Below are 57,671 nucleotides of genomic sequence, written 5' to 3' on the forward strand. Positions count from 1 at the left end.
CCGAGTCCACCAAGGTCATGAGCTGACCCGAGAATTGAAGCCACAGCGTACTTAATAAGTTGTAACACAACGCGCCGGATCTTCTTCCGATAATCTCGGAAGGTGAGAGCGGGTCCCCACCCCGCTCTCGTCCCACCCCCACCGCTCCAGCTCCCGGAGCAGGGATCCGACCCGTGCGCATGACAGAACCCTCCCCGAGGTACACGCTCCTCGGTCGCCTTCTGGCGGCCATGCTCTCCCTCACCCTGGCGGCCTGCGGCGTACCGCAGGACGGGGTGGTCGATGACACCACCGGCACCCAGGAAGCGCCGCTGGCCAGCGTGCGGCTGCGGTTGATGGCGGCCAACACCACCAGCGGCAACCTGCAGAGCTACGACCCGGGCGAGGGCATCCGCATCTTCCAGGGCACGAAGCCGGACGTGGTGATGATCCAGGAGTTCAACTACGGGGACAACTCGGCCACCGCCATCCGCAACTTCGTCAACACCGCGTTCGGCTCGAGCTTCTATTACTACCGCGAGGCGGGCGCGCAGATTCCGAACGGCATCATCAGCCGCTACCCCATCATCGCCTCGGGCGAGTGGGACGATACACAGGTCACCAACCGCGACTTCGCCTGGGCGCGCATCGACGTGCCGGGGCCCAAGGACCTCTGGGTGGTGAGCGTGCACCTGCTCACCTCCAGCAGCACCACGCGCAACACGGAGGCCACCAACCTCGTCAACTTCATCAAGACCCACGTGCCGACGGGGGACTACCTGGCCATCGGCGGTGACTTCAATACCAGCAGCCGCTCCGAGTCCTGCTTCACCACCTTCTCACAGGTGGTGACGACGAGCAGCCCGTACCCGGCGGACAGGAACGGCAACACCAACACCAACGCGAGCCGTGGCAGCCCGTACGACCACGTCCTCGTCGACAGCGATCTGCGCGCCTACCAGACGTCCACCGTCATCGGATCCAGCTCGTTCAGCGCGGGCCTGGTGGTGGACACGCGCGTGTACTCGCCCCTGTCGGACATCTCCCCCGCGCTGAGCGCGGACAGCGGCGCCACCAACATGCAGCACATGGCCGTCATCAAGGACTTCCTCATCCCCAGTGACACCACCACCGCGAGCATCACGGTGACCTCACCCAACGGCGGCGAGAGCTGGGTGGGCGGCAGCAGCCGCGCCATCACCTGGACGGCCTCGGGCGTGACGAACGTGAAGGTGGAGTACACGCTCAACGGCTCCACCTGGACCCCCCTCACCTCCAGCACCTCGGCCTCCACGGGCAGCTACACCTGGACGGTGCCGAGCAGCGCCACCACCACCGCCCGCGTGCGCGTGAGCGATGCCTCCGACTCCACCGTCACCGACACGAGCAACGCGGCCTTCACCATCACCACGTCCACCGGCGGCGGCTCCGCCGTGGTGTTCATCAACGAGGTGCTCGCCAACGAGGCGGGCTCGGACGTGAACGGTGAGTTCGTCGAGCTCGTCAACTCGGGCGGGACGGCGGCGGACCTCTCCGGCTGGACCATTTCCGACAGCACCGGCGTGCGCCACACCTTCACCAGCGGCACCACGCTGGCGGCGGGCGCGGCGATCGTCGTGTTCGGTGGCTCCACGGGGATTCCCTCGGGCCTGGCCAACGCGGTGGCCGCCTCCACGGGCACCCTGGGCCTGGGCAACAGCGGCGACACCGTGGCGGTGAAGAACTCGGCGGGGACGACGGTGAACTCCACCACCTATCCCTCGTCGCTCTCGGGCACGGACGGCGTGTCGATGAACCGCAGCCCGGACGCCAGCAGCGGCGGCTCCTTCGTGCTGCACACCACCCTGTCGGGCCTGGCGGCCTCGCCCGGCAAGCGCGTGAGCGGCTCCGCCTTCTGAGCCAAGGCCACGCGCGTCGGACGCGCTCGCCCTCGTGGCGCTCCTCTTTTCACGAGGAGCGCCATGTCACCCGACACGGCGTGCTGGACCGGGCGCCTACTTCGAGTGCTTCGACGAGCGGCCCGTCTTCGCGCTCTTCTCATGCGGCTCGGGCGGCTTGAGCGCGCGCAACCGGGCCCGGGCCGTCAGCTGGGAGAGGAGCGTGCTGGCCTCGTTCTCCTCTTCCGCCAGCCGCTGGTCGATGCGCTTCTCGATGTCCTCGCGCATCCGCCGGCCCTCGGCGAGCGCGGCGTCGATGCGCTCACGTACCTCTCCGACGAATTCCTCCGAGGCGGCGCGACGATACGGCGCCGTATCCCGGCGCACCGCGAGCCGGCCCGCCGTGCCGCCCTTCGCCGCCCGGCGCCGCCTCACCACCGTGCGCTTGCCCGTCCCAGTCTTGCGCTTGTCCGCCATCCCAGCCTCCCGCTGCACATTCCGATCTCCCCGGAAGGTGGAGCGTGCGCCCTCGGGCCGGAAGTCCCCTTCCAGGGCAGTCCCCCTGCGGCCAGGCAGACAATCGGACCACCTCCCGCCCGTCATCCCCCATCTACGAAGACCTTCGTTGACATCTACGAATCCCTTCGTATACCTTGCCGGGAGAAGCTGACGGGAGGGAAGCGCGATGAGCGAGACGAAGCTGCCGCGGCCGACGGACGCGGAGCTGGGCATCCTGCAGGTGCTGTGGGAGCGAGGCCCGAGCACGGTGCGCGAGGTGCACGAGGCCCTCAACAAGGGCGCGGAGGGCACCGGCTACACCACGGTGCTCAAGCTGATGCAGATCATGACGGACAAGGGGCTCGTGGAGCGCGACGAGTCCCAGCGGGCCCACGTGTACCGGACGCGGGTGACGCAGCAGAAGACGCAACGGCAACTGGTGACGGACCTGCTGGACCGTGCCTTTGGAGGCTCACCGGCCCAGCTGGCGATGCAGGCGCTGTCGACGAAGAAGGCCTCGGCGCAAGAGCTGGCCGAGCTGCGCAAGCTGCTGGACACCCTCGAGGGGGAGGAGGAGTCATGAGCGGAGCCGTGTCGCAGTCCCTGGGTTGGGCGTTGCTGCACCTGCTGTGGCAGGGCGCGCTGGTGGCGGCGGCGCTGGCGGTGGCGCTGCGCGTGCTCGACCGGCGCGCGGCCTCCCTGCGCTACCTGCTGGCGTGTGGCGCGCTGGCGCTGATGCTCGTGCTGCCCGTCCTCACCGGCTGGCACCATTACACCTCGAGCCAGGAGGCGGAGCCGCTCCCGATGGCTCCCGCGCTGGAGCCGGTCTCCCCGGAGATGGCGGCCCCCGGACTCGGGGTGACACAGGCGGTGGTGTCCACCCCGGAAGCCGCGCGAGCCACCGAGCCGGCCCCCGTGTTGGAGCGGGTGCTGGCACCGCTGGGCGAGCACATGCACTGGCTGGTGCTGGCGTGGAGCCTGGGCGTGGCGGTGTCGTCGCTGCGGCTCCTGTCCGGATGGCTGAAGCTGCGCCGGCTGGTGCGGGAGGCGGAGCCCGCGCCCGCCGAGTGGCAGCGGACGCTGGAGCGGCTGGCGGAGCGGCTGGGGATGACGCGCCCGGTACGGCTGCTGCGCTCGGCGGCGCTGGACGTGCCCGCGGCGGTGGGCTGGCTGCGGCCGGTGGTGCTGCTGCCCATGTCGGCGCTTACCGGACTGTCGGCGCGCCAGCTGGAGATGGTGCTGGCGCATGAGCTGGCCCACATCCGCCGCTACGACTACGCGGTGAACCTGGTGCAGACGCTGGTGGAGACGCTCTTCTTCTACCACCCGGCGGTGGGCTGGATGTCGCGCGTCATCCGCGTCGAGCGCGAGCACTGCTGCGACGACATCGCCGTGGGCACCAGCGGCAACGCGGTCTCGTACGCCCGGGCCCTCACCGCGCTGGAGTCCCTGCGGGTGACGCCGCTCGAGTCCGGGAGCCCGGCGATGTCCGCCCTGGGAGGCTCGCTCACGGAGCGTGTCCGCCGGCTGGTGGTGGCGCCCGCGGCGCGCTGCTCCTCGCGGTGGGCGGCGGGTGCCTCGGTCCTTACATTGATGAGCGGCATGGCGGTGGCTGCCCCCCTGGCGGCCCTCATGGTCCCCGAGCGTTCCACGACGGTGTCCGAGGCCCCCGCGGCCCCCGTTCCCGCGAGCGCCCCGGCAATCACCTCCATCGTGACCCCGGTCGTGGGGGGTGTGCTCGAGGCCGTCCTCGCGCAGGCTCCCGTGCCCCCACCTGCTCCCGCGCCCGTTCCCGCGCCCAGGCCGATGCCGGCTCCGCGCCCCCGGGGCGAGGACGTGGACGTACCGGACGTGGACGAGGACACCACCCGCGTGGGCGACAAGCAGCTCTCGGTGGACCAGCTCATCGGGCTCAAGGTGGCCGGAGTCACGCCGGAGCGGGTGAAGGAGCTGGAGTCGCTCGGCTACGAGCCCACGGTGGGCAACCTGGTGCAGTTCGGCCACGCCCACGTGACGCCCGAGTACGTGAAGGAGATGACGGGTGCGCTGGGCCGCAAGCCCTCCGCTGACGAGCTGGTGCAGATGAAGCACCTCGGGGTGTCACCGGAGCGCGTGAAGGCGCTCGAGGCGGCCGGGTACGGCAAGCTCTCGGGAGACGAGCTGACGCAGGCGGCGGCGCTCGGGGTGGACGCGCGCTTCATCAACGAGCTGAAGGCCGCCGGCTACGACAAGCTGTCCTTCGATGACCTCGTCCAGCTGCGCGCCCTGGGCGTGAATGGCCAGTACGTACAGGCGCTGAAAGACGCGGGCTACGACAAGCTCCCGGCGGACGACCTGGTGCAGTTCAAGGCGCTCGGCGTCAACGCGGAGTACCTCCGCTCGCTGCGCGAATCGGGACTGGACAAGCTGCCCGCGGACGACGTGGTGCAGTTGCGCGCCCTGGGCGTGAACGCGGACTTCATCCGCAAGCTGCGCGACGAGGGGCTGGACAAGCTCTCCGTCGAGGAGCTGGTGCGCCTGCGCGCCAGCGGCGTGGACGCGGACTTCATCCGCGAGCTGCGCAAGAAGAAGTAACCCGCCCCTCCCCTCCCCTCACCTCCCACGGGCCCACGGCCGCGCTCCCCGCGCGCGCCGCCGGGCCCTCTCTTGCCCGAAGTGTCCCGAGAAGGAGCCCGAACCATGCGAACCACCCGACTGCCGTACCTCCCCGCCGCCGCCGTCCTGCTGTGGAGCCTCTCCGCGATGGCCGCGCCGCTCGCCAGCACATGGACGGGCAAGGTGCTCGATGACCGCGTGAGCCTCAACCTCCGCTTCGAGGAGCGCGGGCAGATGGGCTTCACCGTTCCACGCTCCGCCTTGAAGGGGCTGAGCACGGCGGAGGGCGACACGAAGTTCCAGCTCGTGCGCGAGGCGGGCACCGTGAGCTTCGAGGGCCGCTTCTCCGGAGGCGAGGGCGCGGGCCACTACCGCTTCGAGCCGGACGCCGCCTGGCCCCGGGACATGGCGAAGCTCGGCTACCCGGACCTCTCCCAGGAGGAGCAGTTCCAGTTCGCCCTCTTCGACATGGGGCCCACGCGGGTGAAGGCGCTGGCGGAGCTCGGCTACACGAAGATTCCGCACGACCAGCTCCTCCAGGTGGCCATCTTCCAGGTGACGCCCGAGCACATCCGCGAGCTGGCCGCGCTAGGATTCCAGAAGCTGGACCTCGACGACCTGGTGGCGACGCGCATCCACGGCGTCACCCCCCGGTACATCCGGGAGATAAGGGAAGCGGGCTACCCGGGTGTCACACTCGAGCAACTGGTACAGATGCGCATCCATGCAATCGACGCGAACTACATCCGTTCCTTCTCGGGGAACAAGAACGGAAGCCAGAAGTAGGAACAGCCCACGAGGGGGGGCCTTCCACATGCCGCGCGCGTGGGCGCTGACCGCGGGATTGCTGTGGGCGGGGGTGGCAGCGGCGGCCGTCGAAGGTCCGGGCCGGGACCAGTTCCTCCGGGCGGCGCGGGCCAGTGGCCCGGTGGCGGTGGACGGCAGGCTGGACGAGGAGACGTGGGCCAGGGCCCCGGTGTTCGACGCCTTCGTGCAGCGCTTCCCGGAGGCGGGCAAGACGCCCAGCGAGCGCACCGAGCTGCGCGTCCTCTACGACGACCGGAACGTCTACTTCGCCATCACCTGCCACGACTCGGAGCCGGCGCTCATCAACCGCAACCTGGGGCGGCGGGACAGCGACCTGTACTCGGACCGGGTGAAGGTGCTGCTGGACACGACGCACGACCACCGCACGGCCTACGTCTTCTCGGTGAACGCGGGGGGCGTGCAGGAGGACGGGCTGCACTACGACGACCAGAACTACACCGCGGACTGGGACGGGGTGTGGGACGGGGCGGCGGGCCGCTTCGAGGGGGGCTGGGTGGCCGAGCTCGCCATTCCCCTGTCGCTGCTGCGCTTCCCCGAGTCGCCGATGCAGACGTGGGGCTTCTCGGTGCGCCGGGACATCGCGCGCCGCAACGAGGAGCTGGAGTCAGTGCTCAACCCGCGCACCAGCGGCGCCATCGTCTCGCGCCTGGGGCACCTGACGGGGATGGAGGTGAGGCCCTACCGGGCGCTGGAGCTGGTGCCGTACCTGGCGGCGCGCACGGTGGCCCGGCCGCAGTTCTCGGACGCGGCGAGGCCCTGGCCGCGGCTGGTGGACCCATCGCTGGACGTGGGGTTGGACCTGCGGACGGCCCTCACGAGCAACCTGGCGCTGACGGCCACGCTCAACCCGGACTTCGGCCAGGTGGAGGCGGACCAGCTCATCCTCAACCTGAGCAGCTTCGAGACCTTCTTCCCGGAGAAGCGCACCTTCTTCACGCAGGGGATGGAGCTCTTCAACCAGGTGGGCGGAGCGGACATGCCGCAGACGCTCTTCTACTCGAGGCGCATCGGCCTTCAGACGCCCATCCTCGGGGCGGCGAAGCTGACGGGCACGGTGGCCGAGGGCGTGGAGCTGGGCGTGCTGGACGCCGTCGTCACCGGGCCGTGGCGGCGAGACGTGGACGAGGAGCGGCCGGACCGGAACGTGGGCCTGTACCTGACGCGTCCGCTGCACCTGGGCCCCAACAGCGCGCTGCCCACGGACCCGATGGTGCCCATGAACTACCTGGCGGCGGTGGTGCGCGGGAAGGTGGGCACGAGCTCGCGCGTGGGCGGCATGGTGACGATGGCCACGCCCCTCACCGGCCGCTGCACGGCCGAGGACGCGGCGCTCGACGAGGAGCTGCAACCGGTGCCGTGCCTGGCGCGAGGCGGCAACGCGGCGGCGGTGGACTTCGACCTGCGGACGGCGGACGGGCAATACGCGCTGATGGGGCAGGTGGACGCCTCACAGGTGGTGGGCGGCCCGCCCGAGCGCACCCTGCGGGATGGCACCGTGCTGCGCCGGGGGGACACGGGCCTGGGAGGCTACGTGCGCGCGGGGAAGTACGGGGGCGAGGGCTTCCGCTGGGACGTGGGCGATGACTTCACCACGCCGCGGTTGGATCTCAACCCCAGCGGCTTCCTGCGCACGCAGAACGAGCACGCGCCGCGCGTCGCGCTGCGCTACGCGCGCCCCAACGGAATGGGGCCGCTGAAGTCCCTCTCCGCCAACATGTCCGGAGGCTCGCGGTGGACGACGGATGGCCGGGGCCTCAACCGGGGCAGCTGGGTGAACTTCAACTCGACCGTGCAGCTGCCGAGCTTCGACACCCTCGCGGTGGAGACGGGCGCGGACTTCGGCGGCTGGGACGTGCGCGAGCTGAAGAACTCGGGGGTGCCGCTGGAGAACACGAGCACGGCGTTCCTGACGATCCTCGCGGATAGCAACGAGAACCGGCCCGTCGTGGCCGGCGGCAGCCTGGCGGCGGCGTATCACTTCCGGGCGGGCCCGGTGGCGCCCGCGTGGGGCTGGCAGGCGGACCTGTACGCGACGGTGCGGCCCCACCCGGCACTGGAAACGAACCTGGAGCTCTTCCTGGACCGCACCCCCACGGGGCCACGCTTCATCAAGGACCTCGGAGCCGGCCGCTTCCTGCTGAGCCCCCTGCTGTCGGACACGCTGTCCCTGACGCTGCGCCAGCAGTGGGTGGTGACGCCGAAGCTGACGCTTCAGGCGTACGCGCAGCTCTTCACCACGTATGGCGCGTATGGCACCTACTACGAGGGCGTCTCGGACGCCGCGCGCACGCCCATCCGCTTCTCCAGCCTGAGGCCGGTGGAGCACGAGAACACGGACGACTTCCACGACGTGGGGCTCAACCTCAACGTGGTGCTGCGCTGGGAGTACCGGCTGGGCTCGACGCTGTACGTGGTGTACTCGCGCGGGCAGCAGCGCCTCCCGGTGGCGGACGGCGTCCGTCCGCCCCACACGTTGATGCCGCACGGGCTGCTGGCGGGAGCGGCCAACGACGCGCTGCTGGTGAAGTGGACCTGGTACTGGGGCGTGTGACGCGCCGGGCTCAGGCCAGCCGCAGGTCCACGACGATGTTGCCGCGCGTGGCGTTGGAGTAGGGGCAGACCTCGTGGGCGGCGCGCAGCAGCGCCTCGGCCTGCTCGCGCGGCAGCTCGGGGATGGAGGCGATGAGCTCCACGGCGAGCCCGAAGCCCTTGCCCACCGGCCCGATGCCGACATTGGCCGTGATGGAGACCGGCCCGGTGGCGATCTTCTGCGTGCGGGCCACCAGCGCGAGCGCGCTTCCGAAGCACGCGGCGTAACCGCCCGCGAAGAGCTGCTCGGGGTTGGTGCCGGGGGCGCCATTGCCGCCGAGCGCGCGCGGCGGAACGAGCGCGACATCCAGGTTGCCATCGTCACTCTTCACCCGGCCCTCACGCCCGGCGGTGGCGGTGGCGGTGGCGGTGTAGAGGCGCTTCTCGAGAACCGTGGGGGCGTTGCTCATTGAATTCTCCTTGTTGGGTCGGCTTCGTTGGCCGCGAGAGATATGTAGACCCCAATTTAATTGTGCGCAATCTAATTTGAAGGAAGGAGGCCGGTGGAGCCTGGGGTCATCGGATGACCGCTCCTCCACCGGCGTGCTGCGTCAGCTCGCGCGAGCGAGCGCGTCCCGGGCCTCCGCCGTGATGGCGAACGAGCGCAGGCGCGCGGCGTGGTCGAAAATCTGTGACGTCACCATCAGCTCATCGGCGCCGGTGCGGGCGATGAAGTCCGCGAGCCCTCGCCGGACGGTCTCGGGCGAGCCGACGACCGAGCAGGAGAGCGCCTGCTCGATGCCCGCGCGCTCCAGGGGTGACATCTGATTCTCGAAGCCATCGACGGGGGGCCGCAGGGGACCCGGCTGGCCGCGGCGCAGGTTGACGAAGGCCTGCATCAGGGAGGTCATCAGCCGGCGGGCTTCCGCGTCGGTGTCGGCCGCGAAGACGTTGAGGCCCAGCATGACGTGGGGCCGGTCGAGGTGCTCCGAGGGGCGGAAGCGGCTGCGATAGATTTCGATGGCCTCCATCATCTGGCCCGGCGCGAAGTGCGAGGCGAAGGAGTAGGGAAGGCCCAGGGCGGCGGCGAGCTGCGCGCCGAAGAGGCTGGAGCCGAGGATCCACACCGGCACCTTCAGACCGGCGCCGGGCACGGCGCGGACCCGCTGGCCGGGCTCGGCGGGACGAAAGTAGCCCATGAGCTCGACGACATCCTGGGGGAAGGTGTCGGCGTCACTGGCCAGGTTGCGCCGGAGCGCATACGCGGTGACCTGGTCGGTGCCCGGCGCGCGCCCCAGGCCCAGCTCGATGCGTCCCGGATAGAGCGACGCCAACGTGCCGAACTGCTCGGCGATCACCAGCGGCGCATGGTTGGGCAACATGATGCCCCCCGCGCCGACGCGAATCGTCGAGGTGCCACCGGCCACGTAGCCAATCACCACCGAGGTCGCGGCACTCGCCACACCGGGCATGTTGTGGTGCTCGGCCAGCCAGAAGCGCTGATAGCCCCAACGCTCGGCATGGCGGGCGAGGTCGAGCGTGTTGTGCAGGGCCTGCGCGGCGTCGCCCCCTTCGACGATGGGCGAGAGGTCGAGGACGGAAAAAGGAATCTTCACCGGCATGGGGAGGTCCCTCGCGAGCAGACCAGGGGAGCGGAAAGAAGGGAGTGTGATTCCATTGCACGCCATATAACGGTGCACTACGTGAAGTGCATCAGGGCTGGGGGCGGTATGGCGCAGAAGAAGAAGAGTGGGACTGTTCCAGAGACGCGTGAGCCGGACATGGCACGCGGAGGCGAGGTGGAGGATCCCCTCCGGCTCGAGCACCAGCTCTGCTTCGCGCTCTACACGGCCAGCAATCTGCTCACGCGGCTCTACCGGCCGTTGCTCGAGCCGCTGGGCATCACGTATCCGCAGTACCTGGCCCTGATGGCGCTCTGGGAGCGCACGCCGCGCACGGTGGGAGAGCTGGGCGAGGCCCTGGGGCTCGACTCCGGCACGCTCACGCCCCTGCTCAAGAGGATGGAGGCCAACGGGCTCGTGGCCCGCAGGCGTGCGGCGGAGGATGAGCGCCGCGTGCTGGTGGACCTCACCCCCGCCGGCCAGCAGTTGCGCGAACGCGCGGTGTCCATTCCCAAGGAGATGTTCTGCAAGCTCCCGCTCGCCCCCATCGAGCTGGTGGAGCTGCGCAGCTCGCTCAAGCGGCTCGCTCGAGGCATGCGCGAGTCGGACGCGGAGAGCGAGCACTCCTGAGCGGACGGGCCGCCTGGTTGGGCTGCGGGTCCGAAGACTCCCCGGGGGACCGGCCAAGCTCAGCCATGGTCGGCCCCTGAACCCACTCTTGTCGGCGCGATGGGTTTCGAGGAACCACAAAGCTGGAGCCGTCAGGCCGTGCGGCGTACCACTGTCTGCGCGCCACGATTTCTGCGAACCCTCATGCCAACCAGGGTCAGTCACGCTGCCTCTACGAGAGCACAGGGCGAAGTAAGCCCTTCGCGTCCAACACCTCTTGGGCCCTGTGCGCGAGAGACAAGTGCTGGGGATTGGACGCGCTCACACGCTCCGGTGCCAGAACCATGAGCGTGCCCTTGTCCTCAATCGGCTCCGCCTGGACAGGCGGAGGCAGCGGAGGCACCTCCCCGCGCACGCGCGCCACGTACGTGAGCCACCCCGCGAAGCCCCGCGGATCTCTCTCGGGCCGTAGGGCCCACCGCAACTCGTCGCTGGCTACGACGCCAAAGACCGGCTCCCACGCGAGCACCATGGCCCGCAGGACGTTCACGAGAACGGGCGTTGTCATCACGCGCGCTCCCTCTGGCTCGATTTCGGGCCATGGGAGGTGCAGCACGCAGCAGTTTGGGTAGGCCCCAGATGCGTCCCCGCACGTGATGCGCACCATGCTCCCTCGTCCGTCGTCAACGTGCCCTGTCCAGGCAGAGAAGCTAAAGCCGTCCATACCGAGTTGATTTTCCTCGGTCCGATAGAAGCGCAGGAGGGTCTCGTAGTTCGGCGTGAACCCGCGTTGGAGCGCCTCCTCTGCCGAGTCCGCCTGCTCATACCATCGACCAAAGATCTCGTCGCAGCGCGCGAGGAGCCGGAAGAACGTCTCCGTTCTGCGAGCACACTCCTCCGCGGATTCCAGCCGGGCCGGCCAGTAGATGCCTGCATAGTAGCTCTCCGTCATGGGGCACCCCTCACCGCGGCTCCTTCGTAAACCACTTCGATGCCAAGAAGACCGTCCTGCTCCAACATCTTCTTGAGAATCCCGACCATCCTCTCTTCCGCAACGTACCACCGGATAGGGACTCCATTCGCCACCCTGGTCTGGCGCCTGGCGGTTTCGAGGAGCTTCTTGGCGCCCTGGAAATACCGCTTGGGATGGAGCTTCTCGTCGTAGTGCTTGGCGTAGTTGAACGCCTTGCCGTCCTGCAGAACACCCTCCGAAATGCTGTAACCGTCGAAGTCCGCCTTCTCTCCATTCCTCCAGACGCGGTAGACCCACCCCGGCGGAGCCCCCGTCACCTGGCATTGGTAGCAGCGAGAGTCCTCCGACATGCTCTCGTTTGCCGGCTCCCACTTCCCAGGACCGCCGGAGGGAGGCCAGCCACCTCCGCCCTGAGCGCCCATGTTGGCCATGTGCAGGACGTAGGTGGCACTCAGCGCGTTTCCCGCTACTGCAACAGCGCCCCCAACAGGAGCCGCGACCAAGCGCACCGCGAGAAGCCCATCACCCGAGAGAGACAAGAGTGGCACGCTCATACTCCCGAGCTTGCCGCCCCAGGACGCGGCCTTCGCAGCCCCCGCCCCCGAGGTGCCCACCGTCAGGACTGTCCCCGTCGCCAACCGGGAGATCGTCCGTACCTTCTCCGCATAGGGCTTGTGGCGGAACTCCTCCCACAGCTGCGGAGAGTTCTCGTAAAGCTGCCTCACCGCGCCGGGGAGCTGCGCCAGCCCCTCGAGCGTCTCGCCCGTATAGAAGACGAGCCGGTAGAGGCCCTCCACCATATCCACCACCGCGAGGACAGCGCCCTCGGCCACCGCGAGCGCCGGGTTGTCGTCGGGCTCATACAGGCCCGCCGGCCGTGCCCCCTTCGGCACCTCGAGCTGCTGGTCCACCGGGAAGAGGCGCTCGCCATCAATGGCGTAGAATGGACCCACCTCGAAGCGACCGGCCCGTAGCGTCCCGTCCTCGGCGAGCACAACCTGACCGGCTTTCTGGACCGCTACTCCAGAGGTGGCCCTTACCAGGTATCCGTCTGGACGAAGCACCAGCAACCGCGAAAAGCGCCGCATGCGCGCGTGGAGCTCGTCCCTCGTCACCATCTCGCCACCCGTAGCCACCCCCAACAGCAGGTGCGCTGCCATGCGGCGGAGCCCGAAGTTACCCCGTGTTACCGGCGTGGAAAGCAGATGTGGCACCAGCTCCAGCGCCTGCTGAGGCGACAGCGTGCGCCCGTCTCTGGGCAACGCGGTGCTGGGAATCCCCGCCTGCACGAGGAACCCCTGGAAGTAGTCGAGCGTCATGGGCACCTCGAACGGCCGCCCGTCGCCCACTCCATCCCGCCACCCAACGCCCTTCCCCTCCAGGGCCTCTTCCTCGTCTCCCTCGCTCGCGCCGCGCGCCCGAGCCCGCGGCCTCTCCGCCGTCAGTGCCCCCTCGGCCTCGCCCCCCTCCAGCGCAACACCGACCTCGTGCTCCTCATCGCTACCGGCAGTGTCCTCCAGGTCCGCGATGGCCTCACCGGTCCTCGTTGCAGACCCCCCCTGGGCCCGGGCAGCGACCTCCTGTGGCCTGGGACTCGTGCGCTGCACCCGCCACCGATGGCGTGGACCGCCAACCAGCATCCCGCCCATGGGGGAGCCCGTCGCGCACGCCGTCTGCAGCCCGACGAGCAGCAGCAGCACCGCCCGCGACGCCCACCACGGTCTGCGCTGCGAGCTCCGCCGAGCCTCAAGCTGCGTACCGCCGCCCTCCCCCACCCCAGGACCTCGGTACTCATTCACCATGACTCTGTAGGGCACGAGGGCTCCTCAGCCCACCTGATCATCCGCCGCTCGCTCCTCCTCGCCGCCCAAAACCGCGAAACTCGAACCAAGCCCCTGTGAATGATCCGGGCTAGGACAGGACCTCCTCCAGGAAAGTCCGCAGGGCGATCCAGGAGCGCCGGTCGGCTTCGGGATGATGGACGATGCCGCGCTCGGGCATGTTCGCGCCCGCGAAGGTGAAGGCATGCTGGGCGTGACCGTAGGCGTGGAGCTCCCAGGGAGCCCCCGCCCCGGTCAGATCGCGGGCGAGCTCCACCACGTCGGCCGGAGGCGCCAGCGGATCCGACCAGCCGTGGAGGACCAGCACGCGGGTGGTGATGGGCGCCTGCGCCCCGAGGTTCGGCGGCTGTAACACGCCGTGGATGCTCACGACGCCGCGAAGGTCCGGCGGAGCGGCTCGCGCCAGGTCGAGGACGCTGAGCCCGCCGAAGCAGTAGCCGATCGCGGCGATCCTGCGAGTGTCGACCGAGGGATGCCGCCGGGCCGCGGCGAGCCCCGCCAGCAGGCGCCGGCGCAACAAGGCCCGGTCCGCCATGAGGGGGTCCATCAGGTGGGAGTTGTCGCCAGTCTCGGAACCCCGGATGCCCTTGCCATAGACGTCGAGGGCGAAGGCGACGTAGCCGAGCCGGGCCACCTTCTCCGCCATGGCGCGCATGGCACCGTTCAATCCGCTCCATTCATGGGCGACCAGGACACACGGACGCGGAGCGCCCGTGTCCGAGGGGCGGGCGACATAGGCCTCGAACACGGAGTCCCCCTCGGTGTAGTCGAGGAACTCCGTGTGCAGCTGCGGGGACGTTTCGATCGGCATGGAAGCTCCCGGGTGACGTCGCCCGCTCCTATCAGAGACCGGCGCTCCCGGTGTCAATTGCTCACGGTGACGGAGACGTTGGCGCTGTAGGCGGAGTTGCCCGAGGGATCGAAAGCACGCGTCTTGAGGGTCTGGGCGCCGTTGGCGCGGCTGGTGGTGTTCCAGGGCAAGGAGAAGGGCGCGGTGGTGGCGGTGCCCAGCAACGTGGTGCCCAGGTAGAACTCCACCTTGGAGACGGTGCCCCGGTCGTCACTGGCGGTGGCCTCGATGAGGACGGTGCCGCTGACGATGGCACCGGCGGACGGAGCGGTGATGGAGGTGGAGGGCGCCGTCAGGTCGTTGTCGAAGACGACATTGGCGGCGGTGGACAGGGCGGTGTTGCCGGAGGCGTCATGGGCCTTGGCGGTGAGGACACGCGAACCATTGGAGAGGTTGCGGGTGTTGTAGCTGCACGAGTAGGGGGCCGAGGTGTCGGTGCAGACGACGGAGGTCCCGACGAGGAACTCCACCTTGGACATGGACCTGTCATCGCTGGCGCTGGCGGTGAAGGTGACGGTGCCGGTGAGGGTGCTGCCTTCGACGGGAGCGGTGAGCGAGACGGAGGGAGGGGCGTAGTCGTTGTCGACGTTGACGGTGACGGGGGCCGAGGTGGTGCTGTTGCCCGCGGCGTCCAGGGCCCTGGCGGAGAGAGAACGCGGGCCGTTGGGGCCGTTGCGGCTGTTCCAGGTGACGGCGTAGGGGGGGGTGGTGTCCGAGCTCACCAGCGTGGTGCCGTCATAGAACTCCACCTTGGTGACACCCACGTTGTCGGAGGCGGAGGCCCAGACGGTCATGGAGTTGGAGACGGTGGCACCGGAGACCGGGGAGGTCAGGGCCACCGTGGGAGCGATCAGGTCATTGTTGACGGTGACGGCGACGGAGGCAGTGGCGGAGAGACCCACGGCATCGAAGGCGATGACGGAGAGGGAGTGGGCACCATTGGGAACGGAGCGGGAGTCCCAGGACAAGGAGAAGGGCGCGGTGGTGTCGGTGCCGAGCAGCGTGGAGCCGTCGTAGAAGTCGACGCGGGCCACGCCGAAGTTGTCGGAGGCGGAGGCCGAGAGGGTGACGGTGCCCTTGAGGGTGGAGCCGGCGGCCGGAGCCGTGAGGGAGACGGAGGGCGGAGTGGAGTCCACGTCCGTGCCCACGGAGAACACCAGGTCATCGTGGTCGTTCGTCGTGCCGGCGGAGCATTCGGAGGAGCTCCCACCACTCCGGTAGACGGCACGCACGGCCTGCGAGGAGCCCGAGGGGAGCAGGTACGTGGTGGACAGGACCCGTGCGCCGGAGCCGGGAGGCGTCAGGGTCGTGAGATAGGTCCACGAGGGCGCGCTCGCATCCGCCGCGAAGTACAGGTCCAGCCGCTCATTGGCTGGCACGCTCGACCAGACGGTGACCTCGACCTTCACCTCCTTGCCAGCGGCGAAGGACGTTCCATCCACCCGCGAGACCAGGACCTGGTCGATGGACGGACTGGAGTGGAAGAAGCCACTGGTGCCGTCCGGGCAGGAGCCGCCCAGGGTGTTGGGCTGGTGGGGCTCGGGGCCGAGGTTGGCACGGCCCTTCACCAACGTCGTGGTGTCGCAGCGATGCGCCACCGCCGAGCACCGGGGCACACCGAGCGTGGCGTCGTACTCGGCGGTACCGAGCTGGACGAGGTTGACGGTGACGTCGGGGCTGTAGGCGGAGTTGCCCGAGGGATCGTAGGCACGAGTCTTGAGGATATAGGCGCCATTGGCGCGGCTGGCGGTGTCCCAGGACAAGGAGAAGGGCGCGGTGGTGGCGGTGCCCAGCAGCGTGGTGCCCAGGTAGAACTCCACCTTGGAGACGGTGCCCCGGTCATCGCTGGCGATGGCCTCGATGAGGACGGTGCCGTTGACGATGGCACCGGCGGACGGAGCGGTGATGGAGGTGGAGGGCGCCGTCAGGTCGTTGTCGAAGACGACATTGACGGCGGTGGACGGGGCGGTGTTGCCGGAGGCGTCATGGGCCCTGGCGGTGAGGACACGCGGGCCGTTGGCGAGGCCGCGGGTGTTGTAGCTGCACGAGTAGGGGACCGAGGTGTCGGTGCAGACGACGGAGGTCCCGACGAGGAACTCCACCTTGGACATGGCCTTGTCATCGCTGGCGCTGGCGGAGAGGGTGACGGTGCCGGTGAGGGTGTCGCCTTCGACAGGCGCGGTGAGCGAGACGGCGGGAGGGGTGAAGTCGTTGTCGGCGGTGACGGTGACGGCGTCCGAGGTAGCGCTGTTGCCCGCGGCGTCCAGGGCCCTGGCGGTGAGGGAACGCGGGCCGTTGGAGCCGTTGCGGCTGTTCCAGGAGACGGCGTAGGGGGCGGAGGTGTCCGAGCCCACCAGCGTGGTGCCGTCATAGAACTCCACCTTGGTGACGCCCACGTTGTCGGAGGCGGAAGCCGAGAGGGTCAGGGAGCCGGAGACGGTGGCACCGGGGAGCGGAGCGGTGAGGGACACCGTGGGAGCGGTCCGGTCGTTGTCGACGGTGACGGCCACGGCGGAGGAGGCGGAAGAGGAGAGCCCCACGGCGTCGAAGGCGATGACGGACAGGGAGTGGGCGCCATTGGCGCCGGAGCGGGTATCCCAGGAGAAGGAGAAGGGCCTGGAGGAGTCGGAGCCCAGCAGGGTGGAGCCGTCGTAGAAGTCGACGCGGGCCACGCCGAAGTTGTCGGAGGCGGAGGCCGAGAGGGTGACGGTGCCCTTGACGGTGGCGCCAGGGACCGGGGCGGTCAGGGAGGCGGAGGGCGGAGTGGTGTCCACCTCCGTGCCCACGAGGAACGCCAGGTCATCATGGTCGTCCATCTCGCCCGGGGAGCAGGCCTGGGGAATGCCATGGCTCCGGTAGACGCCACGGACGGCCTGCAGGGAGCCCGCGGGGAGCAGGTACGTGGCCGAGAGCGTCTGATAGCCGCTGGAGTACGGCTCCAGGGTGGCGAGGTACGTCCAGGACGGGGCGTTCGCATCCGCCGCATAGTACAGGTCCAGCCGCTCACCGGCGGGCTCGAGGCTCGCCCAGAAGCTGGCCTCGAGCGTCACCTCCTTGCCGGTGGCGAGGGGCGTCCCATCCACCCGCACGACCTTGAGCCGCTCCAGCGAGGGGTCGAACTGGTACACACCGTAGAGAGTCCCCTCCCCGTCCGCGCAGGAGCTGCTCAGGGTGTTGGGTTCGTTCAGCTCGGGGCCCAGGATGCCGCCCCGGCCAGCGAGCAGCTCCATGGAATCGCACTGGCTGCTCGCGGTCTCGCAGCGGGGGACGCCCAGCACCGGGTCGAAGCTGGCGATGCCCGGGTTGTCGAGCGTCACCGTGACGGAGCTGGCCGCGCTGTTGCAGCCCCCGTCGAAGGCCCGCGCGGTGAAGGTGGCCACACCGTTGTTGTGCTCCCGGCTGTCCCAGACGAACGCGTACGGAGCGGTCGTGTCGGAGCCGACGAGCAGGCCGTCGACATAGAAGTCCACCCGGGTGATGCCCACGTCATCGGACGCCGTGGCGGTGAAGGTCACGTTGCCCTGGAGCGTGGCGCCGTTGGCGGGCGCGGTGAGCAGGGCCTGCGGGCGCACCGCGTCGTTCTTCCCCATGCAGGCCGAGTGCAGGAACCGGTTCGGAGAGCCCAGGCCGGGCTCGATGACACGATTGGGGCTGGAGCGGGCGAGGATCTCCTCGGTGACCTCCTGCGGCGTCGCCGTGGGATGCCCTTCCAGGTAGAGGGCGACGGCACCGGAGACATGGGGCGTCGCCATGGAGGTGCCGTCACCGAGCTCCATGTCCGTGTTGCCCGTGAACCAGGCCGAGAGGATGCCCTGGCCCGGGGCGAAGAGGTCCACGCACGAGCCGTAGTTGGAGAACCAGGCGCGGGTGTCGGTGTCGTCCGTCGCGCCGACGGTGAGGGCTCGCGGCGCGCGGGCGGGCGACGTGGCGCACGCGTCCCATCCATCGTTGCCCGCGGCGACCACGAAGGTGATGCCCGCCGCGATGGTGGCCTCCACCGCGTCATCGATGGACTGCGTCGCCTCGCCGCCGAGGCTCAGGTTGGCCACCGCCGGCTTCTCGTGATGGGCGGCGATCCAATCGATGCCCGCGAGCACCTGCTCCAGGGTCCCCTCCCCTTCGCAGTTGAGGACACGCACCGGGTGGAGCAACACATCCTTGGCGACGCCCACGGTGCTGCCGCCCACGGTACCGGCCACGTGGGTGCCGTGCCCGCGGCAGTCCTCCGTCCCGAGTCCGTCTCCGATGGCGTCGAAGCCGGGACGGAGCCGGCCACTGAACTCGACGTGCGTGGAGAGCACACCGGTGTCGACGATGTACGCGTGCACACCGGAGCCCGTGTACTCGTAGGTGTAGGTGCCGTTGAGCGGCAGGGTGCGCTGGTCGATGCGATCCAGGCCCCAGATGGCGTTGTTCTGCGTGCCCGACTGGCGGAAGACGCGCTCCTGCTCGATGTAGCGCACGCGCGGGTCGGTGCTCATGCGCCGCGCGGCCTCCTTTGACATGGCGGCCGTGAAGCCGTTCAAGGCGTGGGTGTACGTGCGCCGCACCTGGGCGCCGTGCGCCCCCGCGAGGGCCGTGATGCTCCTGCGGGTGTCCTCCGGGGCCAGGCCCTTCCCGCCCTCGAGGACGACGAGGTAGCGGTCCGGGACGGCCCGGGAGGGGCTCGCGAGCCGGAGCTTGCCACTCACGAAAGGACCTTCCGGGGAGGCCGTCTCCGGCCGCTGCTCGCACCCCGGAAGAAGCCAGGAAGCTCCGAGAAGGACGACGGACCACAGCAGCTTGCGCATGAGAACCCCCGGGTTGGTCGGTGGCGCGTGGATGGATCATCCCAGTTTCGGTGCTCGCCAAACCAGTCCCCCCCGCCAGAATGTCTTGAGTTGCCAGATATTCGCGTTCAGCACCTGGAGCCATGCTGACCCTGGAGGGCACCTCGCCGGCCTCCCGGCCGTCGTGCCTCGGAATTACTCCGTCCTGATGTTCAGTAGGGTGGGAGCCGCATCAGGGGGGTTCGTGGCTTGGACATGCCTCACGGCAGGCACCCAGGAGGATGATCGTCCGTCGGAGTGCCTCCCGCCCAAGCGAGGAGTCCGCGATGCTCGAAGCAGTCAGCAGGAGGGGGTTGCAGGAAATCCATCGCGGGCGCCGCTACGTCGTGCTGCGAGGACAGAAGCAGGATGGCGAGCCCCTGGTGCTCAAGAAGGTCCGTGCCGGCCCGCTCGCCTCGAGCAGCAGCGCGATGCTGCACCATGAATTCTCCATCCTGCGCTCCTTCCATGGACAGGTACCTGGTGTGGCCAGCCCCGTCGCGCTTGAAGAGGACGCGGCGAAGCTGCCAGCGCTCGTCCTGAAGGACGCCGGACCCCAGAATCTCCAGGAGTGGCTGCACCACAAGCCGGTGGCCGTGGATGTCTTCCTGGAGCTCGCCGTTCAGCTGGCCGGCATCATCGAGAGCCTCCACCGCCAGCACGTCATCCACCGCGACATCAACCCCACCAACCTGGTGGTGGGCGCGGACAGCCAACACCTCATCCTCATCGACTTCGACCTCTCCACGAAGGTCGCGGGGCTCGCGCCACCGGGCGATGCACCCGGAGAGCTCCAGTGGGCCCTCCCCTACGTCGCGCCCGAGCAGACCGGGCGGATGAACCGCCCCATCGACCACCGCGCCGACCTCTACTCCCTGGGTGCGACCTTCTACGAGATGCTCACCGGCCTGCCCCCCTTCGTCTCGACGGACCCCGTCGAGCTGGTGCACGCCCACCTCGCGAGGCCCCCCGTCCCACCGGTCTTCGCCAACCCCGCCGTTCCCAAGCTGCTCTCGGACGTCGTGCTGAAGCTGCTCGCGAAGATGCCCGAGCAGCGCTACCAGAGCGCCGAGGCCCTCCTCGCCGACCTCCACGAAGCCCGGCGCCGGAAGTCCTCGGGCGCGATGGACTCGTTCGAGCTGGGCCGGCTCGACCTGGCCCGGCAGCTCTCCCTTCCCGAGCGGCTCTACGGCCGCGAGCGCGAGCAGGAGGTGCTGGGCGAGGCCCTGGAGCGGGTGCGCCGCGGCGCGAGCGAGGGAGTCATCCTGGAAGGGGCCGCCGGCATCGGCAAGTCGGCGCTCGTCCAGCAGTTGCGCAAGCCGCTCGGGCGCGCAGGCAGCCTCCTCCAGGGCAAGTTCAACCAGCTCCGGGGCAACGTGCCCTACTCGGCCTTCGTGGAGGCGTTCAACGAGCTGCTCCATGCGCTGGGGGAAGAGCCCCCGGAGGTCCGGAACGGCTGGCGGGACCGGCTGCTGTCGGCACTGGGCGCCAACGCCCGCGTCATCATCGACATCGTTCCGGAGTTGGAGACGCTCCTGGGTGAGCAACCCGCGCCCGTCCGGCTCGAGCCGGTGGAGGCGGCGGCCCGCCTGCACCTCGTCTTCCAGTCCTTCCTCCAGGCCCTCTCCTCCGAGGAGCACGTGCTCGTGCTCTTCCTGGACGACCTGCAATGGGTGGACCCTGGCTCGCTCCAGCTGCTCAAGAGCCTGACCATGGACCCGGAGTCGCATCATCTGCTGTTCATCGGCGCCTACCGGGACGAGGAGGTCGAAGCGAACCATCCCCTCCGCCCGACCCTGGACGCCCTCCACGCGTCCGGGGCGATGCGCTTCCAGACCCTCCGGATTCCGCCCCTGGACCTGCCAGCCCTCACCGCGCTGTGCGGCGACACCTTCCTCCAACCTCCCGAGCGCACCCGCCCCCTCGCGGACCTCGTGTTGCGCAAGACGGCCGGCAACCCGCTCTTCGTCCACCGGCTGCTGCGCTTCCTCCACCAGTCCGGCCTCCTCGTCTTCGACCTCGAGGAGAACGCCTGGCGGTGGGACCTCGCCCGCCTCGAGCAGGTGGAGGTGACGGAGAACGTGGTGGAGCTGATGATCGCCGCCATCCGCCGGCTCCCCGAGCGCGCCCAGTACGTCCTCGAGGTCGCCGCGTGCCTGGGGGATCGCGTGGAGCTGTGGCTGCTCTCGGACCTGGTGGGAGACTCCTGCGGCGATGCGGCCTCCGCGCTGTGGAGCATCCTCCAGGAAGGGCTGCTGCTGCCGGAGAAGGAGGGCTCCCGGCATCCCCGTGCCAACGGCTCCGCGATGGCCTCGGACTCCCCCCTCCAGGACGCGACGTACCGCTTCGCGCATGACAGGGTCCGGCAGGCCGCGTACTCGCTGCTCTCCGGGGAACAACGCACGCGGCTCCACCACGAGGCGGGACGCCGGCTCCTGCGGGCCTCCTCCGGAAACCTGCTCGACGAGCGGCTCTTCGCCATCGTGGACCACCTCCACCGCGGCCTGGAGCGGGTGAGCGGACCGGAGGAGCGGCTCGAGCTGGCCGGGCTCAACCACCAGGCGGGCCTCAAGGCCAAGGCCTCTTCCGCCTTCGGTGCCGCCCTGGTGTACCTGATGCGCGCCATCGCGCTCCTCCCCCGGGAGCAATGGCCCCAGCACCGCGTTCAGGTCTTCCACCTGCACAAGGAGGCGGCGGAGTGCGCCTACTTCGCGAGCGACCCGGAGCTCTCCGGGCAGCTGGTGCACACCGCCCTGGAGTACGCCCCCTCCCACCTGGAGAAGGTGGACCTCTACATCATCCAGCTCCTCGCCCGCCTGATGCACGCCAACTACCAGGAGGCGCTCCAATGGGGCCGCGAGGGGCTGCGACTGTTCGGCATGGAGCTGCCGGAGCGGGACCTCCCCCAGGCGCTCGCGCTCGAGCTGGCGCAGATGGAGGAGAACATGCGGGGCCGCTCGGCGGAGGATCTCCTGGAGGCGCCCAGGATGGAGGATCCCGAGCAGCTCGCCTGCGTGCGGCTCCTGTCGGAGCTCGCCCCCGCCGCCCTCCTGGCGGATCCGAACCTCTTCGCGCTGATCAACACCCGCGCGCTCAACCTGTCGTTGAAGCATGGCAACTCGTCCTGGTCGCCCACGGTGTACTCGAGTCACGGCTCGATGCTGGCCATCCAGGGGCGGCACGAGGCCGCCTACGCTTTCGGCAACATGGCGATGGCGATGGCCCGGCGGATGGGAGACCCGCGCCAGGAGTGCCGGGTGCTCCTCGCGCTCACCCTTCTCATCAACCACTGGAGGGTCCCGCTGCGCACGAACATTCCGCTGCTGCGCCGGGCCCTGGCCACGGGTCTCGCCAGTGGAGATCTGATCTTCGCCGCCAACTCGCTCACCACCACCATCACCACCGAGCTCTCGCTGGGCACCGAGCTCAACCGCGTGCTGAGCTCCATCGACACCTGGCAGTCCTTCCTGAAGAAGAGTGGCGTGCAGGTGGCGAGCGACGTGGTCTTCGTCTGCCGTCAGGCCATCCGTGCCCTCCAGGGGCGTACCCGCCAGCCCGCGCGCTTCGACGACGACGATTTCCAGGAGCGCACGGTGATCGGCGCGGACCAGACGATTCCCGCCACCCTCTTCATGTTCTACCTGTTGCGCACCCAGGTGTCGTACCTGCTGGGCGACCTGGAGGAGGCCCTGAGGGCATCCCGGGCGGCGGTGCCGTACCTCGAGCACGTCCGGGGATTCATCTCCCTGATCGATTTCAACTTCTATGCGGCCCTGACCCTGGCGGCCCACGGGGGCGCCACGCCCCAGGAGCGCAGCGAGGTGATGGCGCGGCTGGCCACCCATCAGCGCCCGTTCGACGTCTGGGCGGAGGAGTGCCCGGAGAACTTCCGCCACAAGTGCCAGCTCCTGAGTGCCGAGGTGGCCCGCCTCGAGGGACGGAACCTGGAGGCCATGGAGCTCTACGACGCCGCCATCGACGGAGCCCATGCCGAGGGCTTCCTCCAGGACGAGGCGCTCGCCAACGAGCTGGCCGGGCGCTTCTACCATTCGCTGGGCCGCAAGCGCTTCGCCGCGCTCCACCTGCGGACGGCACAGGAGGTCTATGCCCGCTGGGGCGCGACGGCGAAGGTGGCCCTGCTCGAGGAGGAGTTCCCCGACCTCGAGCCGGTGGGAGGCAGGACCTGGGGTGCGCCCGCCTCCGCACCTGGGAGCGGGATGCCGGCGGGTGCCTCCCTGGACCTGCTCAGCCTGCTCAAGGCCTCCGAGACGCTGGTGGGCGAGGTGGTGCTGGACCGCCTGCTCGAGAAGCTGATGGCCGTGTGCTTCGAGGCGGCGGGCGCCACGCGTGGGGCGCTCGTGCTGGACGAGGCGGGCGCCCTCATGGTGCGTGCCGTGGGCGCCATCCCGGAGCCCGTCAGCCTGGAGCGTGTGGCGCTGTCGTCCTCGGACCAGGTTCCGGCCACGGTGGTGGAGCACGCCTACCGCACGGGCGACACGCTCGTCCTGGCGGATGCCGCCCACCAGGGCCGCTTCGTCACGGACCCCTACGTCATCCGGCGCACGGTGAAGTCCGCCCTGGCCGTGCCCATCCAGCGGCAGACGCGGACCGTCGGGGTGCTCTACCTGGAGAACGACCTGGCCACCCGTGCCTTCACGCCCGAGCGCGTCGGCGTGCTGCGCACCCTGTCCACGGAGATCGCCATCTCGCTGGAGAACAGCCAGCTCTTCGAGCAGCTGAAGGTGGAGGTACAGGAGCGAAGGCGGGCCGAGGAGGCCGTGCGCTTCCTGGCCGAGGCGGGCCTGACGCTGGCCGAGTCGCTGGACCCGGAGCGGATGCTGTCCAAGGCGACACGTCTGGTGGTGCCGTTCCTCGCCGACTGGTGCACCGTCACCATGATCGAAAAGGGAGAGCGGCTGCACCAGGTGGCGATGACCCACGTGGACCCCGAGAAGGAGGCCACCCTGCGTGCGCTGCTGGCGCGCTACCCGGCCGACTGGAACTCCCCGGCCGCCCTGGCCCGCGTGCTGCGCACGGGACAGCCCATTCTGCGGCCGGTCCTCTCCGACACCACGTTCCAGGAGCATGGCTTCGGCCCCGACTACGTCGAGGGAATGCGGTTCATCGGTTCGAAGACGGCCATGCACGTGCCCCTCATCTCGAGGGGAAGGACCCTGGGGGCCATCAGCTTCGTCTCGGGCGCACCCGGCCGCAGGTATGGCGACGCGGATCTGCGCCTGGCGCAGGAGTTCGCGCGGCGGGTCGCCGTCTGCATCGACAACGCACGGCTGTACAGCGACGCGCAGGAGGCCATCCACTCGCGTGACGAGTTCCTCAGCGTGGCCTCGCACGAGCTCAAGACGCCCCTCACGTCACTCCGATTGATGGTCCAGGGGCTGCTGCGGCAAGTCCCGCCGGGACTGCCAGAAAGCTCCTTGCGTGCCATGCACACCATCAACCAGCAGTCCCTCAAGCTGGCGCGGCTCATCGAGGAGATGCTGGATGTCTCCCGCCTCCAGTCAGGGGGGCTGGAGCTCGAGCTGGAGCAGGTGGACCTCGCCGCGGTCATCCGGGGCGTGGCCGAGCGGCTGCGCGAGCCGCTGGAGCGGGCGGCGAGCCCCCTGGTGTTGCACGTCCAGGAGCCACTGGTCGGGAGGTGGGACGCGGCGAGGCTGACGCAGGTGCTGGTCAACCTGCTCTCCAACGCCATCAAGTTCGGCGCGGGCAGCCCCATCGAGCTGGCCGCGGGCGTGGAGGGGGGCACCGCGTGGTTCTTCGTCCGGGACCAGGGAATCGGCATCGCCCCCGACCGCCTGCCGCACATCTTCGAGCGCTTCGAGCGGGCGGTGTCCGTGCGCTCCTATGGAGGCCTCGGGCTGGGGCTGCACCTGGTGCGGGAGATCGTCACCGCGCTGGGCGGCACGGTGCGGGTGGAGAGCACCGTGGGAGCCGGAACCACGGTCCGGGTGGAGCTGCCCCGCGCCGGGCCGCCAGCGGAGGCACGGAAGGGTTAGAAGAGGAAGTCGGTGGTGAGGAAGTCCGACTCGCGGCGGGTGAGGATGGATTGCACCAGGGTGGTGTTCTCCTTCGTGGTCTTCGCCGCGACGAGGGTGCGGATGGAGAACACGCGGAGCGCATCCGCCACGGACAGCGTGCCCTCGGCCGAGTCCTTGCGGCCATTGAAGGGGAACGTGTCGGGTCCGCGCTGGCACTGGCAGTTGAGGTTGATGCGGCCCACCTGGTTGGCGAAGGCGTCGATGAGCTTGCCGACGCGCGCCGAGTCCCGTCCGAAGATGCTCAGCTGCTGGCCGAAGTTGGAGTCGACGACGAAGCGCACGACCTCCTCGTCATTGTCGAACACCATCACCGGAATCACGGGGCCGAACTGCTCCTCGGTGGCGAGGCGCATGTCGCGCGTCACCGGGTACACCACGGCGGGCGAATAGAAGGACTGGTGCGTCTTCCCGCCGAGCTTGTTGACGACGCGGGCGCCCTTGGACACGGCGTCGTCGACGAGGCCCTGCAGGTACGCCGTCTTGCCCGGCTCGGGCAGGGGGGTGATGGCGACACCGGGGTCCCAGGGCATGCCAGGCTTCAGCTTGTCCACCGCGGCGGTGAAGCGCTCGAGGAACTGCCCGACGATGCTCCGGTGCACCATGAGCAGCTTGAGGGCGGTGCAGCGCTGGCCGTTGAAGGACAGGGTGCCGGTGATGCACTCCTTCACGGCGTTGTCGAGGTCGGCGTCCTCGAGGATGATGCCGGGATTCTTCGCATCGAGCCCGAGCACGGCCTTGAGACGGTGGGGCCGGGGGTGCATGCGCTTGAGCTCGCTGGCGCCCTTGTTGGTGCCGATGAAGGCGAAGACGTCCACCTTGCCGCTCTCCATGAGCGCGCCGACGGTCTCGCGGCCCCGGCCGTAGATGATGTTGATGACGCCGGGCGGGAAGCTGTCGCGGAAGGCCTCCAGCAGGGGGCGGATGAGCAGCACGCCGAACTTGGCCGGCTTGAAGACGACGGCGTTGCCCATGAGCAGGGCGGGGAAGAGCGTGCTGAAGGTCTCGTTGAGGGGGTAGTTGTAGGGGCCCATGCACAGGGCCACGCCGATGGGGGCCCGGCGGATCTGCGCCATGATGCCCTGCTCCTGCACGAAGCGGGACGAGGTGCGGTCGAGCTCCTTGAGAGCGCGGATGGTCTCGACGATGAGGTCGATGGTGCGGTCGAACTCCTTCTCGGAGTCGGCCTGGGTCTTGCCGATCTCCCACATGAGGAGGTTCACCACGGCGGTGCGCTGGGCGCGCATGGCCACGAGGAAGCGCTCGACGTGCTCGATGCGCTCGGCGACGCGCATGGACGGCCAGACGCCGCGGCCGTTGTCATAGGCGCGCACGGCGGCCTCCAGCGCCGCGAGGGACTCCTTGGAGGTGAGAAGGGGCGTGGCGCCAATCACCTTGGGCTCGAGGCCCCGGGGCGTCTTCACGTAGACGGGGCTCTGCACCGGGTTGAGCTCACCGGTCCAGGTCAACAGCTCGCCACCGACGAGGTACTCTCGCTGCTCGAGATAGGCGGGGAGCCGCACGCTGGCTGGAATCTGTTCGTCCGATGGGAAGAGGTCGTCGAGGGTCGTCATGGGCAGTCCTTTCGACGACACTATCTACGACCCGGGACGCCTCCGCGCTCTTGAACTTTGAAGCCAGGAGTGCCCGAACTGGTGCGTTGACAGGGTGGAAGATCCCAGGCACAGGCTGTTCCGAATGGACACCAGCACGGCCACCCAACAGCTCATAGCGACGAGCCTCTGCCTGCTCCTCTGCTCCTGCAGCACAACCGGGTATGCGCCGCCTGGTCCGTCAGGCTCCGCCGAATTGCCCCGCTACGTGCTCGTCATCCAGGAGGCTCCGGATGGCCAGATGACCCACGCCTGGCAGCCCCTCAACGGTTTCGACCTGTCCAAGCTGCCGTACAACGTGAGCAACGGCCGTTTCGAAGGACCTGTCGTTCGTGCCTCCTTCAATCGCGACTGTGAGGCAGAGCGCGATGGATGCGAAGAGATGTGCAGAGCCAGCCTGAAGGGCCGCGATTGGGCACATGCAAGCGCGGGCTCCAAGAATGCCATCTGCCGGGAAAGATGCATGCCAGCCTATCTGGATTGTTCCAGGCTCAAGGAGTCGGCCGAAGCTGGAAGACTTCGCGTCAGCTTCCCCGCCGTTGATAGTGCAGTCGCCTGGCTGAAGCAGCACCGTCGCGAGCTTCTGGTGGGGACTGTCGTCATCATCGCGGGCGTCGCCTTCGTCGTCGTTACCGTTGGCAGTGGGGGTGGAGCCCTGGTGCTCGCACCAGCCATCTTGCTGGTCTCCTCCGATGCCCCCTTCACGCACGGATTGGCACGGGTGGAGCCATGACGAGCCTTTCCGATCTCGCGAACGCGCACCCCGTGATTGGGAAGCGTTGGAGTCCAAACCAACCTGCCGAACAGGCACGAATCCTGGGCCTGGCACGAGACGCGCTGGATTTCATCTTCGCCACCGGCCAGCGGTACCGTTTCGAGGATTTCTTCAAGCAGCTCGACTCCCGTCAGCCTCCGCCTCGAAGTGACGCCACGGGGCTGAGCGAGCTCATGGACAGGACGAAGCGCTTCTTCGAGAAGCTTCGCGATGAGCCTGAAGCCGCTGATGAGGCAGCACAGAGCCAGGCCATCCTCGACGCGATCCGATACATCGAATCAACCGGCCAGCTGGGTGCATTCGCTGCTTTTCAGGAGCATGTCGAGGCCAACGCGCCTCCCTTCGTCGTGGCTTCTTTCGACAACCGGCAGGAGGCGGAAGCATGGCTCGAGAGCCATCCTCATCCACCAGACCCCGCCAACGTGCTCGTCGCGAACGAGTACCATGATGTCGTTCATGAGCGCGAAACGAACATTCGCCGCTTGCCGCGCAACCGCGCTCTCCAGTGGTACCTTTCTGAGCTCGAGCAGAAAGAGCGCCCCGTTGCCGTGGCCTCATTCGAGACGCGTGAGGAGGCCGATGCCTGGTTGAAGGCGCAGGCCGGGCCGGCCAGACGGGCCTGGGTGCGGATAGGGGGCGAGCTCCACCTCGCGGTGTATTACCCCAACATCCACCACCGGGCCCTGTTCCCCCTGTCCATGGCCCATGGCCACAAGGAAGCGCGGAGCAAGCCCTCCCCAGGGTGACGAAGCATCACAAGGCCGCGGCGAACTTCGCGGCAATGGGCACGGCGACCCGTCCGCCCACGCCACCACCCTCCACCAACACGGCGAAGCCAATGCCGTTGCGGAAGCCGATGAACCACGCGTGCGTCGGCAGCGGGGTGCCAGTCCCGAACTCGGCGGTGCCCGTCTTGCCCGCGAGCCCCGTCACGCCCGCGGCCGCACGGCCCGAGCCCTCGGTGACGACGGCGCGCATCAGCGCGTGCAGGGGCCCACGAGTCCCAGCCGCGAGCGAGGCGCTCGGAGCCTCGGTGATGTCCGCGACGAGGAAGGGCGCGCGCCACCTGCCCGACTCGGCCGCCGCGGCGACCGAGGCCATGTGCAGCGGCGTGGCCAACACGCGCCCCTGTCCGATGGCGGCCGCCGCCAGCTCGGCCTTGTCCCGGGGAGGGGGAAAAGCGGCGCCGGGAGACGGAAGCCCCACGCGGTACTCCACGTTGAAGCCGAAGCGGCGGGCTGCGGCCCCGAGCGCTTCCGCCCCGAGCGCGTCGGACAATTGCACGAAGGCGGTGTTGCACGAGTGGGCGAAGGCCACGCGCAGGCGCGTCTCCCCGAATGCCTCGCCCTCGAAGTTGCGGAACTGCTTGCCGGCCGCTGTCGCCGTGGGCGGACACGTGACCGGGTCGTTCACGCCCATCCCTCCGGCGAGCAGCGCTTCCGCCGTGATGACCTTGAACGTCGAGCCGGGCGGGTAGCGGCCGGTGAGGGCCCGGTGCAAGGACTGCTCGAGCGGCCGGCTGGCGATGGCCAGGATGGCGCCCGTGCTGCTGTCCACCGCGACGATCGCCGCCGGCTGCACCACTCCCTCGAGCGCGGCCTCCGCGGCCGACTGCACCTCCGGGAGCAACGTGGTGTACAGCGGCGTGCCCGGCATGCCCTCGAAGCGGCCGAGGACGCGCACCTCTCCGGAGGGGCGGGTGAGGCGCACCTCGCCGGAGGGCAGTCCCCCGAGTTGCACCTCATAGGCCAGCTCCAACCCGGACAGGCCCACGATGTCTCCCCGCTGGTAGGTCGGGCCCAACTGCGCGAGCAGCTCCGCCGTCACCTCCCCCACCCGTCCCAGCGTGTGCGCCGCGAAGCCCTCCGCCGGGGAGAGCCGGACACCACTCTTGCGGCGGAAGAAGATGCCGGGCACGGGCGCCAACGCCGGGCGCACCAGCTGGTAGCGCTCGGGCCGCACGTCGATGATGGGTACGAAGTGCTCGGGTGACAGACCCGGCGTGCTCAGCACCTTGTCCAACCGCGCCGGATCCACCCCCAGCTGCGCCTGGAGCGCCGAGGCCACGGCGGCGCGACTCTGGATGCGCCGGGGCTCGACACCAATGGTGATGACCTCGCCCTCATGGGTGAGGGGCTGGCCGTGCCCGTCGAGCAGCGGGGCCCGCTCCGGGCGCGTCCTCGTGCGCGAGAAGCGATCACCCTCGCGCGCCTCGGGGTGCAGCACCGCCGGAGTCCAGCGCACCCACCAGCGCTCCTCGCGGCGCACGAGACTCAACGCGCCGTCCACCTCCCACTCGCCCAGCCCACGCAGCACGTGGACGGCACGGAAGGTGACCCGGGCACTCTCCGCCTCGCGCTCGACGCGGCCGAGCTCGAACCGCGAGGAGAGGATGCGCAACTCATCGCGGAAGCGCTGATGCTCCGCCTCGAGGTTGGCTGGTGGGTCGGCGACCGCGTGCCGCAGTGCGGCGAAGTCACCCTCGGACCATGCCCCCAGATAGACCTGGGCCACATCGAGCGGACCCTGCTCGGGCCGCGTTCGTACGGAAGCGCAGGCCGCCAGGAACAGGGCAGCCGCGGCGCTGACTCCAACCCTCCACTCTCGCCGTGACACGCGCGGCACTGTGATGCGAGCAGGCGACGAGTCAAGGAATACGCCCGGGCTCAGCCCATCTTGTCGCGGTGAACCTCAACACCCAGCTTCGCTCCGAGTCTTCGAGGGGGATGATCGTGAGAAAGTTGGGCTGTCTGGTTGGATTGTCGACCGTTGCACTTCTGGCGTGTGGCACCACATCGGAGTTGGACGCGGACTTCGCGCCCACCCAGGTCGAGGGGGCGGTGTTGCCCGTCATGGCTCCGCCGGGCTCGAGCGCCTGGAGCTACAGCGAACCGCGGCTGGAATACCGGGGCAATCGCCGGGGCTCGGCGGTGGCGGTCGATCGCCAGGGCAATTCCTATGTCCTGGCCGCCTTCGACCCGGGGGAGGACTTCAAGATTTCGCTCCTGTCTTTCGATCCCTCGGGGCAACAGCGGTGGCGGCGCGACTTCCCGGCCAGGTTGGACGGCGAGTTCGACGTGACCACCGACCTCTGGGGGAACGTCCTCATCGCGGGCAGCGCGGACCCCTCGCTCGACCTGGGCGGCGGACCCCTGGGCACCCGGGCCTTCGTGGCGAAGTTCTCCTCCGCCGGGTCCCTCCTCTGGCAGAAGCCCCTGTGTGACAGCGCCACGGTGTCGGCGGTGACGACCGATGCCTACGGTTCCGTCTGGTTCGGCGGTTCCGTCACCAAGGGATGCAACATCGGCGGCGGCCCGCTCTGGGAGGTCAACGACAGGGCCCAGGGCTTCATCGCCAAGTTCGATGCGCTCGGCGAGTACGTCTTCTCGCGCGCCATTGGAGGGAAGGGCGATCTGGTCGTCGTCAATGATCTCGCCGTCACGGCGGACAATGGCGTCGTGGTCGTGGGCGGCCGCTACGTCTTCTCCGAGTCGGAATACATCCGTCCCTTCATCTCCAAGTTCGCCAGCAACGGTCCACACCGGTGGTTCCGGGAGTACCCGGAGGCCTATGGCGATTTCTGGGACGTGGACGTGGACCAGGACCAGATCGTCGTGGTGGGCACGTACTCGTTGGACTTCGTCTTCAAGGGGGTGAGCTACCCGGCGACCAGCATTTTTGGCACCGGGCTGGTGGTTACGTACACCAGCGCGGGGAGCGAGACGTGGCTGCGGCGCCTGGGAGGCTGGGTCTATTCAGTGAGCGCCCGGGCGGGACAGGTGGCGGTGCTCGCGTCGGTGGGCTCCCGCGACCAACCCCTGCCCTTCCCCGAGCAGGTCGACGTGAGCGGCAATAGCGGAGTGCTGGGCCTCTATCAGGCCAACGGGACGCCGATCCGGGCGCGGGGAATCGGGCGCTACCACCAGTCGGGCTGGGACGTGGCCCTGAGCCCCATCGGTGTCGCCACCGTGACGGGGAACGAGGACAACGTGCCGGACCCCACCGGGTCTACGGCCACCTTGAACGTCTTCGGCCTCGTTCCCTAGCGCGTGCGGAGCTGGCGGCGAGAACGGCTCGCGGGCTCGCGGAGATAGTCCTTCAGTCCGGCGGTGAGCGCAGCGAAGACGGTCCGATACCGGGCCGTCGTCCGCAGATCTTCATGCATGGCGACCCACATCTCGACGGTAGGCGCGAATGCCGCGGGCAGGATGCGGACGAGCTCCGAGCGATGGGCGAGCGGAACGTGACAGGCACCGATGCCACAACCCGCCCGGATGGCCGCGAGCTGAGCGAGGTCGTTGTCCGAGCGGAACGTGAACTGCTCACGCGTGAGTGGCCGGCCTTCGAGCTGGAGCGTGCGCGTGTACGGAGCGCCGCGATCGAACCCGACCAGCGCGTGGCCCTCGAGCTCGGCCACCGACCGGGGCGCGGGCCGGCGCGCGAGGTAGGAGGGGTGTGCGAAGAGACCGAGCTCGACCGCGCCCACCCGCCTCGCCACGAGCGCGCCCTGGCTCGGCCGAACCAGCCGGACGGCGATGTCGGCCTCGCGCCGGAGGAGGTCATCGCTCCGGTTGGAGACGGCCACCTCCACGACGATCCGCGGGTGGTCTGCCTGCAAGCGGGCCAGGGTGGGCGCGACCACCTCGGCGGCGAACACCTCGCTCACGGTGAGCCGCACCGTGCCGGCGTTCTCCTTCAGCGAGCCCGACGCGGTCCGGAACAGGGCGTCGGCCGCGGCGGCGAGTGACTCGGCCTCGGGGCGGAGCGCTTCGGCGGCCAGGGTCGGTGTGAGTCCATCGGGTGACCGGGTGAAGAGGGCCACCCCCAGTGCGCTCTCGAGCAACGCGATATGCCGGCCGAGCGTGGGTTGGCTGAGCCCCAGCGCCCTGGCGGCGGCCGAGAGCGAGCCCTCCCGCAGCACGGCGACGAACGAGCGGTAGAGGGACCAATCAGGAGACGTGGAGGCCATTCAAATGTGAATGGCAGACCTTCGACATCGTGCCAATCCCCAGGAGCCGCGAGTGGCGTACTCCTCCCGGAATGAAAATGACGAAGCTCGACTCCCAGCCCTACACCGTGGCGGTCCCCGATGCGGTACTCGACGACCTGCGGGCCCGGCTGGAGCGAACCCGTATGACGGATTCACTCGAGGGTGTCGGCTGGGATTGGGGAATGGACCCCGGCGCGTTGCGCACCCTGCTCGACCATTGGCACGGCTTCGACTGGCGCGCGGCCGAAGTGGCCATCAACGTGGTGCCCGCGTTCCGAGCCGAGCTCGACGGCTTCGGCCTGCACTTCATCCATGTGCGCGGCGAGGGTGAGCGCCGGCTGCCCATCATCCTCACCAACGGCTGGCCGAGCTGCTTCACCGAGCTCCTACCGCTCGTGCCGCTGCTGACGCGGGAGGAAGAAGGCCTGTCCTTCGACGTCGTCATCCCGTCGCTGCCCGGTTACGGATTCTCCGACCGGCCCCGCGTGCCCGGCATGAACATCACGAGGATTGCCGGGTTGTGGGCGAAGCTGATGGCGGGGCTGGGGTATGACCGCTTCCTGGCCCATGGCAGCGACATGGGCGCGGGGGTCGTCGAGCGGCTGCGCGCCAACCACGCCGGGCATCTGCTCGGCGTCCACATGGTGAACGTCAACTGGTTCTATCCGCCGCCGGACGGCCTCTCGTCCGAGGAGAAGGATTACCTCCAGCGCGCCCGGCAATGGCAGATGCGGGAAGGCGCCTATTCGATGCTCCACGGAAGCAAGCCGCAGACGATCGCGGTGGGTCTCAACGATTCGCCCGCCGGACTCGCGGCGTGGATCGGCGAGAAGTTCCGCGGCTGGAGCGACGGCGGCGGCCGGCTCGATGGGGCCGTTTCACTCGATGCGCTGTGCACCGTCCTCACCATCTACTGGGTGACCGGGACGATCGGCTCCTCGCAGCGGCTCTATCGCGAGGCCTTCTCCGACGCGGGGGTGATGTCGCCGCCGCCGAAGCAGGGCGTGCCGGTGGGCGTCGCCATCTTCCCGAAGGACATCCTGCCGGCACCGCGCGCCTGGGGAGAACACTGGCTCGACATCCAGCGCTGGACCGAGCTGCCGAGGGGCGGTCACTTCCCGGGTTTCGAGACGCCCGAGCTGCTCGCCGAGGACATCCGCGGGTTCGCCCGGGAACTCGGCGCCTGACCGCTGCCCATTGCACGAATGTTCAACCGCATTTGACATTCGTGCATGCAGGTCGTTCGCGTGGAACGAGACAGGTTGTCCCCACTCCTTGGAAGTGGGAGCCCCGACCGCTGGACCTGGGAGTGACGGGCCCCGCGGCTACTCCAGCGACGCTCCGGTGTCCCCCGGCATCAGAGCCTGACGCGCGAGCGACACCGGCAACCCCAGCCGCAGGAACCGGTCGTGGAAATCCCGCAGCGAGAACGTCTGCCCGCGTGCCTCCAGGTAACGCTTGTAGTCCTCGCGCAGCTTCAAGATCTGCATCCGCCCCAGCGCGTAATACAAATACGTCGGGTTGAACGTACCGCGCTGCACCTCGCGCAGCGCCGGGAAGGGCTCGAAGTAGGCGATCTCCGCGTACCGCTTCGCCGCCCCCTCCACAGACTCACCAAAGGCATGCATCGCCAGGCCCGCGTGCCACCGCGCATGCCGCTGCAACGCCCGCCGCAGCTGCCCCAGCCGCACCGACGGGTCTCCCCCGCCGAAGCCCTCGTCCACCATCATCTGCTCCACGTAGTGCGCCCAGCCCTCCACCAGCGACGCGGTCGTGAACACCTTGCGCACCTCGGTGGGAATCTGGGCCTCGTACAACAGCTGCACGAAGTGGCCCGGGACGGCCTCGTGCACCGTGATGCCCAACAGCCCCGCGTGGTTGAAGTACGTCAGGTGCTGCGACTTCTGCTCCTCCGTCCACCCCGGCTCGACGTTGGTGATGTTGTAGAAGGCCTCCGTCGCCCGCGTCTCGAACGGCCCCGGCGTGTCCATCGACGCGAAGCCGATCCGCGAGTACGCCGGCGTCTCGCGCACCGTCGGCAGCCGCTCCGAGGGCAGCGTCAACAGGCCCCGCTCCTTCACGAAGCGCTGGCACTCCTCCAACTGCTTGCGCGCCGTGGGAATCAGCTCCTCGGCCGAGGGATGGTCGTGTACCAGTGCGTCCATCACCACCCCGGGCGGCTTCGACGCGTCCACCCGTGCCGCCTCCGCCGCCACCTTCGACTGGTACTCGCGAATGGCGCGCTCGTTGATGTCACGCAGCTGCTCGACCGTCAGCGCCACGTGCTCCTCCAGCGCGAGCTTCTTCTCGAAGAGCCCCGGCCCCAGCCGGAAGTCCCCCTTCGCCTTCGGCAGCAGTTCCTTCTCCTGCCACCGCACGAAGCCCTCCACCTCGGCCGTGGCCCGCGCCAGCGCGGCGGAGAACGTCCGCCGCAGCGCCGCGTCCACCTTCCCCAGACCCTGGGCCTCCAGCGCCCGCGGCAGGTCCGTGCGCAGGAAGCCCACCGTGCCGCGCGTGTCGAGCAGGGCCTGCTCGGCCCACGGCCTCGGCACATCGCTCAGGTTCGCCTTCGCCGCCGCCACCACCGAGGCAATCCCCTCCATCCGGGCCAACATGCTCCGCAGCCGCTCCTCCACCGGGGCGAACTCGCGCTCCGACAACGACGAGAGGCCCATCGCGATGGTACGCGTGTAGAGCATCGGGTCACGCTGCCACTCGCGCGACTCCTCCAGCGTCAGCAGCTCCGCGCGGATGGCGTTCTCCAGGATGCGCACGTCGAACACGGCATCCCCGGTGAGCGCCGCGCGGTCCAACCGCTCCAGCCGCGCCAGCCAGCCGTGCAGCTCCCCGGTCTGGCGCTGGATGGCCCCGGCCGACAGCTCCGGCATCCGCGCGTCGTAGGCGTGCAGGCCCAGGTGTGTCGAGCGGATCGGATGGGCCGCGTAGTACCAGTCGAGGTACTCGCGGGCGAAGCGGGTGTACTCGGCATCGGCGGGCGTGGAGGCCATGGCGGACGAGGAAACCGCGGGCCCGGCCCCCGTGCGCGGAGCACACTCGGACACCAGGAGCAGGGCGGCACAGGACAGGAGGTAACGGAATCTCACGGCCCGCAGTCTCCATTCCCGGTGCGCGGCGGGGAAGACCCATGCAGTGAAGTCTTGCGTACGAGACACATCTCCCATCAATTTCCCACCCTCATGAACTTCCGCGCGCTGCTCACTTCCGCCCTCCTCCTGCCCGCCTGCGCGGCGCAGAGAGCCTCGACCGCCCCCACTCCCGAGACGACAGCGTCAACCGCCCCGTCCGCTCAGGGAGTCACCGCCGCGCCTCCGACCGGCCTTCAACGCGAGGCGGGGCCCATCGGCACGCCCCATCCCATCGTCCTCCAGACCGCCGCCACGGACGGGCGCTGGGTGGTCGCTTGCCAGGCACGCGAGGACACGGATGGGGACGGGAAGCTCGAGGTCCGTTACGGCCAGCACGGGGACACCCGCGGTGACGCACTCGCGCCCTATCTGTTCCTCGAACCGGGCGAAGGCGAGCGGCTCGACGACTTCCTCACCGCGGACCCCACCGACCGCTACCTCGTGGTGGTCCGCGGCGGTTCACTCCGGCTGCTCGACACGTACACGCGCGCCGACACCGAGCTGGCCGCGCCGGGCACCTTCCCCGAGAGCAAGGCCCCGCGCTCGGCCCTGCCCGTCTCCTTCTCGCGGGATGGCAAGCACCTGCTCCTGGTGGTGCTGAGCGGACAGGACAAGAAGGCCACGGCCTTCCTCATCAACCTGGCGGATGGGAGCCGGCGGGAGGTGGGGCACGGCCCTGGAGTGCTGGGCGAGGCCTCGCTCGACCCCGAGGGCCGATGGGTGATGTTCGGTGTGCTCACGCAGGACACCAATGGCGATGGACAGCTGACGTGGCCCCAGCTGAAGACGTCACTCGCCCCCCGGGGCTGCCGGGGTCCCATCCTCTCGTATGGCCAGTACGGCTATACGGGAGACATGCCCTCCTATGTCTTCACCCGGGTGAGCGGTGGCCCGCTCGTGCCGTCGGACGACATGCTCCTGCCCGTGGGAGATTGGGGGCTCCGCCAGGGCGAGCAGGGCGCGCTGCTCGTCGAGGACGCCTCGGGCCAGCGCACCGAGTGGGTGCCCGCGAGCTGCGGCGCCCGGATCATCCATGTGGACCTCGAGCATCAGCAGCTCCTGGTGACCTGCACCGCCCAGGGCAACGCGCTCGAGTTGCACGGCGCCCGGGTGCACCAGCCCCTCGGCCTGTCCGTCGAGCCGCCCTCCCAGCGCAACGGGCTCTCCGTGGAGCCCACCCGTCTGTACCCTGTCACTCCCATGGCCCCGGCCCAGAACCAGAGCCTGGTGGATCTGGCGACGCGCACCGTGCACCCGGTGCCCATGCCGGGAGAGGTGCACTACACCGATGGAACCCGCGCCCTGGTGGTCCAGGCCGCCGAGACCGGCGCCCCCAAGAAGTTGTGGTTCCTGGATGTCGCCACCGGAGAGAAGCGGGAGCTGGGCCCCGTGGAGGGTTACGGAATCCAGGCCGCGGGGAACCTCGTCTCCATCCAGGGCGCGCTGGTGGACCTGAGCAAAGGACAGCTCCTCGGGAAGGTCGACGGCCGCCTCGAGGTGCTCGACACGCAGGGACGCACGCTGCGCACCGGAAGCCTGGGGGGGCGAGTGGCGCCGGTCGGGCCCCTCCAATGGACGCCCGCGGTGCAACCGGGCGGGCAGCAGTAGACGGGCCGCGGTGCATGTCCGCGGCCCCGTGGCGTCCAAGCCCATGAATGCCATCTTCAACGTCCAGCCCGAGCCCATGCGCGAGGAACGTGCGGGAAAGGCCCCACTGGGCTAAGGGTGGGCCCGCTGTCCAGCCCGAGCTCCGTGCATTCCCCCGAGGCCCGCTCGCTGGAGGAGGTACCGAGAGATGTCCGAACAGCAGCCGAAGAAGAAGCGCTGGCCCTATGTCCTGGGCGGCATCGTCCTGTTCCTGGTGTTGGTCGTGGCCGTCGCCCTGTGGCGGCTCGACGCCTTCCTGCTCCAGACCGCCCGCACGGAGGCCGCGAAGTACTCGCAGCAGCTCGGCCGGCCCGTGACGATTGGAGACATCTCCACCAAGCTCGTCCCCTATCTGGGCGTGAAGGTGGAGGACGTGGGGGTGGGCGCCGCCGAGGGTGAGCAGGTGCCCCTCGCGGAGCTGAAGCGGGTGGACGTGAGCGTGGCGCTCTGGCCCGCCCTCACCTCGCGCGGCAAGGACATCCAGGTGAAGAACGCCGAGGTGAACGGCCTCACCGTCAACGTCGTCCGGCTGCCGGACGGCACCACCAACGTCTCCCGGTTGCAGGAGAAGCTCGCCCAACAGCAACCCCAGGAAGAGGAGCCTCCCGCCGAGGAGAAGCCGACGGACCTGTCGGGCGTGCGCGTGGACCGGGCGGCGCTCACCGACGCCATCATCCGCTTCATCGACCAGAGCGGCGGGGCCCAGGCACGCGAGCTGGCCATCTCCGACCTCGACATCGAGGTGAAGGACCTGCGCGCGGGCCAGCCCCTGGAGGTGGCGCTCCACGCCGCGGTGCTGGCGCAGCAGCAGAACCTGCACGTGACGGTGAAGACGGCGCCGCTGCCGGCCTCGCTCATCCCGGTGCCCGAGCGCGTGGTGTTGAAGGCCGAGCCCATCGACCTCTCCCCGCTGGGGCCCTTCCTCGGGCCGGACGTGGGGCTGCAGGCGGGCAAGGTGCAGGCGGACTGGACGGCGGATCTGGGCGCGGCGGTGCCCGGCGGCAACGGGCCCACGAACCTCAAGGGCGGGCTGCGCGCGGAGGGCCTGCGCTTCGCGGGAGCCGAGGGCGGCAAGGCGCTCGACGTGGTGCTGGACACGGACGTGACGGGCGACATGAAGACGGGTGACCTCACGCTCCAGAAGCTGCTGATGGAGCTCGGCCCGGCGCGCCTCACCGGCAAGGGACAGGTGAAGGGACTGCTCACCGAGACGCCCGCGATGCAGGACTTCGAGCTGGTGGGGCAGAACCTGGACCCCGCGGTGCTGGCCGAGTACTACCCGCCGCTGCGCAAGCAGCTGGCCAACCAGGTGGCGGGCCCCATCGGGCTGGTGGTGAGGGGCGGAGGCACGCAGCAGTCGCAGGCGCTGACGGCGGAGGTGGACCTGACGCCGGTGCGGCTGCGCATCCCCGAGCAGCTCTCCAAGGAGGCGGGCACGCCCATGCGGCTGACGGCGCGGCTCACGGGCGCGGCGGCCAGCGGGGGCGCGCTGCGCTTCGACGCGAAGGCGGACCTGGCGGGCGTGGACATGCGGCCGGGGCTGCTGCTGGACAAGCGCCCCGGGCAGACGTTCACGGTGGACACTGCGGGCACGTACCAGCCGGAGAGTGGCAAGAGGCCGATGAAGGTGGACCTGAGCCGGCTGAACGTGGCGCTGCTGGACTCGACGCTGGCGGGGACGGCGTCGGTGGCGCTGGCGGGCCAGGGCGCGAAGCAGACGACGACGTTCGCCCTGGCGCTCAAGAGCCCCCGGCTGAACGCGGACGAGCTGTTGATGACGGACGAGGAGATCGCCTCCGTGACCGGCGGCGCGCCCGTGGAGGAGGAAGGGCCGGAGGATCCCAAGCGCTTCAACGGCATGCGCGGGGACATGCTCTTCGAGATTGGCGCGCTGCGGATGAACGAGATGGACCTGTCCAACATGGTGGCCGAGCTGAAGATGGTGGACGACCTCATCACGGTGGAGCGGTTCACCACGGGCATCTACGGCGGCACGGTGTCGGCGGGAGGGAGCTCGGTGCGGCTGGGGCCCGAGCCGGCGCAGCGGCCCTTCGAGCTGAAGGCGGAGGTGCGGGGCATGGACGTGGCGCAGGCGATGTCCAAGCGGGTGCCCAAGAAGGTGCTGGACGGGAAGTTCGACGGCCAGCTGAACCTGACGGGCGTGGGCTACGAGATGGAGAGCCTGAAGCAGCGGCTCGGCGGAGCCATCCAGGGCAACCTGCTGGGCGGGGCGTTCTCCGGAATAGACATCCCGGCGGCGGTGTCCGGGCCGTTGGTGAAGGCACTGCCCTTCGCGGGCAAGGTGCTGACGGACGAGGGCGTGACGCAGCTCGCGGAGCAGCTGCCGTTCGGGGTGACCATCAAGAACGGCGTGGCGCAGCTGTCCAAGCCGATCACCTGGACGCGGCCGGACGTGGCGATGAGCTTCGATGGAGGCATCGGGCTGGACGGGACGCTGGACCTGGCGGGGACGGTGAACCTCGGGCCGCCGCTGGTGCAGCGGATGACGCTGGGCAAGGCGGTGCCGACCGAGCCGCTGCCGGTGGCGGTGAAGCTGACGGGCAAGGCGTGGAGCCCGCAGGTGACGGGGCTGGACGTGAAGCCGGCGGTGACGGCGATCGCGAAGATGGCGGCGGCGACCGCGGCGACGGAGCTGCTGGGTGAGAAGGGCAAGACGGTGGGGAAGGTCATCACCGGGGGCGCGGACGCGGCGAAGGAAGCGGCACGCGCCGAGGCGGAAAAACGTCAGCGTGAGGCGGAGGAGCGGGCCCGGCAGGAAGCGGAGGCCGCACGCAAGAGGGCCGAGGAGGAAGCGAAGAAGCGCCTCAAGGGCATCTTCAAGAAGTAACTCCTCGAGAAACAACTCCCCAACAAACAACTCCTCCCTCTCCCTCCGGGAGAGGGTCGGGGTGAGGGTACGCGTTCCCGTGCCCTCACCCGAGCCCCCGGCCGCGCCTCACGAAGCCGCGACGTGGAGGCGCGAGGAACCCGACCCCGAGGAGGCCGGTCCCGCCTGCCTCAACAGGTACTCACGGATGGCCTCGTGGTCGGGCCTCGTCGACAGAAACACATCCAGGTCCGCGGCCTCCAACATCCCGACGTTGAGCACGTGCTTGCAGTAGCCCCAGTGCCCTGTCTCCCAGTACTGGATGCGCTCGTTGTAGACGCCGCGCCCCCACTCGCCGGGAGACAGGCGGAACAGCTCCTCGTGGCGCTGCCCCCGCGCCATCCCGCTCCACTCGCGCGAGCCCGGCAGTCCCATCTTGCCGTGGTCGAGCAGCACCCGGACGCCAGCCTCCACCTGCTCGACGCGGAAGGCCTCCACCTCGACGAAGTGCTTGCCCCTGCGCACGTCCGTCCACTGGCGAGGCAGGAAGCCGCGCTGCTCGGAGAAGTAGACGTGGTGCAGCCGGAACGAGGCGTCCTCGGGCTGAGTCCAGACCTTGGGAAGCACCAGGGCCGGGGGCGTCGCGTTGCGCGTCCGCGCGCCGGGTCCTCCACGAGATTCCTTCGTCCACTCGGTCGTGAGCAGTTGGACGACCAGCCCGGAGACCCGGGTGTCCTCGTGGGGAGTGCGCCTGCTTCGATGCCTGGCCATGATGTGGTTCCCAGATGGGGCGTGAACCCAGAACACACGAAGGGCCCCCTGCCCTCATGATTCCCCGGGGACGTACCCACCCGGCCCTCCCCTTACAGGCCCAGATATATCGGCAACACACGCAATACCGGCAATCCCCCCTCGGCACTTTCCCGAGCGTCGTGCGCGCTCCGCGTCGGAGGACCAACAGTGCGCACCCCGTCCGCCACGATTCCCAGAGCGCACGAGGATGAGAAGACCAGCCCCATTCTACTCCGGGTGCGGTCCGCCTTCATCCAGGAGTCCGCGGAGGTGCTCGCAGAGCTTCGCGGTGCCGCGCACGGCCTCGGGGAAGCCCTCACCGAAGGTCTGGAAGTCGTGGATCATCTCCGGCCACACCTCCAGGTGCGTCCGGACGCCCGCGGCCCGCGCCTTCTCGACGATGCGGTGTGCGTCGATTTGAAGCTCCACCCGGGCCGCAGCGGTCCCCGCTTCATGCGTCGCGCGGCCGTGGCGAAGCTCGTGCCCACCAGTGTCGACAGGATGGAGAGGCGTCCCATGTATGTGTTTCCCCCCGAGGTGCCTCCGTACTGTGCACCAGTTCGGGGCCGCGGGGGGAACCCGGGATGCTTTATACCCTCACCCCGTCCCTCTCCCAGAGGGAGAGGGGTTGGGTTGTGGCTCAGTGGCGCGTGATTCCCGGTGCCGGTGCCAACATCCTCGGGCCCAGCCGGTCCCGGTTGTGCGGCGCCAACAGGTCCACCGCCGGCCCCATCGGGATGATGCGCGAGGGGTTCACCGTGTCCTGGCTCCAGTAGTAGTGCACCTTGATGTGGTCGACGTTCGTCGTCTCCGCGAAGCCGGGCGTCTGGTACAGGTCCAACAGGTAGTTCCACAGGTTGGGGTAGTCCTGGAGCCGCGACAGGTTGCACTTGAAGTGCGAGTAGTAGACCAGGTCGAAGCGCACCAGCGTCGTGTAGAAGCAGATGTCCGCCTCCGTGAGCACCTCGCCGCACAGGTAGCGCTGCCGGTCCAGCACCCCCTCCCAGTGCTCCAGCGCGGAGAACAGCTCACGGCATGCCAGCTCGTACGCCCCCTGGCTCGTCGCGAAGCCCGCCTTGTAGACCCCGTTGTTCACCGGCTCGTAGAGCGCGTCGATGGTGGCGTCCACCTGGTCGCGCAGCCCCTCCGGCCACAGCGTCACCGGATGCTCGGCGAACGCGTCGAACTCGGTGTCCAGCATCCGCAACAGCTCGCGCGATTCGTTGTTCACGATGGTCCGCTCGCGCGCGTCCCAGAGGATCGGCACCGTCACCCGCCCCGAGTAGTGCGGGTCCGCCCGCTGGTACAGCTCGCGCAGGAAGTGCGTGCCGTTGAGCTTGTCCTCGTTCGCGCGCGGATAGCAGCCCCCGAAGCGCCACCCGTCGCGCCCCATCCTCGGGTCCGCCACCGTGACGCCCACCGCCCCATCCAGCCCCTTCAGCTTGCGGATGATGAGCGTGCGCGACGCCCACGGGCAGGCATACGAGACATACAGGTGATAGCGGCCCGCTTCCGCCGGGAAGCGTCCTTCTCCGCTCGCCGAGACCCTGTCATGGAAGCGCGTTCGTGGACGCACGAAGCGTCCGGCCTCGTCCGGGGCGTACCAGTCCGTACGCCACTCTCCGTCCAGCAACATTCCCACGAGAGTTCACCTCCGTGTGTCGAACTCTCGGCACGCCGCGTCAGCAGGACAACCACCCCAGCTTCCGGGAAGCCTGGAGCGAGCCCGCCCGGCCCCCCTATGTCCGGGAGGGCTGGTGCGCCAGCTCCGGTCCGCCTGCCTGGAGTGCATCCAGGAGCATCCGCGCCTCCCAGAGGTCGACCGAATCCCCGCCCGCCCTGGACCGCGCGTAGGCCCGTGACAGCAGACGTCTCGCCACCTTCCGCCGGCCATGGTCCCGCAGCAGGCGGCTCAGCCCCACCGTCGCGCGCAGCTCCAGGAGCCCGGCCTCCTGATGGCGCGCGACCTCGATGGCCTGGAGGAAGGCCCGCCCCGCCTCATGCTCCTTCCCCTCCAGCCGCAGCAGCTCGCCCCGCACGCGGTGCAACTCCGGCTCTCCTGCATGCTCCCCAAGGGTCTTCATCACCTCCAGCGCCTCGTGCGCCACCTCCAGCCCCTCCCGCCCCCGTCCCAGCCGCCAGAGGCTCTCCGCGAGCAGCCCCAGGTTGTAGGCCATCCCTCCTCGAATCCCCTGCCCCCTCCAGAGCACGAACGCCTCACGAATGACCTCGCTCCCCTCCCGGGTCCTTCCCTGCTCGGACCAGCACCATCCCGTGAGGATCCTCGACCAGAGCCACCAGACCTTGTAGTCCTGCTCCCGGGAGAGTTCCGCGGCCCGCTCCGCCCACTTCAGGCAGTCCCGCACGTCATGGCGGACCTGACAGGCCAGGGCGACGTAGGTCATCGCATACGCCTGGGTATGGGGATGGCGGACGCGTCCGGCCAGCTCCAGCGCTTCGCCGCCATGCTGGCGGGCCTGCGCGCACTCGCCGAGGACAGACTCGATGACGGACCCGAAGGCCAGCGCCGCGGTCCTCGGTTCGCATCCGTGCTGGAGGGCCATCCGCTCGAGCTGCTCGAGCTCCAGAGGCACCGAGGCCACGGCGCGCTCGATGTGCATCAGGGCCGCCCTCGGCTGCCCCCAGGTGAAGAGGCAGGTGCCCATCATCCGGTGGCCCACCGAGCACAGCTCCGGGCTGTGCTGGCGCTCTCCCACGTCCGCGAACATGCCCGCCAGCTCCCAGACGCGCCCGAACTCCGCCCGCGCATACGCGAAGGCGAGGGGCGCCCAGTAGGACAGCTCCGTTCGCGGCAGTTCCTCGCCCAGCTTCCTGAAGAGCTCGCGGATCCGGGAGAAGAGCCGTTCCAGCTCGGGCGAGTCGAAGCGATGCAGGTGCGTCAGCGGAATGGACAGCGCGCTCAGCAGATTCAGCTCCTCGAGCAGGCGCTGGCGGTCATCCGTCAGGTACGGCAACAGCTTGAGCGCCTGTTCGAGCTGGTGCTTCGCCTCCACGAACGCCGAGCGCTGGCTGGCGAGCTGTCCGGCCCGGACACCGTAGCGGATGGCCGGACCGGCCTCTCCCGCTTCCATGTAATGTTGGGCGAGCACCTGCGGCCGCGTCTTCCCCACCTCGGGGAAGCGCTCCTCCAGGACCCGTGCGATGTGCCGGTGGTGCTGCCTGCGGACATGGCGTGGAAGGGATTGCCACGCCGCCTCCTGGATGAGCACGTGCCGGAACTGGTACCCGGGCTCGCCACCCGCCCCCGTCTCCTCTTGGAGCAGTCCCGCCTCCATCAACCCCAGGAGCTCGCGTTCCAGCGAGGTGTCCTCCCGCCCCGTCAGCGCCGCCAGCAGGGCCCGCGAGAAGTCGCGCCCCACCACGGCGCACAGCTGGGCCAGTGCCTTCTGGCGCGAGGGCAGCAGGTCCAACCGCGCCAGCAACAACTCGTGCAGGGTGACCGGGATGGACGCCTCCGCCCCGCCCTCCAGCACCATGCGCGTCATCTCCTCGATGAAGAGCGGGATGCCATCCGTCCTGCTCACCAGCCGTTGCACCGTCTCCTCTGGCAGCGAGCGCTCCCGGGCCACCTCCTTCGCCAGCATCGCCGCGAGCCCCGCCGGCAGCCGCTCCAACGCGAGCCGGTGGAACCACGGCCACTGGGGCCAGCGCGGCTGGAGCTCCGGTCGGGTGCTGAGGACGACGAGGAGCCGCGCCTCACCCACGCGCTCCAGGAGGAAGCCCAGGAACTCGAGCAGGCCGGAGTCGGCCCAGTGCAGATCCTCCACGACCAGCAGCGTCGGTGTCTGACGGCAAGCGCCACTCAACATGACGCGTACCAGCGTCTCGAAGGTCTTCTCCTTGCGCTCCTCGGGCGTGAGCTGAAGGACGGGCGAGTCCTCGGGCACGGGCAGCGCCAGCAGCAGCCCCAGCAGGTGCGTGTCCTCCCGGGACAGACCCATCGGCCGGAGCCGCTCCTCCAGCTCGCGCATGCTCCGCGGAGGAGACGCCTCCATTCCGAAGCGCGCCACGTTCTGGAGCAGCCCGATGACCGGGTGCAGGGCGTGCGTGCTGAACCGGGACCAGCACTGCACGCGCAGCAGCAGGGGTGACTCTGGCGCCACCCGCTCGCACAGCGCCTGGATGAGGCGGGACTTGCCGATGCCCGCCTCGCCGCTCACCAGCACGAAGGCGCCCCGCCCGCTCCGGGCCTGCTCCCACAGCGCCTCGAGCCGCTCCAGCTCCCGCTCCCGTCCCACCAGCGGCGACAGGCGCACGGCCCCGAGTGCCCGGGTGAACCGCGAGTCCCCCTCCCGCTCGCGCAGCACGCGGTGGACCTCGAGCCGCACGGGCCCCGACAGCCCCTCGAAGAGGTGGGAGCCGAGCGGCTCGGTGTCGAAGGCCCCGCGCACGAGCTTCCAGGACGTCTCGCCGAGGACGACGCCTCCGGGCTCCGCCAGGCGGGAGAGCCACGCGGCCACCTTCGGCGCCTCGCCCTGCAACGCGCGCGTCCCCACCGCCATCAGGTCCGTGTGGATGCCGGCCCGCACCGACAGGCCCGCGAGCGGCAGGTGCGGCAGCTCGCGCCGCAGGGTGTCGCGCAGCTCCCGGGTGAGGCCCAGCCCGGCATGCACCGCGCGCTCCGAGTCGTCCTCCCGTCCTCGCGAGGAGCCGAAGCTCGCGAGCACCTCGCCTCCCATCGACATCGCCACGGAGCCGCCATGCCGCTCGATGACCTCCGCGCAGGCCCCGTGGAAGACCGTCTCCAGCTCGCTCACGTCCTCGGCGTCGAGCGACGCGTTCCCCTGGGCGAGTCCCGACAGGAGGATGGCCACCAGCGTCACCTGCCGGCGATCGGGCGAGGCGGTCCGCGACGGCTCGCCCTCGGGGCGGAGCCGGGCCCTCAGCTCGCGCAGCTCCTCGCGCAGCTCCAGCGCCGAGCGGAAGCGCCGCGCCGGGTCCTTGGCGAGTGCCGTGGCCAGCAGCGCCTCCACTTCCCGAGGCACCTCCGGCCGGCACGCCCGCACCGGAGGCACCGGCTCGGGAGAAATCACCCAGTCACGCAGCCCGGCGAGCGTGTCACTCGCGTGGAGCAGCCCGCCGGTCAGCATCTCGTGGAGCACCACCCCCGCCGCCCAGACATCCGTGCGCGCATCCTGGGGCTCGCCCCGCCACTGCTCCGGCGCCATGTAGGCCGGCGTTCCCGAGGAGGGCAGGTGCGGCGCGTCCCCGGCACCGGCCAGCGTGAGGTGCGACAGGCCGAAGTCGAGCAGCTTCACCCCGCCCTGCCGCGTGAGGAAGACGTTGCTGGGCTTGAGATCGCGGTGGACGAGCTGCCGCTCGTGCGCGTGCGCCAGGCCCGCGGTGATGCCCTCCAGGATGTCCAGCGAGCGCCCGACCTCCAGCGTGCCCCGCTTCAACAACGCGGCGAGCGACTCGCCCTCCAGACACTCCATCACCAGGAAGGGAAGGCCCGGTCCCCCGGGGGTCCCGTACCACTCGGACACGTCGAAGATGCGGACGATGTTCTCGTGGTCCAGCCTCGCCACCGCCCGCGCTTCCCGCAGCGCATCCTCCTCCTGGCCCGAGCGGGACAGGAGGAACTTGAGCGCCACCTCGCGGTGCAGCACCTCGTCGCGCGCGCGGAACACCTGCCCCATCCCGCCTCTCCCCATCCACTCCAGGACGCTGTACCGGCGGCCATCCGAGCCCCCGAGCCGCTCCCCGGGCTCTGGCAGCCGGTGCTTCGGCTCGGCGATGAGCACCCGCCTCAGGAACGAGTCCTCGGACCCAGCCTCCTCGCGGAGGGAGCCGTCCGACCTCCTGAGCTGAACCTCCTGCCCGGACATCCCCAAGTCGTCCCCGCTCATTTCCGAGTCCCCCAGCGCCTCCCACATGTTCCCCCCTTCTCAAGGTGGAGAGGCCCCGCGGAAGCCGTGAGGATGGAGACTGCCCGACCGCCCCCCTGGCTCGGAAACACCTCCGGGCGCGGTGAAACACCGTGAAACATTCCCGGCGGGAAACATCGCCCACCAACACTCCGACCGCCTTGCGCCGGACAATGGCATGAGGTCTGCAACCCCTCATCGCGTGTTCGTGTCTCCATGACGGGGATACCGTTGAGGATTCGAAGGCCACGATTGCCCCGGAGGGGCGGGAGGACGAGATGAGCGAGGCGATGACTCCGCACGTCTGCAAGGATCCGGTGATGGTGCCAGTGGCGCGGGAGCCGGGCACCGAGCGGCACCGGGTCGTCATCATCGGAGGAGGCACGGCCGGCATCAGCGTGGCGGCGCGTCTGGCGCACGCCGGGCAGAAGGACGTGGCCGTGCTGGAGCCCAGCACGCACCACTACTACCAGCCGCTCTGGACGCTGGTGGGCGCCGGCGAGGCCCGCGTCGAGGACACCATCCGCGACGAGGCCCACTACATCCCCAAGGGCGTGACGTGGATCCGCGACTGGGCCGAGGAGGTGGATCCGATCGCCCGGGTGGTGAGCACCCGGGGAGGAAAGCGGATCAGCTATGACTTCCTGGTGGTGGCGCCCGGCATCCAGCTCGACTGGGGCAAGGTGAAGGGCCTGCGCGAGGCGCTGGAGGAGCGGCCCAATGTCTCCAGCAACTACGACGTGCGCTACGCGCCCAAGACGTGGGAGATGATCCGCGGCTTCCAGGGAGGCACGGCCCTCTTCACGCACCCGGCCACCCCGGTGAAGTGCGCGGGCGCGCCGCAGAAGATCATGTACCTGGCCGCGGACCACTTCCGGAAGCGAGGCATCCTCGAAGCCTCGAAGGTCATCTTCGCCTCGGCGGGCAAGGTCATCTTCGGCGTGAAGGAGTTCGCCGCGGTGCTCGAGCAGGTGGTGAAGCGCTACGGCATCGACACGAGCTTCCAGCACGACCTCGTCGAGGTGCGCGGGGACAGGAACGAGGCCGTCTTCAAGCGCGCGCTGGCGGACGGGGGCACCGAGGAGGTGGTCATCCCCTACGGCATCCTCCACGTGTGCCCACCGCAGAGCGCGCCGGACTTCATCAAGCGCAGCCCGCTGGCCTGGCAGGACGGAGGCACGAAGGGCTGGGTGAAGGCGAACAAGTACACGCTGCAGCACCCGGACTACCCGGAGGTGTTCGCCCTGGGAGATGCGTCGGATCTCCCCACCTCGCGCACCGGCGCCGCCATCCGCAAGCAGGCCCCCGTGCTGGTGGAGAACCTGCTCGCCGTCATGGCCGGCCGCGCCCCCACCGCGAAGTACGACGGGTACGCATCCTGCCCGCTCACCACCGGCTATGGCCGGCTGCTGCTCGCCGAGTTCGATTACGACGGCAAGCCCACGCCCAGCATCCCGCTCATCGACACCCTCAAGGAGCGGCATGACATGTGGCTGCTCAAGAAGTACGGGTTGCCGAAGCTCTACTGGCAACTGATGCTGCGCGGGCGCGCGTAGCGGCCCTCCGGGGAGGCGTTTCAGGCACGGAGCGGTTATGAAACGGGTTGAAACACGGTGTTTCACCCCGTCCGCCCCATGCCCGCCTCGCGCCCTCCGCCCTCCTCTGGTTCCCCGCTGGTGCTTCCCGCCCTGGAGGCCCTCGCGGGTCCCGTGCTCCTCGTCGACGCGCACCAGCGGGTGACGGCGGCCACGCCCGAGGCGGAGGCGCGCCTGGGCCCCGCCACCGTCCGTCCGGGGACACCCCTGGCGGAGGTGCTCTCGCTGCCCGAGGGAGCCAGGGGGTTCGAGACGCTGCTCTCGCAGGGCCGGCAGGTGGAGGCCACGTTGAAGGCGGGTGGACGGGCGCGCCGGGTGAGGGTGCGCGCCATCACCTTGAATCAAGGGGAGAAACGGCTCGGGTGGGCGGTGCTGGTGGGGGAGGAGGTGGAGGCGGTCGCGGAGGGCGAGGAGACGTTCCACGGCATGTGGACGAGGGATCCGGGGATGAAGCGCCTCTTCCGCATCGTGGAGAAGGTGGCGCGCACCGAGTCCAGCGTGCTGGTGCGCGGCGAGTCCGGCGCGGGCAAGGAGCTGGTGGCCAACGCGCTGCACGCCATCTCCGAGAGGCGGAAGGGTCCCTTCCGCGCCATCAACTGCGCCGCCCTGCCCCCCAGCCTCCTGGAGAGTGAGCTGTTCGGCCACGTGCGCGGCGCCTTCACGGGCGCGGTGCGCGACAGCCCGGGCCACTTCCGCCTGGCGGATGGGGGCACGCTCTTCCTGGACGAGGTGGGGGAGATTCCCCTGGAGCTGCAGGGGAAGATGCTGCGGGTGCTGGAGACGCGCTCCATCATCCCCGTGGGAGGGCGCTCGCCGGTGCCGGTGAACGTGCGCATCGTCGCCGCCACCCACCGGCCGCTGCGGCGCGAGGTGGAGGCGGGCCGCTTCCGCGCGGACCTGATGTACCGGCTGCGCGTGGTGCCGCTCTTCCTGCCACCGCTGCGCGAGCGCCGTGGGGACATCCTCCCGCTGGCGCGGCGCTTCCTCGACGAGCTGGAGCAGAACGGTCCGCGGCGGGTGGAGCGCTTCTCCCCCGGCGCCCGGCAGTTGCTGGAGTCCCACGGCTGGCCGGGCAACGTGCGCGAGCTACGCAACGTGATGGAGTACACGTACGTCATCGGAGAGGGCCCGGTGCTGCACGAGGCGGACCTGCCCCCCGAGTTCACCGAGCCGCGTCCGGCCATTCCGAGCCCCTCGGGAGACAACCACGACCCGGCCGGGCTCCGAGCCGCCCTGGCGCGAGCGGGAGGCAACCACACCGTCGCCGCGCGGATGCTGGGCATCAGCCGGGTGACCCTCTGGCGCCGTCTCAAGGCCGCGGGGGACACCGCGAAGCGCTGAAGCGTTTCAGGGTGTTTCAGGGAGTGTCACACGGTGTTTCAGTGGTCATCCCCTCTCCCTCTGGGAGAGGGCCAGGGTGAGGGTCTTCCCAGCGTCATCCGCGCACCCCACGCTCCCCACGGGTCCACCGTGGCAGAGGGAAAACCCTCACCCCCGTCCCCTCTCCCAGAGGGAGAGGGGTGCGCTGGCACGGTGCTCGCAATCCGCCTCGGGAGAATCACAACCCCGACGGTGGAGGGCCCCTCGAGATGATCTTCCGGCAACTGTTCGACCAGGAGACGTGGACGTACACCTACCTCATCGGAGACGAGAGCACGCACGAGGCGGCGCTCATCGATCCGGTGCTGGAGCAGGTGGAGCGGGACCTGAAGGTAGTCACGGAGCTGGGCCTGAAACTGACGCGGGTGCTGGAGACGCACGTGCACGCGGACCACGTCACCGGGGCGGGCAGGCTGCGCGAGCTGACGGGAGCGCGGGTGGCGGCGAGTCCCTCGGGGGCGCCGTGCGTGGACCAGCAGGTGAAGGATGGCGACGTGGTGCGGCTGGGCGGCCTGAGCATCCAGGTGCTCGCCACGCCGGGCCACACGGATGACAGCCTGAGCTTCCTCGTGGGCAACAAGCTCTTCACGGGCGACGCGCTCCTCATCCGCGCCTGTGGCCGCACCGACTTCCAGAATGGGAACGCCGGCCAGCTCTACGACTCCATCACCGGCAAGCTCTTCACCCTGCCGGAGGAGACCGAGGTCTACCCGGGCCACGACTACGCGGGCCTGACGATGAGCACGGTGGGCGAGGAGAAGCGCCACAACCCGAGGTTCGTGGGCCGGAGCCGCGAGGCGTTCATCGAGTTCATGAACAACCGCAAGCTGGCGCCGCCCAAGAAGCTCGAGGTGGCGGTGCCCGCCAACCGCTCCTGCGGCAAACCCGTCCCCCAGGCCCAGGCGTGACGCCCCAGCACAGGGAAGGACACCCGATGAGCGCCTTGTACGAGAAGGGCATCCCTCACGCGGATGGCTACCGGGACGTGGACGTGGGCACCGTGGCCATGTGGCATGCCGAGGTCCGGCTGGTGGACGTGCGCGAGCCGTCCGAGTTCGACGGCATCCTCGGCCACATCGCGGGCGCGGAGCTCGTACCCCTGCGGGTGGTGGAGGAGCGAGCCGGACAGTGGCCCCGGGATTCGGAGCTGGTGATGGTGTGCCGCTCCGGAGGCCGCTCGGCCAGGGCCGCCGCGCAGCTCGCGCGCCGGGGCTTCGACCGGGTGATGAACATGCGCGGGGGGATGCTCGCGTGGAACGAGGCGGAGCTGCCCGCGGTCCGCGCCGCGCCTCCTCCCGCCCTCCGCGTGGCGGACGTGCTCGACGAGCTGCTCGCGCGGACGCGGGAGCTGGGCGGAGCGGCACCCGCCTCATCCCCGCACGTGCTGCTCGAGGCGCACGGCGGCCAGCACGCCCGGCTCCTCTCGGTGCTCGAGCTGATGCAGATGGCCGGCCAGGTGGCGGCGAAGGACCCCGCTGCCCTCGAGCGCGTGCTGCGCGAGTGCCGTGACCGGCTCGCCGTGGCGCGCCCGGAGGTCCGCTCCACATGATGGTGCTCGGCATCGCCGCCTCGCTGCTCATCGGCGTGCTGCTGGGGCTGCTGGGCGGCGGAGGCTCCATCCTCACCGTGCCCCTGCTGGTCTACGTCCTCGGCGTCGAGCCGAAGACGGCCATCGCCATGTCCCTGGTGGTGGTGGGCCTCACCAGCGCCTCGGCCGCCGTGATGCACGCGCGCGCCGGCCGGGTGCGCTGGCGCACCGCCTTCGTCTTCGGCGCCGGGGGCATGATGGGTGCCTTCCTCGGCGGGCGCGTGGCCCGGTTCCTCCCCTCGGGCGTCCTGCTGCTCCTCTTCTCCGCCGCCATGCTCGCCGCCGCCGTGGCCATGCTGCGGCGCAAGGAGGCCCCGGCCCCCCTGGTGAGCCCCGTGCCCGAGCAGCCCTTGCACCTGCCCGTGCCGCGCGTGCTCGCCCAGGGCGCCGCCGTGGGTGTGCTGTCGGGACTCGTGGGCGCGGGAGGCGGCTTCCTCATCGTCCCCGCGCTCGTGCTGGTGGGATTGCCCACGCCCGTCGCCATGGGCACCTCGCTCGTCGTCATCTCGCTCCAGTGCGCGGCGGGGCTCCTCGGGCACCTGGGGCACGTGGACCTGCCGTGGGCACTCACCGCCGCCGTGCTCGCCACCGCCATCGCGGGCAGCTTCCTCGGAGGGCGGCTCGCGGGCCGCGTCTCGCCGGGCTCGCTGCGCAAGGGGTTCGGCGGGTTCGTGCTCGGCACCGCCTGCTTCATGGTGGCGGCGCAGGTGCCTCCCGCGCTGCGCGCGCGCGTCGCTCCGCTCCTCGCCACACCGTGGCCCTGGTTGGGGCTCGTCGGCGCGGTGGGCGCCGTGGCCCTGCCCTGGGCGCTGCTGTCCCGCGGTGGCTGGGGCCGGTCCGGCTCGGAGCGGCGGGGTTGATCCGGCGTCAGCGAAGGTAGGCCGCCGCCTGGCGCAGGGCCTGGGCCGCGTCGCTCCCGAAGGCGACCTTCTCGTGCGAGACGATCAGGCGCACGAGCCCCGGCAGGGCGGCATAGCGCTCGAGGTCGGCCCGCAGTGCCCGTGAGTCCTTGACGAGGAGCAGCTTCGAGAGGCGGGACACCCGGGGCCCCGGCGCGGAGCCCAGGACGGAGGTGAAGAGGAAGCCGAGCACGTCGCGCTTGCGGTCCATGTTGAAGACGACGTCATTCAACACGAGCGTGGTGCCATCCTTGGACCGCACCAGCATCGCCCCCTCCGCATCCTTGATTCCGTGCAGCATCTCCAGCCGCACGTCCTCGCCGTGGAGGAAGTCCTCATAGGTGCCATCCACCGGCACCTTCTCCTCCACCTTGCCGCGCCCGCCCGAGGGAGCGAAGACCTGAAGGGAGGGGTAGCGCTGCTTGTAGGCCGGTGCATCCAGCCGGTGGACCCCGCTGGGCACGATGAGGAAGGTGAGCGGCCCCAACGCCTCCAGCTGGCGCTGGAGGGGCTCTTCCATGGCGATGGCGTTGTGGATGACCAGCGTCCCGTCGTCCCGGCGCACCACGGTCATCACCCGCTTGAGGGACATGTTGGGCAGCGCGCCCTCCACGCGCCAGAGGTTCTCGGAGAGCTGCTCCAGGGGTCCGTGCGGCAGGACATTCCAGGTGGGCGGGGGACGTGGGGTCATACCCGCTGGTTAGCCCAACCCGGCGCGTCCGGGCGCACGAAAACGAGGAGGTGTGCTCATTCGCAGACGCGCGTCTCGGTCTTCTCCAGGAAGACATGGGGCTTCGCCACCCGCTCCACCTTGACGAAGCAGAAGGGGTACGAGATCGCGTCACCCGCGGGGCAGTTCCCGGTGAGGGAGGACGTCACTTCGACCTCCACCCGGCTCCCGGTCTCCTTCACGCTGGAGATGGAGATCCCCGAGCCACAGTCCGACTGCTGCCCCATCCACACGGCGACGACGACGAACCGCGAGAAGTCGACCTCGGGCACCGCCATCCCTTCATGGGCGGAGTCGAGGAACGCCTTCCGGAAGGCCGCCGCGTCCTCGATGACCTCGCGCGCCCGCTCCGTCCGGGCGATGTCGCCGGTGCAGCTCGAGCACATCAGCGGCTCGACGGAGAGCGCACGCGGCGCGTGGAGCGAGCTCCCGCCCGGGCTCGGGGAGCCCGTCGCGCACGAGAGCAACAGGCCCAGCACGGGCGTCGCGGCCATGAACGTGACGGAACGGGTCCACGTCCCGGGAGTCCTGTTGCGCATGGGAGCCCTCTCCTGTCCTACACGCGGAAGCTGGAGACCACCTGCTTGAGCCGCTCGAGCGTCGCGTTCACCTGCACCACCGCCTCCTCCGCGCTCATCGTCGACTCCACCACGTCGCCCATCATCTGAGACAGCGTGGTCATCACGTCCGTCATCTGCGCGATGCCCGCGTTCTGCTGCGTCACCGACGCGACGATCTGCTTGGCCGCCTGGCTGCTCTCGTGCACCACCGTGGTGATCTCCCGCAGCTTGTCCGCCGACGTGAGCACCTGGGTGATGCCCGCCTCCATCTCCTGGCTGTCCTGCTCGGCGATGGACACCGCCCGCCGGATGGCCTGGTTGATCTCCAGGAGGATCTTCCCGATGCGCTGCGTGCTCTGCACCGACTGGCCACTGAGCGCCCGCATCTCCCGCGCCACCACCGCGAAGCCGCGCCCCTCCTCGCCCGCGCGCGCCGCCTCGATGGATGCGTTGAGCGCCAGCACGTTCGACTGGTCCGCCAGGTCGCGCACGCTGCCGATGATTTCACCCGCGCGCGCCGCCTGCTCCGACAGGTGCGCCACGCTGCGCATCAGCGCCTCCACCCGCGCCCGCAGTTGCTGCAACCCCTGCGCGCTGCTCTCGATGGACTGCCGCCCCGAGGTGCTGAACTGGTCCGCCTGCGCCGCCACCCTCAGCACCATCTCCGCGCGGCTCGCCGCCAGGTTCGACGTCTGGGCGATCTCACTCATCGTCGTGCCCGCCTCGGACAGGCTCCGCGACTGGTGGCTGAGGAAGTTGAGCTGTCCCTGGCTCGCCTCGGTGAGCCGCTTCGTCGCCTGCGTCAGCTCCTCCACCACCCCCTGCAACGTCAACGGCACCTTGCGCAGCCGCGTCACCAGGGCCTCGATGCCCCGCGCCAGCTGGCCCACCTCATCCTGGGAGCGCACGTCGATGCGCTGCGTGAGGTCTCCCTCGGTGGCGATGCGCGTGGTCACCTCCGTCAGCCGGGTCAGCGGCCCCACCACGCCCCGCGCCAGCCAGGACGACAGTCCCGCCAGCGAGAGGATGCACAGCACCACGAGCGTGGTCGTCCACCGCTGCCGCCGCCGCTGCAACTGCTCCATCTCCCCGAAGGAGGCGCGCAGCCCGTTCTGGGCCCACTCGCCCGACCCCCGCAGCACCTGCTCCAGCGTGGAGTGGCGCACCAGGGCCTGTTGGAAGGACTCCTCCGCGCCCGGCTCCTCACGCGCCGCCAGCTCCACGGCCCGCTGCCCCTGCGTCCAGAAGGCACCGAAGGCCTCGCGCAGGGACTGGCGCCGGGCCTCATCCAGCACCGGGTTGCCCGCCTCGCGCGCCAGGGTCTCCTCGAAGGACTTCGCCTGCTCGCGCATCGACGCCAGCCGCGCCACGTCCCGGGCCGCGTACGCCTCGCGCAGGTCCCACCGCAGCGAGGACACCAGGACCTCCAGGCTCCGCACCGAGGCGAGCGCGGGCGTGTACCCCTCGGCGATGCGCTGGCCCAGCCGCCCGGCGTCCCGGCTCACCGCCAGGGAAAGGCCGAGGATGAGCAGGAGGAAGACGGTGGCCACCACCGGGAGGAGCACGACCTTCTGCTTGAACGTCATGGCCTCCACCTCCCGCCAACGACTCGGCCCGGGATGGCTCCACGTGCGGCCGCTGGGGGCGTGCAACGCCTGGACATGACTCTCCTTCCTCAGCGGACCGGAGCGGCCCGCGCACCTGGCACGACAGGGGACGTCCCCCGTGAGAGCCGCAGGATACCGGATGCGCTCCCCTGGCGCGCGAGGCCCCCCGGTACCGGCTGGGGTGGGGGTGACCCCTACGGCGCCCCCCTCCGCCTCCCCGCCCGTCGGGTAGGCGGCCCACGGGAAACCCTACGCGTACGCCTCCATCCGGTGCACCCCCTCGATGGAGAGGACGAAGTCGGGGCCAAAGGCGTGGGCGGGCGTGAAGGCACCCCGCCGCTCGCCCGCCAGCACCTCTTCCACCGAGCGCACGGCGGCCCTGGCGGTGAAAGCGTAGGCCTCGGGTGTCTCCAACCACGCCTCGGCCTGCCGCCCGTCCGGTGCGCGCGCCTGGGCCCACACCTGGGCGCGAGCCCGCTGGCGCAGGGACTCGTCCGGCCCCTGCAGCCGGGTCTCGATGAGCTTCGACACCCGCTGGCGCACCGGCTCCGCCGCCAGCACCCGTTGGAGGACGGGGAAGGCGTAGCGCAGCGAGTGGGCCGCGACGGCGGGCTGCGCCATGTAGGTGGTGATGTTGGGGATGCCGGTGGAGTGCCACGCCGTCACCAGGTCGCCCCAGGGGATGGGGATGGCGGTGCGCTCGCGATCGGAGAAGCGCACCCGGCGCACGCCCAGGCCCATGGGCCAGGGTTGGAGGTGGCCACCGCGGCGCACGGCCGCGCCGGTGGGCACGGACTCCAGCATGGACTTGGCGGTGCCGGCGCTCGCCCGGGCGACGCCGCCGATGGCCAGGTCCAGCTCGTGCGCGCCGGGGACCTTCTCCGCCACGTAGCGGGCGAGACAGTCGGTGGGCACCACGTCGAAGCCCACGCCGGACATCAGCACCACGCCGCGGCCCCTGGCCTCGGCGTCATGGCGGAAGGTGTTCTCGAAGACGGGAATCTCGCCGGTGATGTCGAGGTAGTGCGCGCGCGCGGCGAGGCAGGCCTGCACCATGGGCTCGCTGGTGTGCACGAAGGGGCCGGCGGCATGAAGCACCAGCGGGAGGCCCTCCAGGGCGGACACCAGGCCGCGCGCGTCATCGAGGCTCACCGCCACCATGTCCAGCCCGAGCCGCGAGGCCAGGGGCGCGAGCTTGTCGCGGGAGCGGCCGGCGAGCACCGGCTTGTGTCCGCGGCGCACCGCCTCCTCGGCGATGAGCACGCCGGTGTAGCCGGTGGCGCCGTACAGCATCCAACGGGGAGTCGTGTTCGTCGAAGGTTTCACGTGCGGCACCCTACCTCATGGAGCCGACATTGGCGTGGGGTGCGTGCCCGCGAGGAGGCGGACCCGCCCCCAACGTCAAACACTCGTCTTGAGACACGGCCACTGAACTTTTAAGGTCTACCGGGACATGATGACCTGCGCCATAGGCCACCTGAAGAAGGCCGCTCTCTGTACTCTCCTGATGATCGCATCCACGACCACGGGAGCTGAGCGGCGGTTCTGCCTCGAAGAAGGGACCAGAGCCAGGAGACTCTACCCATCGAAGGACTCCCAGGCAGCGCCGAAGGTGTTCGTAGCGGGAGATACAGCGACCACGATCCGCTTCGAGACGCCTTGTGACCCGAGCCGCACGAAGCTCGTGGGTGGGGAGGGCCGCTTCGAGCCCCTGCTCGTGGGTGGCAAGTCCGTGGTCATCGTCCCTCTTCGAGACCTGGAACCAGAAGACCGTTTCATTCTGCTGGTGACTCTGATGGACGACACCCAGTTGGCATTCACCGTCACCGCCAGTCAGCAGTTCGCGGACTGGCAAGTCGACGTGTTTCTGGACCCTGACTCATCTAAATCGCTCCGGGTGGCGCTGGAGGCGAAGAAGAAGGAGAACGAGGTACTCCGAGAAGAGAACCGCCGCCTCGCGAACGAGGAAAACTCGATCGATCACGCCTTGGCCGCCCTCCTTGCCAACGGGCAGCTCTCGATGACGCCATTCAAGGATCGTGTGAAGTGGACCATCACGGACAAAGGATTCAAGGTAGACATCATCCTTCTCGAAGGAGGGGCGCGCGCGGCAGTACTCTTCCTGATAAAGAACCTTGACGAGAGAACTCCTTGGAGGTTGGAGGAGGCGCGGCTCTCGACGTTCACCACTGGGGAGTCAAGACCCTTTGCCCTGCGCATGACTCCGATCGAAATTCCGCCCGGAAAAACCGGCACCATCGCCCTTGTTACGGACCTGACTTCGTTCATGACCAAGATAGGCACAGACAAGCTCGTCGTGGAGCTCTTCCGTGATGGAGGACTCCGACAGGTCTACGCAGTGCTAGAGAAGAAATCCAAGCCCTGACCTTCACCTCAATGCCGTAGGCACACATCCCCCCAAAGGTTATCTCATGTCCCGAACGAAAGTGACGCTGATCCTGACACTGAGCCTCCTTGCATGCACGGGTCCGGGTTGTACCGCCTCCGGTGTCTACCTGCGTGCAGACGGAAGCCCTGGACCCCAGAAATGTTCGGACGAAGCACTGAAGAC

39 protein-coding genes (1 of these 39 cut by a window edge) are annotated in these 57,671 nt (G+C 69.6%); 20 read left to right on the plus strand and 19 right to left on the minus strand.

Going from position 1 to position 57,671, the window contains the following annotated elements:
• On the plus strand, positions 1-26 hold the 3' portion of the coding sequence (locus NR810_RS36525) for a hypothetical protein (protein WP_257459341.1). It extends 1,072 nt beyond the left edge of the window; 26 of the gene's 1,098 nt are visible here — the last part of the coding sequence; its start codon lies off the left edge, out of view; the stop codon is at positions 24-26.
• Positions 27-230: 204 nt separating this feature from the next.
• Positions 231-1,877 (plus strand): lamin tail domain-containing protein, encoded by a 1,647-nt coding sequence (locus NR810_RS36530; protein WP_257459343.1) that lies wholly within the window; start codon positions 231-233, stop codon positions 1,875-1,877.
• 96 nt (positions 1,878-1,973) lie between these two features.
• On the opposite strand, the gene NR810_RS36535 is transcribed toward NR810_RS36530, so the two are convergent.
• A complete protein-coding gene (locus NR810_RS36535; protein ID WP_257459345.1) occupies positions 1,974-2,333 on the minus strand; it encodes a hypothetical protein in 360 nt (119 codons plus the stop codon).
• 208 nt (positions 2,334-2,541) lie between these two features.
• On the opposite strand from NR810_RS36535, the gene NR810_RS36540 reads away from it, so the two are divergent.
• The 4 genes from NR810_RS36540 to NR810_RS36555 all read left to right on the plus strand — a co-directional run bounded on the left by NR810_RS36540 (position 2,542) and on the right by NR810_RS36555 (position 8,328).
• Positions 2,542-2,937, plus strand: a complete 396-nt coding sequence (locus tag NR810_RS36540; protein WP_257459347.1) for a BlaI/MecI/CopY family transcriptional regulator — start codon at positions 2,542-2,544, stop codon at positions 2,935-2,937.
• The gene (locus tag NR810_RS36545) at positions 2,934-4,928 is read left to right on the plus strand and encodes a M56 family metallopeptidase (RefSeq protein WP_257459348.1); all 1,995 of its coding nucleotides are present in this window, start codon (positions 2,934-2,936) and stop codon (positions 4,926-4,928) included. The genes NR810_RS36540 and NR810_RS36545 overlap by 4 nt, the downstream gene beginning before the upstream one ends.
• 105 nt (positions 4,929-5,033) lie before the next feature.
• On the plus strand, positions 5,034-5,735 hold the full coding sequence (locus tag NR810_RS36550) for a hypothetical protein (RefSeq protein ID WP_257459349.1): 702 nt from the start codon (positions 5,034-5,036) through the stop codon (positions 5,733-5,735).
• 28 nt (positions 5,736-5,763) lie between these two features.
• Positions 5,764-8,328, plus strand: coding sequence for a carbohydrate binding family 9 domain-containing protein (locus NR810_RS36555; protein WP_257459350.1), 2,565 nt, complete (start codon positions 5,764-5,766; stop codon positions 8,326-8,328).
• Positions 8,329-8,338: 10 nt separating this feature from the next.
• Here the strand turns inward: NR810_RS36555 and NR810_RS36560 are convergent, their stop codons facing one another.
• The gene (locus tag NR810_RS36560; protein ID WP_257459351.1) at positions 8,339-8,776 is read right to left on the minus strand and encodes an organic hydroperoxide resistance protein; all 438 of its coding nucleotides are present in this window, start codon (positions 8,774-8,776) and stop codon (positions 8,339-8,341) included.
• A 141-nt stretch (positions 8,777-8,917) separates the two neighbouring features.
• Positions 8,918-9,928: an LLM class flavin-dependent oxidoreductase gene (locus tag NR810_RS36565; RefSeq protein ID WP_257459352.1), complete on the minus strand. Its 1,011-nt coding sequence runs from the start codon at positions 9,926-9,928 to the stop codon at positions 8,918-8,920.
• Positions 9,929-10,036: 108 nt separating this feature from the next.
• Here NR810_RS36565 and NR810_RS36570 point away from each other — a divergent pair, with 108 nt between their 5' ends.
• Complete coding sequence (locus NR810_RS36570) at positions 10,037-10,558, plus strand: MarR family winged helix-turn-helix transcriptional regulator (RefSeq protein WP_257459353.1); 522 nt, start codon at positions 10,037-10,039, stop codon at positions 10,556-10,558.
• 211 nt (positions 10,559-10,769) lie between these two features.
• Here NR810_RS36570 and NR810_RS36575 read toward each other — a convergent pair whose 3' ends face one another.
• From NR810_RS36575 to NR810_RS36590, 4 genes are all read right to left on the minus strand, one after another.
• The gene (locus NR810_RS36575) at positions 10,770-11,489 is read right to left on the minus strand and encodes an immunity 52 family protein (RefSeq protein WP_257459355.1); all 720 of its coding nucleotides are present in this window, start codon (positions 11,487-11,489) and stop codon (positions 10,770-10,772) included.
• Complete coding sequence (locus NR810_RS36580; protein WP_257459356.1) at positions 11,486-13,210, minus strand: restriction endonuclease fold toxin 5 domain-containing protein; 1,725 nt, start codon at positions 13,208-13,210, stop codon at positions 11,486-11,488. Before NR810_RS36580 ends, NR810_RS36575 begins: the two co-directional genes overlap by 4 nt.
• Before the next feature lie 211 nt (positions 13,211-13,421).
• The gene (locus NR810_RS36585; RefSeq protein ID WP_257459357.1) at positions 13,422-14,162 is read right to left on the minus strand and encodes a dienelactone hydrolase family protein; all 741 of its coding nucleotides are present in this window, start codon (positions 14,160-14,162) and stop codon (positions 13,422-13,424) included.
• A 53-nt stretch (positions 14,163-14,215) separates the two neighbouring features.
• Positions 14,216-18,892: an Ig-like domain-containing protein gene (locus NR810_RS36590; protein WP_257459358.1), complete on the minus strand. Its 4,677-nt coding sequence runs from the start codon at positions 18,890-18,892 to the stop codon at positions 14,216-14,218.
• A gap of 404 nt (positions 18,893-19,296) precedes the next feature.
• On the opposite strand from NR810_RS36590, the gene NR810_RS36595 reads away from it, so the two are divergent.
• Positions 19,297-25,023 (plus strand): AAA family ATPase, encoded by a 5,727-nt coding sequence (locus tag NR810_RS36595; protein WP_257459359.1) that lies wholly within the window; start codon positions 19,297-19,299, stop codon positions 25,021-25,023.
• Here the strand turns inward: NR810_RS36595 and NR810_RS36600 are convergent.
• Complete coding sequence (locus NR810_RS36600; protein WP_257459360.1) at positions 25,020-26,636, minus strand: NADP-dependent glyceraldehyde-3-phosphate dehydrogenase; 1,617 nt, start codon at positions 26,634-26,636, stop codon at positions 25,020-25,022. The two genes, NR810_RS36595 and NR810_RS36600, sit on opposite strands and share 4 nt — an antisense overlap.
• 124 nt (positions 26,637-26,760) lie before the next feature.
• Here NR810_RS36600 and NR810_RS36605 point away from each other — a divergent pair, with 124 nt between their 5' ends.
• Both NR810_RS36605 and NR810_RS36610 read left to right on the plus strand, forming a co-directional pair.
• On the plus strand, positions 26,761-27,408 hold the full coding sequence (locus NR810_RS36605; RefSeq protein WP_257459361.1) for a hypothetical protein: 648 nt from the start codon (positions 26,761-26,763) through the stop codon (positions 27,406-27,408).
• Positions 27,409-27,623: 215 nt separating this feature from the next.
• Positions 27,624-28,196 carry a hypothetical protein gene (locus NR810_RS36610; protein ID WP_257459363.1) on the plus strand — a complete coding sequence of 191 codons (573 nt, stop codon included), beginning with the start codon at positions 27,624-27,626 and terminating at the stop codon, positions 28,194-28,196.
• A 7-nt stretch (positions 28,197-28,203) separates the two neighbouring features.
• Here the strand turns inward: NR810_RS36610 and NR810_RS36615 are convergent, their stop codons facing one another.
• Positions 28,204-30,075, minus strand: coding sequence for a penicillin-binding transpeptidase domain-containing protein (locus tag NR810_RS36615; RefSeq protein WP_407653872.1), 1,872 nt, complete (start codon positions 30,073-30,075; stop codon positions 28,204-28,206).
• Positions 30,076-30,182: 107 nt separating this feature from the next.
• Between NR810_RS36615 and NR810_RS36620 the strand changes: the two genes are divergently transcribed.
• Positions 30,183-31,496, plus strand: coding sequence for a hypothetical protein (locus NR810_RS36620; protein WP_257459365.1), 1,314 nt, complete (start codon positions 30,183-30,185; stop codon positions 31,494-31,496).
• Here the strand turns inward: NR810_RS36620 and NR810_RS36625 are convergent.
• Positions 31,493-32,419 (minus strand): LysR family transcriptional regulator, encoded by a 927-nt coding sequence (locus NR810_RS36625; RefSeq protein WP_257459367.1) that lies wholly within the window; start codon positions 32,417-32,419, stop codon positions 31,493-31,495. The two genes, NR810_RS36620 and NR810_RS36625, sit on opposite strands and share 4 nt — an antisense overlap.
• Positions 32,420-32,496: 77 nt before the next feature.
• Between NR810_RS36625 and NR810_RS36630 the strand changes: the two genes are divergently transcribed.
• Entirely contained in the window at positions 32,497-33,627 is a 1,131-nt protein-coding gene (locus NR810_RS36630) for an epoxide hydrolase family protein (RefSeq protein ID WP_257459368.1), read from the plus strand.
• A gap of 138 nt (positions 33,628-33,765) precedes the next feature.
• On the opposite strand, the gene NR810_RS36635 is transcribed toward NR810_RS36630, so the two are convergent.
• Positions 33,766-35,544: a DUF885 domain-containing protein gene (locus NR810_RS36635; protein WP_257459369.1), complete on the minus strand. Its 1,779-nt coding sequence runs from the start codon at positions 35,542-35,544 to the stop codon at positions 33,766-33,768.
• A gap of 54 nt (positions 35,545-35,598) precedes the next feature.
• Here NR810_RS36635 and NR810_RS36640 point away from each other — a divergent pair, with 54 nt between their 5' ends.
• Both NR810_RS36640 and NR810_RS36645 read left to right on the plus strand, forming a co-directional pair.
• Positions 35,599-37,194 (plus strand): TolB-like translocation protein, encoded by a 1,596-nt coding sequence (locus tag NR810_RS36640; protein ID WP_257459370.1) that lies wholly within the window; start codon positions 35,599-35,601, stop codon positions 37,192-37,194.
• A gap of 187 nt (positions 37,195-37,381) precedes the next feature.
• Positions 37,382-40,081, plus strand: a complete 2,700-nt coding sequence (locus NR810_RS36645) for an AsmA family protein (protein ID WP_257459371.1) — start codon at positions 37,382-37,384, stop codon at positions 40,079-40,081.
• Between the two features lie 108 nt (positions 40,082-40,189).
• Here NR810_RS36645 and NR810_RS36650 read toward each other — a convergent pair whose 3' ends face one another.
• The 4 genes from NR810_RS36650 to NR810_RS36665 all read right to left on the minus strand — a co-directional run bounded on the left by NR810_RS36650 (position 40,190) and on the right by NR810_RS36665 (position 46,722).
• Complete coding sequence (locus NR810_RS36650) at positions 40,190-40,831, minus strand: hypothetical protein (protein ID WP_257459374.1); 642 nt, start codon at positions 40,829-40,831, stop codon at positions 40,190-40,192.
• A gap of 249 nt (positions 40,832-41,080) precedes the next feature.
• Positions 41,081-41,281 carry an alpha/beta hydrolase family protein gene (locus NR810_RS36655; RefSeq protein WP_257459375.1) on the minus strand — a complete coding sequence of 67 codons (201 nt, stop codon included), beginning with the start codon at positions 41,279-41,281 and terminating at the stop codon, positions 41,081-41,083.
• A 211-nt stretch (positions 41,282-41,492) separates the two neighbouring features.
• Positions 41,493-42,488, minus strand: coding sequence for a glutathione S-transferase family protein (locus NR810_RS36660; RefSeq protein ID WP_257459489.1), 996 nt, complete (start codon positions 42,486-42,488; stop codon positions 41,493-41,495).
• A 103-nt stretch (positions 42,489-42,591) separates the two neighbouring features.
• A complete protein-coding gene (locus tag NR810_RS36665; RefSeq protein ID WP_257459377.1) occupies positions 42,592-46,722 on the minus strand; it encodes a protein kinase domain-containing protein in 4,131 nt (1,376 codons plus the stop codon).
• A 296-nt stretch (positions 46,723-47,018) separates the two neighbouring features.
• Between NR810_RS36665 and NR810_RS36670 the strand changes: the two genes are divergently transcribed.
• From NR810_RS36670 to NR810_RS36690, 5 genes are all read left to right on the plus strand, one after another.
• Positions 47,019-48,296, plus strand: a complete 1,278-nt coding sequence (locus NR810_RS36670) for an NAD(P)/FAD-dependent oxidoreductase (protein WP_257459379.1) — start codon at positions 47,019-47,021, stop codon at positions 48,294-48,296.
• A gap of 78 nt (positions 48,297-48,374) precedes the next feature.
• Complete coding sequence (locus tag NR810_RS36675) at positions 48,375-49,676, plus strand: sigma-54 interaction domain-containing protein (RefSeq protein ID WP_257459491.1); 1,302 nt, start codon at positions 48,375-48,377, stop codon at positions 49,674-49,676.
• 248 nt (positions 49,677-49,924) lie between these two features.
• Complete coding sequence (locus tag NR810_RS36680; RefSeq protein ID WP_257459382.1) at positions 49,925-50,623, plus strand: MBL fold metallo-hydrolase; 699 nt, start codon at positions 49,925-49,927, stop codon at positions 50,621-50,623.
• 26 nt (positions 50,624-50,649) lie between these two features.
• On the plus strand, positions 50,650-51,264 hold the full coding sequence (locus NR810_RS36685) for a rhodanese-like domain-containing protein (protein WP_257459384.1): 615 nt from the start codon (positions 50,650-50,652) through the stop codon (positions 51,262-51,264).
• Positions 51,261-52,163, plus strand: a complete 903-nt coding sequence (locus NR810_RS36690) for a sulfite exporter TauE/SafE family protein (protein ID WP_257459386.1) — start codon at positions 51,261-51,263, stop codon at positions 52,161-52,163. Before NR810_RS36685 ends, NR810_RS36690 begins: the two co-directional genes overlap by 4 nt.
• Positions 52,164-52,170: 7 nt before the next feature.
• Here NR810_RS36690 and NR810_RS36695 read toward each other — a convergent pair whose 3' ends face one another.
• The 4 genes from NR810_RS36695 to NR810_RS36720 form a co-directional block, all read right to left on the minus strand.
• Positions 52,171-52,893: a DUF4336 domain-containing protein gene (locus NR810_RS36695; protein ID WP_257459388.1), complete on the minus strand. Its 723-nt coding sequence runs from the start codon at positions 52,891-52,893 to the stop codon at positions 52,171-52,173.
• A gap of 56 nt (positions 52,894-52,949) precedes the next feature.
• On the minus strand, positions 52,950-53,471 hold the full coding sequence (locus NR810_RS36700) for a protease complex subunit PrcB family protein (protein WP_257459390.1): 522 nt from the start codon (positions 53,469-53,471) through the stop codon (positions 52,950-52,952).
• 17 nt (positions 53,472-53,488) lie between these two features.
• The gene (locus tag NR810_RS52325) at positions 53,489-55,078 is read right to left on the minus strand and encodes a methyl-accepting chemotaxis protein (protein WP_306818825.1); all 1,590 of its coding nucleotides are present in this window, start codon (positions 55,076-55,078) and stop codon (positions 53,489-53,491) included.
• A 270-nt stretch (positions 55,079-55,348) separates the two neighbouring features.
• Positions 55,349-56,425 carry a saccharopine dehydrogenase family protein gene (locus NR810_RS36720; protein ID WP_257459392.1) on the minus strand — a complete coding sequence of 359 codons (1,077 nt, stop codon included), beginning with the start codon at positions 56,423-56,425 and terminating at the stop codon, positions 55,349-55,351.
• A 127-nt stretch (positions 56,426-56,552) separates the two neighbouring features.
• Here NR810_RS36720 and NR810_RS36725 point away from each other — a divergent pair, with 127 nt between their 5' ends.
• On the plus strand, positions 56,553-57,485 hold the full coding sequence (locus NR810_RS36725) for a DUF2381 family protein (RefSeq protein WP_257459393.1): 933 nt from the start codon (positions 56,553-56,555) through the stop codon (positions 57,483-57,485).
• Positions 57,486-57,671: the final 186 nt, after the last annotated feature.

It is taken from the genome of Archangium lipolyticum (genome assembly GCF_024623785.1).
GTDB classification, from domain to species: Bacteria; Myxococcota; Myxococcia; order Myxococcales; family Myxococcaceae; genus Archangium; species Archangium lipolyticum.

Excerpts from the sequence above, each read along its gene's own strand:
- NR810_RS36530 (WP_257459343.1), top strand. The coding sequence starts at position 231 with ATGCTCTCCCTCACCCTGGCGGCCTGCGGCGTACCGCAGGACGGGGTG.
- NR810_RS36535 (WP_257459345.1), bottom strand. The coding sequence starts at position 2,333 with ATGGCGGACAAGCGCAAGACTGGGACGGGCAAGCGCACGGTGGTGAGG.
- NR810_RS36540 (WP_257459347.1), top strand. The coding sequence starts at position 2,542 with ATGAGCGAGACGAAGCTGCCGCGGCCGACGGACGCGGAGCTGGGCATC.
- NR810_RS36545 (WP_257459348.1), top strand. The coding sequence starts at position 2,934 with ATGAGCGGAGCCGTGTCGCAGTCCCTGGGTTGGGCGTTGCTGCACCTG.
- NR810_RS36550 (WP_257459349.1), top strand. The coding sequence starts at position 5,034 with ATGCGAACCACCCGACTGCCGTACCTCCCCGCCGCCGCCGTCCTGCTG.
- NR810_RS36555 (WP_257459350.1), top strand. The coding sequence starts at position 5,764 with ATGCCGCGCGCGTGGGCGCTGACCGCGGGATTGCTGTGGGCGGGGGTG.
- NR810_RS36560 (WP_257459351.1), bottom strand. The coding sequence starts at position 8,776 with ATGAGCAACGCCCCCACGGTTCTCGAGAAGCGCCTCTACACCGCCACC.
- NR810_RS36565 (WP_257459352.1), bottom strand. The coding sequence starts at position 9,928 with ATGCCGGTGAAGATTCCTTTTTCCGTCCTCGACCTCTCGCCCATCGTC.
- NR810_RS36570 (WP_257459353.1), top strand. The coding sequence starts at position 10,037 with ATGGCGCAGAAGAAGAAGAGTGGGACTGTTCCAGAGACGCGTGAGCCG.
- NR810_RS36575 (WP_257459355.1), bottom strand. The coding sequence starts at position 11,489 with ATGACGGAGAGCTACTATGCAGGCATCTACTGGCCGGCCCGGCTGGAA.
- NR810_RS36585 (WP_257459357.1), bottom strand. The coding sequence starts at position 14,162 with ATGCCGATCGAAACGTCCCCGCAGCTGCACACGGAGTTCCTCGACTAC.
- NR810_RS36595 (WP_257459359.1), top strand. The coding sequence starts at position 19,297 with ATGCTCGAAGCAGTCAGCAGGAGGGGGTTGCAGGAAATCCATCGCGGG.
- NR810_RS36600 (WP_257459360.1), bottom strand. The coding sequence starts at position 26,636 with ATGACGACCCTCGACGACCTCTTCCCATCGGACGAACAGATTCCAGCC.
- NR810_RS36605 (WP_257459361.1), top strand. The coding sequence starts at position 26,761 with ATGGACACCAGCACGGCCACCCAACAGCTCATAGCGACGAGCCTCTGC.
- NR810_RS36610 (WP_257459363.1), top strand. The coding sequence starts at position 27,624 with ATGGACAGGACGAAGCGCTTCTTCGAGAAGCTTCGCGATGAGCCTGAA.
- NR810_RS36625 (WP_257459367.1), bottom strand. The coding sequence starts at position 32,419 with ATGGCCTCCACGTCTCCTGATTGGTCCCTCTACCGCTCGTTCGTCGCC.
- NR810_RS36630 (WP_257459368.1), top strand. The coding sequence starts at position 32,497 with ATGACGAAGCTCGACTCCCAGCCCTACACCGTGGCGGTCCCCGATGCG.
- NR810_RS36645 (WP_257459371.1), top strand. The coding sequence starts at position 37,382 with ATGTCCGAACAGCAGCCGAAGAAGAAGCGCTGGCCCTATGTCCTGGGC.
- NR810_RS36650 (WP_257459374.1), bottom strand. The coding sequence starts at position 40,831 with ATGGCCAGGCATCGAAGCAGGCGCACTCCCCACGAGGACACCCGGGTC.
- NR810_RS36660 (WP_257459489.1), bottom strand. The coding sequence starts at position 42,488 with ATGTTGCTGGACGGAGAGTGGCGTACGGACTGGTACGCCCCGGACGAG.
- NR810_RS36665 (WP_257459377.1), bottom strand. The coding sequence starts at position 46,722 with ATGAGCGGGGACGACTTGGGGATGTCCGGGCAGGAGGTTCAGCTCAGG.
- NR810_RS36670 (WP_257459379.1), top strand. The coding sequence starts at position 47,019 with ATGAGCGAGGCGATGACTCCGCACGTCTGCAAGGATCCGGTGATGGTG.
- NR810_RS36675 (WP_257459491.1), top strand. The coding sequence starts at position 48,375 with ATGCCCGCCTCGCGCCCTCCGCCCTCCTCTGGTTCCCCGCTGGTGCTT.
- NR810_RS36680 (WP_257459382.1), top strand. The coding sequence starts at position 49,925 with ATGATCTTCCGGCAACTGTTCGACCAGGAGACGTGGACGTACACCTAC.
- NR810_RS36685 (WP_257459384.1), top strand. The coding sequence starts at position 50,650 with ATGAGCGCCTTGTACGAGAAGGGCATCCCTCACGCGGATGGCTACCGG.
- NR810_RS36690 (WP_257459386.1), top strand. The coding sequence starts at position 51,261 with ATGATGGTGCTCGGCATCGCCGCCTCGCTGCTCATCGGCGTGCTGCTG.
- NR810_RS36695 (WP_257459388.1), bottom strand. The coding sequence starts at position 52,893 with ATGACCCCACGTCCCCCGCCCACCTGGAATGTCCTGCCGCACGGACCC.
- NR810_RS36700 (WP_257459390.1), bottom strand. The coding sequence starts at position 53,471 with ATGCGCAACAGGACTCCCGGGACGTGGACCCGTTCCGTCACGTTCATG.
- NR810_RS52325 (WP_306818825.1), bottom strand. The coding sequence starts at position 55,078 with ATGACGTTCAAGCAGAAGGTCGTGCTCCTCCCGGTGGTGGCCACCGTC.
- NR810_RS36725 (WP_257459393.1), top strand. The coding sequence starts at position 56,553 with ATGATGACCTGCGCCATAGGCCACCTGAAGAAGGCCGCTCTCTGTACT.